At 69.3% G+C, this 57,671-nt stretch carries 42 protein-coding genes and 3 pseudogenes (1 of these 45 only partly in view); 20 read left to right on the top strand and 25 right to left on the bottom strand.

Going from position 1 to position 57,671, the window contains the following annotated elements; translation table 11 throughout:
- A protein-coding gene (locus SALPAC3_RS0100295) for a class I SAM-dependent methyltransferase (protein ID WP_018219260.1) crosses the window boundary here: on the bottom strand, positions 1–540 show its 5' portion. The gene continues 513 nt to the left of window position 1, outside the view; only the first 540 of its 1,053 coding nucleotides appear in the window; the start codon lies at positions 538–540; the stop codon falls past the left edge of the window.
- A gap of 208 nt (positions 541–748) precedes the next feature.
- Between SALPAC3_RS0100295 and SALPAC3_RS0100290 the strand changes: the two genes are divergently transcribed.
- The 4 genes from SALPAC3_RS0100290 to SALPAC3_RS0100275 all read left to right on the top strand — a co-directional run bounded on the left by SALPAC3_RS0100290 (position 749) and on the right by SALPAC3_RS0100275 (position 5,882).
- The gene (locus SALPAC3_RS0100290; protein WP_018219259.1) at positions 749–2,140 is read left to right on the top strand and encodes an NDP-hexose 2,3-dehydratase family protein; all 1,392 of its coding nucleotides are present in this window, start codon (positions 749–751) and stop codon (positions 2,138–2,140) included.
- A gap of 77 nt (positions 2,141–2,217) precedes the next feature.
- Positions 2,218–3,471 carry an acyl-CoA dehydrogenase family protein gene (locus SALPAC3_RS0100285; RefSeq protein WP_018219258.1) on the top strand — a complete coding sequence of 418 codons (1,254 nt, stop codon included), beginning with the start codon at positions 2,218–2,220 and terminating at the stop codon, positions 3,469–3,471.
- Positions 3,472–3,485: 14 nt separating this feature from the next.
- Positions 3,486–4,607, top strand: a complete 1,122-nt coding sequence (locus SALPAC3_RS0100280; RefSeq protein WP_018219257.1) for a DegT/DnrJ/EryC1/StrS family aminotransferase — start codon at positions 3,486–3,488, stop codon at positions 4,605–4,607.
- A 30-nt stretch (positions 4,608–4,637) separates the two neighbouring features.
- The gene (locus tag SALPAC3_RS0100275) at positions 4,638–5,882 is read left to right on the top strand and encodes a class I SAM-dependent methyltransferase (RefSeq protein WP_050563674.1); all 1,245 of its coding nucleotides are present in this window, start codon (positions 4,638–4,640) and stop codon (positions 5,880–5,882) included.
- A gap of 67 nt (positions 5,883–5,949) precedes the next feature.
- Here SALPAC3_RS0100275 and SALPAC3_RS0100270 read toward each other — a convergent pair whose 3' ends face one another.
- A complete protein-coding gene (locus tag SALPAC3_RS0100270) occupies positions 5,950–6,924 on the bottom strand; it encodes an NAD-dependent epimerase/dehydratase family protein (protein ID WP_018219255.1) in 975 nt (324 codons plus the stop codon).
- A 222-nt stretch (positions 6,925–7,146) separates the two neighbouring features.
- Between SALPAC3_RS0100270 and SALPAC3_RS0100265 the strand changes: the two genes are divergently transcribed.
- Positions 7,147–8,661, top strand: coding sequence for an FAD-binding oxidoreductase (locus tag SALPAC3_RS0100265; protein ID WP_232430432.1), 1,515 nt, complete (start codon positions 7,147–7,149; stop codon positions 8,659–8,661).
- A 208-nt stretch (positions 8,662–8,869) separates the two neighbouring features.
- Here SALPAC3_RS0100265 and SALPAC3_RS0100255 read toward each other — a convergent pair whose 3' ends face one another.
- Positions 8,870–9,508, bottom strand: a complete 639-nt coding sequence (locus SALPAC3_RS0100255; protein WP_018219253.1) for an ArsR/SmtB family transcription factor — start codon at positions 9,506–9,508, stop codon at positions 8,870–8,872.
- A gap of 58 nt (positions 9,509–9,566) precedes the next feature.
- On the opposite strand from SALPAC3_RS0100255, the gene SALPAC3_RS0100250 reads away from it, so the two are divergent.
- Positions 9,567–10,841: an MFS transporter gene (locus SALPAC3_RS0100250; RefSeq protein WP_018219252.1), complete on the top strand. Its 1,275-nt coding sequence runs from the start codon at positions 9,567–9,569 to the stop codon at positions 10,839–10,841.
- Between the two features lie 60 nt (positions 10,842–10,901).
- Here SALPAC3_RS0100250 and SALPAC3_RS25185 read toward each other — a convergent pair whose 3' ends face one another.
- Entirely contained in the window at positions 10,902–11,900 is a 999-nt protein-coding gene (locus SALPAC3_RS25185) for a helix-turn-helix transcriptional regulator (protein ID WP_050563714.1), read from the bottom strand.
- A gap of 230 nt (positions 11,901–12,130) precedes the next feature.
- The gene (locus tag SALPAC3_RS0100240; protein ID WP_018219250.1) at positions 12,131–12,805 is read right to left on the bottom strand and encodes a nucleoside/nucleotide kinase family protein; all 675 of its coding nucleotides are present in this window, start codon (positions 12,803–12,805) and stop codon (positions 12,131–12,133) included.
- A 326-nt stretch (positions 12,806–13,131) separates the two neighbouring features.
- Here SALPAC3_RS0100240 and SALPAC3_RS0100235 point away from each other — a divergent pair, with 326 nt between their 5' ends.
- Positions 13,132–13,752, top strand: coding sequence for a YdeI/OmpD-associated family protein (locus tag SALPAC3_RS0100235; RefSeq protein ID WP_018219249.1), 621 nt, complete (start codon positions 13,132–13,134; stop codon positions 13,750–13,752).
- Positions 13,753–13,786: 34 nt separating this feature from the next.
- On the opposite strand, the gene SALPAC3_RS0100230 is transcribed toward SALPAC3_RS0100235, so the two are convergent.
- On the bottom strand, positions 13,787–14,719 hold the full coding sequence (locus SALPAC3_RS0100230; RefSeq protein ID WP_232430548.1) for a helix-turn-helix transcriptional regulator: 933 nt from the start codon (positions 14,717–14,719) through the stop codon (positions 13,787–13,789).
- 103 nt (positions 14,720–14,822) lie between these two features.
- On the opposite strand from SALPAC3_RS0100230, the gene SALPAC3_RS0100225 reads away from it, so the two are divergent.
- The 5 genes from SALPAC3_RS0100225 to SALPAC3_RS0100205 all read left to right on the top strand — a co-directional run bounded on the left by SALPAC3_RS0100225 (position 14,823) and on the right by SALPAC3_RS0100205 (position 19,181).
- Positions 14,823–15,548 carry an alpha/beta fold hydrolase gene (locus SALPAC3_RS0100225; RefSeq protein ID WP_018219247.1) on the top strand — a complete coding sequence of 242 codons (726 nt, stop codon included), beginning with the start codon at positions 14,823–14,825 and terminating at the stop codon, positions 15,546–15,548.
- Positions 15,549–15,653: 105 nt separating this feature from the next.
- Positions 15,654–16,505, top strand: a complete 852-nt coding sequence (locus SALPAC3_RS0100220; RefSeq protein ID WP_018219246.1) for an ABC transporter ATP-binding protein — start codon at positions 15,654–15,656, stop codon at positions 16,503–16,505.
- Positions 16,502–17,335 (top strand): ABC transporter permease, encoded by an 834-nt coding sequence (locus SALPAC3_RS0100215; RefSeq protein WP_018219245.1) that lies wholly within the window; start codon positions 16,502–16,504, stop codon positions 17,333–17,335. The genes SALPAC3_RS0100220 and SALPAC3_RS0100215 overlap by 4 nt, the downstream gene beginning before the upstream one ends.
- Positions 17,293–18,549: a sensor histidine kinase gene (locus SALPAC3_RS0100210; RefSeq protein ID WP_026185109.1), complete on the top strand. Its 1,257-nt coding sequence runs from the start codon at positions 17,293–17,295 to the stop codon at positions 18,547–18,549. The genes SALPAC3_RS0100215 and SALPAC3_RS0100210 overlap by 43 nt, the downstream gene beginning before the upstream one ends.
- Entirely contained in the window at positions 18,546–19,181 is a 636-nt protein-coding gene (locus SALPAC3_RS0100205) for a response regulator (protein ID WP_018219243.1), read from the top strand. Before SALPAC3_RS0100210 ends, SALPAC3_RS0100205 begins: the two co-directional genes overlap by 4 nt.
- Positions 19,182–19,225: 44 nt before the next feature.
- On the opposite strand, the gene SALPAC3_RS0100200 is transcribed toward SALPAC3_RS0100205, so the two are convergent.
- The 7 genes and pseudogenes from SALPAC3_RS0100200 to SALPAC3_RS0100170 form a co-directional block, all read right to left on the bottom strand.
- Positions 19,226–19,696, bottom strand: coding sequence for a hypothetical protein (locus SALPAC3_RS0100200; protein ID WP_018219242.1), 471 nt, complete (start codon positions 19,694–19,696; stop codon positions 19,226–19,228).
- A gap of 39 nt (positions 19,697–19,735) precedes the next feature.
- The gene (locus tag SALPAC3_RS0100195) at positions 19,736–20,404 is read right to left on the bottom strand and encodes a response regulator (RefSeq protein ID WP_018219241.1); all 669 of its coding nucleotides are present in this window, start codon (positions 20,402–20,404) and stop codon (positions 19,736–19,738) included.
- Complete coding sequence (locus SALPAC3_RS0100190; protein WP_018219240.1) at positions 20,392–21,549, bottom strand: sensor histidine kinase; 1,158 nt, start codon at positions 21,547–21,549, stop codon at positions 20,392–20,394. The genes SALPAC3_RS0100195 and SALPAC3_RS0100190 overlap by 13 nt, the downstream gene beginning before the upstream one ends.
- Complete coding sequence (locus SALPAC3_RS0100185) at positions 21,546–22,277, bottom strand: YqeB family protein (RefSeq protein ID WP_018219239.1); 732 nt, start codon at positions 22,275–22,277, stop codon at positions 21,546–21,548. The genes SALPAC3_RS0100190 and SALPAC3_RS0100185 overlap by 4 nt, the downstream gene beginning before the upstream one ends.
- Before the next feature lie 217 nt (positions 22,278–22,494).
- The gene (locus tag SALPAC3_RS0100180) at positions 22,495–23,757 is read right to left on the bottom strand and encodes an MFS transporter (RefSeq protein WP_018219238.1); all 1,263 of its coding nucleotides are present in this window, start codon (positions 23,755–23,757) and stop codon (positions 22,495–22,497) included.
- Positions 23,754–24,343: pseudogene (locus tag SALPAC3_RS25180) on the bottom strand (helix-turn-helix domain-containing protein). The gene SALPAC3_RS0100180 and the pseudogene SALPAC3_RS25180 overlap by 4 nt, the downstream one beginning before the upstream one ends.
- Before the next feature lie 251 nt (positions 24,344–24,594).
- Positions 24,595–24,960, bottom strand: a complete 366-nt coding sequence (locus tag SALPAC3_RS0100170) for a GNAT family N-acetyltransferase (RefSeq protein ID WP_232430430.1) — start codon at positions 24,958–24,960, stop codon at positions 24,595–24,597.
- Between the two features lie 103 nt (positions 24,961–25,063).
- Between SALPAC3_RS0100170 and SALPAC3_RS0100165 the strand changes: the two genes are divergently transcribed.
- From SALPAC3_RS0100165 to SALPAC3_RS0100155, 3 genes are all read left to right on the top strand, one after another.
- Entirely contained in the window at positions 25,064–25,801 is a 738-nt protein-coding gene (locus SALPAC3_RS0100165; protein WP_018219235.1) for a class I SAM-dependent methyltransferase, read from the top strand.
- 125 nt (positions 25,802–25,926) lie between these two features.
- The gene (locus tag SALPAC3_RS27790) at positions 25,927–26,271 is read left to right on the top strand and encodes a hypothetical protein (protein ID WP_155254338.1); all 345 of its coding nucleotides are present in this window, start codon (positions 25,927–25,929) and stop codon (positions 26,269–26,271) included.
- 249 nt (positions 26,272–26,520) lie between these two features.
- On the top strand, positions 26,521–27,027 hold the full coding sequence (locus SALPAC3_RS0100155; protein ID WP_018219233.1) for an HAD domain-containing protein: 507 nt from the start codon (positions 26,521–26,523) through the stop codon (positions 27,025–27,027).
- Between the two features lie 9 nt (positions 27,028–27,036).
- On the opposite strand, the gene SALPAC3_RS0100150 is transcribed toward SALPAC3_RS0100155, so the two are convergent.
- The 3 genes from SALPAC3_RS0100150 to SALPAC3_RS0100140 form a co-directional block, all read right to left on the bottom strand.
- The gene (locus tag SALPAC3_RS0100150; RefSeq protein ID WP_232430429.1) at positions 27,037–27,465 is read right to left on the bottom strand and encodes a DUF4279 domain-containing protein; all 429 of its coding nucleotides are present in this window, start codon (positions 27,463–27,465) and stop codon (positions 27,037–27,039) included.
- Positions 27,466–27,552: 87 nt separating this feature from the next.
- Positions 27,553–28,590, bottom strand: a complete 1,038-nt coding sequence (locus SALPAC3_RS0100145; RefSeq protein WP_018219231.1) for a peptidyl-alpha-hydroxyglycine alpha-amidating lyase family protein — start codon at positions 28,588–28,590, stop codon at positions 27,553–27,555.
- A 331-nt stretch (positions 28,591–28,921) separates the two neighbouring features.
- A complete protein-coding gene (locus SALPAC3_RS0100140) occupies positions 28,922–29,851 on the bottom strand; it encodes a LysR family transcriptional regulator (RefSeq protein ID WP_018219230.1) in 930 nt (309 codons plus the stop codon).
- Between the two features lie 135 nt (positions 29,852–29,986).
- Here SALPAC3_RS0100140 and SALPAC3_RS0100135 point away from each other — a divergent pair, with 135 nt between their 5' ends.
- Together SALPAC3_RS0100135 and SALPAC3_RS0100130 are read left to right on the top strand one after the other, a co-directional pair.
- Positions 29,987–30,787, top strand: a complete 801-nt coding sequence (locus tag SALPAC3_RS0100135; protein WP_018219229.1) for a glycine betaine ABC transporter substrate-binding protein — start codon at positions 29,987–29,989, stop codon at positions 30,785–30,787.
- A 53-nt stretch (positions 30,788–30,840) separates the two neighbouring features.
- Entirely contained in the window at positions 30,841–31,320 is a 480-nt protein-coding gene (locus SALPAC3_RS0100130; protein WP_018219228.1) for a VOC family protein, read from the top strand.
- 213 nt (positions 31,321–31,533) lie between these two features.
- Here the strand turns inward: SALPAC3_RS0100130 and SALPAC3_RS0100125 are convergent, their stop codons facing one another.
- Positions 31,534–32,373, bottom strand: a complete 840-nt coding sequence (locus SALPAC3_RS0100125) for a metallophosphoesterase family protein (RefSeq protein ID WP_018219227.1) — start codon at positions 32,371–32,373, stop codon at positions 31,534–31,536.
- Between the two features lie 291 nt (positions 32,374–32,664).
- Between SALPAC3_RS0100125 and SALPAC3_RS0100120 the strand changes: the two genes are divergently transcribed.
- Positions 32,665–34,068 (top strand): sensor histidine kinase, encoded by a 1,404-nt coding sequence (locus tag SALPAC3_RS0100120; protein ID WP_018219226.1) that lies wholly within the window; start codon positions 32,665–32,667, stop codon positions 34,066–34,068.
- Positions 34,032–34,694: a response regulator gene (locus tag SALPAC3_RS0100115; RefSeq protein ID WP_018219225.1), complete on the top strand. Its 663-nt coding sequence runs from the start codon at positions 34,032–34,034 to the stop codon at positions 34,692–34,694. Before SALPAC3_RS0100120 ends, SALPAC3_RS0100115 begins: the two co-directional genes overlap by 37 nt.
- Positions 34,695–34,787: 93 nt before the next feature.
- Here the strand turns inward: SALPAC3_RS0100115 and SALPAC3_RS0100110 are convergent, their stop codons facing one another.
- The 6 genes and pseudogenes from SALPAC3_RS0100110 to SALPAC3_RS0100080 form a co-directional block, all read right to left on the bottom strand.
- The gene (locus tag SALPAC3_RS0100110) at positions 34,788–37,352 is read right to left on the bottom strand and encodes an FtsX-like permease family protein (protein ID WP_018219224.1); all 2,565 of its coding nucleotides are present in this window, start codon (positions 37,350–37,352) and stop codon (positions 34,788–34,790) included.
- Complete coding sequence (locus tag SALPAC3_RS0100105; protein ID WP_018219223.1) at positions 37,352–38,155, bottom strand: ABC transporter ATP-binding protein; 804 nt, start codon at positions 38,153–38,155, stop codon at positions 37,352–37,354. The genes SALPAC3_RS0100110 and SALPAC3_RS0100105 overlap by 1 nt, the downstream gene beginning before the upstream one ends.
- Positions 38,156–38,292: 137 nt before the next feature.
- Positions 38,293–41,133: a helix-turn-helix transcriptional regulator gene (locus tag SALPAC3_RS0100100; RefSeq protein WP_026185108.1), complete on the bottom strand. Its 2,841-nt coding sequence runs from the start codon at positions 41,131–41,133 to the stop codon at positions 38,293–38,295.
- A 1,234-nt stretch (positions 41,134–42,367) separates the two neighbouring features.
- Complete coding sequence (locus SALPAC3_RS0100090; protein WP_018219220.1) at positions 42,368–43,144, bottom strand: thioesterase II family protein; 777 nt, start codon at positions 43,142–43,144, stop codon at positions 42,368–42,370.
- A 100-nt stretch (positions 43,145–43,244) separates the two neighbouring features.
- Positions 43,245–43,456 (bottom strand): annotated as a pseudogene (locus SALPAC3_RS28530) (carboxyl transferase domain-containing protein); the annotation flags it as partial.
- A gap of 164 nt (positions 43,457–43,620) precedes the next feature.
- The gene (locus SALPAC3_RS0100080) at positions 43,621–45,402 is read right to left on the bottom strand and encodes an MFS transporter (protein ID WP_018219217.1); all 1,782 of its coding nucleotides are present in this window, start codon (positions 45,400–45,402) and stop codon (positions 43,621–43,623) included.
- An 83-nt stretch (positions 45,403–45,485) separates the two neighbouring features.
- Here SALPAC3_RS0100080 and SALPAC3_RS0100075 point away from each other — a divergent pair, with 83 nt between their 5' ends.
- A complete protein-coding gene (locus SALPAC3_RS0100075) occupies positions 45,486–46,073 on the top strand; it encodes a TetR/AcrR family transcriptional regulator (protein ID WP_018219216.1) in 588 nt (195 codons plus the stop codon).
- Positions 46,074–46,186: 113 nt separating this feature from the next.
- Here SALPAC3_RS0100075 and SALPAC3_RS0100070 read toward each other — a convergent pair whose 3' ends face one another.
- Together SALPAC3_RS0100070 and SALPAC3_RS25170 are read right to left on the bottom strand one after the other, a co-directional pair.
- The gene (locus SALPAC3_RS0100070) at positions 46,187–46,453 is read right to left on the bottom strand and encodes a hypothetical protein (protein ID WP_018219215.1); all 267 of its coding nucleotides are present in this window, start codon (positions 46,451–46,453) and stop codon (positions 46,187–46,189) included.
- 208 nt (positions 46,454–46,661) lie between these two features.
- Positions 46,662–57,638, bottom strand: a pseudogene (locus SALPAC3_RS25170) (type I polyketide synthase); the annotation flags it as partial.
- Positions 57,639–57,671: the final 33 nt, after the last annotated feature.

Below are 57,671 nucleotides of genomic sequence, written 5' to 3'. Positions count from 1 at the left end.
GTCGGCGACGACACCGATGTCGTCGCCGACCCGGTCGACCGCGGCCTGGAAGGTACTCTCGTAGCAAAGTTCATTGATCTCGCGGCAGGCGTAGGCGATGGCTGCCGAGTCACGTCGGTAGTAGGAGCCGGTCCGGTTCGCCCGCACCATCGCTGCCGGCATTTGCTGGAACAGTTCCGCGCTGCCGCGCGCGAGCCAGTGAAAGAACGACTTCAGCCGGTACATCTCCGTGGTGTAGCCGGACAGCCGGACCAGGGTGCCCTCCCGCTCGACCAGGTCGGCCGCGGCGAGCGCTCGACACATTCCGACGGTTGACGCCGCGTCGAGCCCGTGTTCGGCGGCGAACTCGACGGCGTCGACCTGTCCCTTCTCGATCAGCTCGTCCAACAGACCGATCTCCCAAGCGGCCGCGACCGCCCAGCTGGCCACCGCGGAGTTGAAAATCGAGGTGACGTGTCGTCCGGCGGCGGTGCTGGTGATCTCGATAGCTGGCGCGTCCCGCAGGGTCCGGGCTGCCGGCCGGGTGGCCGCGGTATCCATGGTGATCCTCCATCAATCGGCCTCACTGCGCCCCATCCTCGGAGATGCCGTTTCGCTCGGACACCTCCGCATGTGCTGTCCGCCGGCGGGCTTCGGTGCCGCTGACTGCGCATCCTCAGAGATGGATGGCGTGGTGACGACAATGAGAATGAATCCGGCCGTACCCGGCCGCTGACACGACGGACCGCAGACCGGAGGTGACCACAGCATGGCGGTTGGTACCGATGTCCCGCCGCGACTCGTCGCCCGGAGCGACCCGGGCCCGGCGCGGCGCGTCCTGCGGTCCGCCACCGCGACCTCTGCCGCGGCGGGCGATGTGCTCGGCTGGCTGGCGCGACGCGCCCGTCGGCACGACTTCCGCGTGCACCGCATCTCCTTCCCGGAGCTGGACCACTGGCACTTCGAGGAGGGCACCGGAAACCTGCAGCATCGCACCGGCGGGTTCTTCACGGTGACGGGACTCGACGTGACCACCGACGGGCCCGCGGACCAGGGGCCGCGACACTGGCAGCAGCCGGTCATCGCGCAGCCCGAGGTGGGTGTCCTGGGGCTGCTCGCCAAGGAGTTCGACGGGGTCCTGCACTTTCTCCTACAGGCCAAGATGGAGCCCGGCAACCCAAACCAGATCCAGCTGTCCCCGACCGTGCAGGCCACCCGCAGCAACTACACCCGACTGCATGCCGGTGGCGAGGTGCGGTACCTCGAACACTTCCTGACTCCGGGGCGGGGCCGGGTGCTCGGCGACGTCCTGCAGTCGGAGCAGGGCTCCTGGTTCTTCCGCAAGCTCAACCGCAACATCATCGTCGAGACCCGGGAGGAGGTGCCGACACACGAGGACTTCCACTGGCTGACCCTGGCGGACATCGGCCGACTGCTGCGCCAGGACCTGCTGGTCAACATGGATGTCCGGAGCGTGCTCGCAAGCGCACCCCTACCATCCGACGAGGCCGCGGCGCTACACCCGGACACCGAGGTGCTGTCCTGGTTCGCCGCCGAACGGTCCGCGCGCCGAATCGACGCCCGCCGGATTCCGCTGGCCGAGGTACGGGGCTGGGGCCGCGACGACTGGATGATCCGACACGAACACGACCGGTTCTTCCGGGTGGTGGCGGTGTCCGTGGAGGCCGGCAGCCGGGAGGTGGCCCGATGGACCCAGCCGCTGGTGGAGCCCGTACGGGGCGGCATCGCCGCCTTCGTCGTACGCCGCTTCGCCGGCGTACCACACCTGCTGGTCAACGCGCGGGTGGAGGGCGGTTTCATCAACACCGTGGAGCTCGGCCCGACGGTGCAGTGTGCACCCGGAAGCGACGCGGAGTGCGGGTCAACCTGCTCACCGTTCCGCAACCTGGTACTGAACGCAGGAGCGGACCGAATCCGCTACTCGGCTCTGCAGTCAGAGGAGGGCGGCCGATTCCTCAACGCCGAGAACAGGTACCTCGTCGTCGAGGCCGACGAGCGCGAGGCACCTACCAGACCCCCCGCCCACCACTTCTGGGTGACCCCGAGCCAGCTGCGTTCTCTGGTCCGACACAGCAACTACGTGACGGTCCAGGCACGCACGCTGCTGGCCGCCATCAACTCACGGGCCGTGGTCCTCTAGTCACGCCCGGGCGACGTCGACTCCGGCTCGCCGAGTAACGACTCGCAGCACCCGACACCGGAAGGCTTCAGCGCCCCATGCAAGAGGACCTCACGCAACAGACGCCGACGGGCACCCTTCGCACTCCGGTCACGCCAGCCGGGGTGGCACTGCTCAAACTGGTGGGCCACCACCTGCCCGCCATCCGCGTCGCCGCCGGCGACCACAACCGTACCGGCACCTTCCCCGCCGAGGTCTTCAAAGCGCTCGGCGAAGGTGGGGTGCTGGGCGCCACCGTCCCGCGCGAACTCGGAGGGCTAGGGCTGAGCCGGCTCTACGACACGGCCACCGCCCTACTCGCCGTCGCGGAGGCGGACGCCTCCACGGCACTGGCCCTGCATGCCCAGTTCAGCCGGGGACTGACCTTCACCTACGAGTGGACGCACGGCGAGCCGCACGCGCGACAGCTCGCCGAGCGGGTACTGCGGGCGATGGCGTTGGGCGACCCGGTGGCCGGCGGCGTCAAGGACCATCCCAGCACCGTCACCCGGCTCACTCCGGACCCCGCCGGGGGATGGCGGCTGACCGGCCGCACCACGATGGTGACGATGGCCCCGGTCGCCCGGCACATCCTCATCGTGGCGCAGACCAGCAATGGCGGAACGCCACGGCTCGCCACGGTACTCATCGGCCCGGACGTCCCCGGCGTCACCGTGCTCGACAATTGGGACGGGCTCGGAATGCGCGCCTCCGGGACGGTGGACGTCGTCTACCAGGACGCTTTCGTGCCGGATGCGGACGTCCTGATCCGGGGCGAGGTGGGGACCCAGCACGACGGTGCTCTCGCCGGCCAGACGGTCAGCTCGATCACCATGCTCGGCATCTACCTCGGTGTGGCGCAGGCCGCCCGGGACTGGGCGGTCCAGTACGTCCGGCAGAACATGCCGACGCCGCCCGCGGCGGTGCGCACCCTGGTCGCCGACATTGACGCCCGCATATATATGCTCCGGGCCGCGGCCGGCACCGCGCTGTCCAACGCCGACGAGACGGCGGCCCGGGTGACCGACCCCGCCGTACGCGGGCGGCAGATGATGCTGCCCTTCCAATACGTGAAGCTGATGCTGAACCAGCACGGGCCGGCGATCGTTGACGACTGTCTCACCCTCTGCGGTGGTGCGACGTACTCCGCCGGTCACCCCCTGTCCCGGATGTTCCGCGACATGCGGGCCAACAACTTCATGCAGCCCTACAACCGTCTGGACGGCGTCGACTTCCTCAGCGCCCACGCGTTGGGGCTGCCCTACGACAGCAACTACATGAGCGCCCGCGCAGCGCGGTCGCTGCGGCGCTAGGGAGGCGAGCACCTGTGACCACCCGGGTATGGGACTACCTGCAGGAGTACTCCGAGGAAAAGGACGACATCCTGGACGCCGTCCGCACCGTCCTCGGTTCCGGCCAGCTCGTCCTCGGCCCCGCCGTACGGGCCTTCGAGGAGGAGTTCGCCGCGTACCACGGCCTTGCGCACTGCATCGGCGTCGACAACGGCACCAACGCGGTCAAACTCGGCCTCGAAGCACTCGGCGTCACTCCCGGCGATGAGGTGATCACCGTCTCCAACACCGCGGCCCCCACGGTGGTGGCGATCGCCGGCGCCGGCGCCACACCCGTGTTCGTCGATGTCCGCGAGGAGGACCACCTCATGGACACCGACCAGCTGGAGCAGGCGCTGAGCCCCCGTACCAGGGCGATCGTGCCGGTGCACCTGTACGGGCAGTGCGTCAACATGGAACCGGTACTGCGTTTCGCCCGTCAGCACGACCTGGCCGTACTCGAGGACTGCGCCCAGGCGCACGGCGCACGCCACCACGGCCAGGTGGCCGGCACCTTCGGCGACGCCGCAGCCTTCTCGTTCTACCCGACGAAGGTGCTGGGCGCCTACGGCGACGGTGGCGCGGTCGTCACCGACCGCGAGGACACCAACCGCGCCCTGCGCCAGTTGCGCTACTACGGCATGGACAAGGTGTACTACGTGGTCCGCTCGCCCGGCCACAACAGCCGACTCGACGAGGTCCAGGCCGAGATCCTACGGCGCAAGCTGCGCCGACTCGACAGGTACATCGCGGGTCGCCGTGCGGTCGCCCGACGGTACGCCGAGGGCCTGCACAGCCTGACCGGTGCCGGTGGTCTGGTGCTGCCCACGACCTCCGCCGGAAACGAACACGTCCACTACGTCTACGTGGTACGCCACCCGCGGCGTGACGAGATCCTCCAGCGGCTGCGCCACTATGACATCGAGCTGAACATCAGCTACCCGTGGCCGGTCCACACGATGTCCGGCTTCCCGGAACTCGCCCGCCCCCGGATACCGCTGCCCCGCACCGAGCGACTGGCCGGCGAGATCTTCTCCCTGCCGATGTACCCCTCCCTGCCGTGGCACGTACAGGAGAAGGTCATCGCGGCCCTACACGACGTGCTCTCAGACCAGTGAGACCCCGCCCCGAAGACCCTTGGAGCGAACATGACCGGTAACAGCAGTGTCCACTCGAAAGGTGCCTGCCGCGTGTGCGGCGGCACCGTGGAGGAGTTCCTGGACCTGGGCTCCCAACCGATCTCGCAGGCGTTCCTGGAGCCGAGGGCTACGGAGAAGGAGTTCACCTTTCCGCTCACCATCGGCCGGTGTGCCAGTTGCATGATGGTCCAACTACTCCACGACGTGCCCCGGCACCTGATGTTCCATCGCGAGTACCCCTTTCATTCCTCCAGTTCGCAGGCCATGCAGGCGTACTTTGCCGACGTGGCCCGGACCCTCCTGCGCACCGAGCTGACCGACGACGACCCGTTCATCGTCGAGATTGGCTGCAACGACGGCATCATGTTGGGCACGATCAAGGACGCCGGAGTACGCCACCTCGGGTTCGAGCCCTCCGGCGGGGTCGCCGACGAAGCACGGGCGGCCGGTGTCCGGGTGCGCGGTGACTTCTTCGAGGAGGGCACGGCCAAGGAGGTGTGCGCGGCCGAGGGTACCGCCGACGTCATCTACTCGGCGAACACCCTGTGCCACATCCCCTACCTCGACTCGGTGATGCGCGGTGTCGACGCCCTGCTCGGCCCGAACGGCGTGTTCGTCTTCGAGGACCCGTACCTGGGCGACGTCGTCACCAAGACGTCCTTCGACCAGATCTACGACGAGCACTTCTACCTGTGGTCGGCGGAGTCGGTCCGGGCCACCGCCGCCCGCTTCGGCTTCGAGCTGGTCGACGTGCTGCGCCTTTCCGCGCACGGCGGAGAGGTGCGGTTCACCCTGGCCCGCGCGGGTACCCGCACACCCGCTCCCGCCGTGGCGGAGCTCCTGGCCGAGGAGCAGCAGCGGGGGCTGTCGGAGCTCGCCACCCTGCGTCGGTTCGCCGCCAACGTCAATGGCATCCGCGATGACCTCGTGCGGGTCCTGACGGACCTACGCGCCCAGGGACGCCGGGTCGTCGGGTACGGAGCGACGGCCAAGAGCGCCACTGTCCTCAACTACTGCGGCATCGGTCCGGAGCTGGTCGAGTTCGTGTGCGACACGACGCTGGAGAAGCACGGCAAGCTGACGCCCGGACAGCACATCCCGATCCGGCCACCGGCGGCGTTCGCCGACCCGTACCCCGACTACGCCCTGCTGTTCGCCTGGAACCACGCCGAGGAGATCATGGCCAAGGAGCCCGCCTTCACCGAGGCGGGCGGGCGCTGGCTGCTGTACGTCCCGGACGTACACGTGGTGTGAACACCGGGTGCCGCCGGGCCTGGGGAGGGCGGGCGGCACCCGACCTCCGCCGGGTCCCGGGTGCCGGTCAGCTCACAGCCACCGTGTCGATCAACGCGGCCACCGTCGTCGGCACCCCCTCCGCCAGCGGGATCCGTGCTTCCCACCCCGTTGCCGACCGGAACGGCCGCGCATCGAGCACCAAATCACGCAGATCGCCCGCGGTCGCGTTGACGGGGGCCGGCACCGAGACGACCGGGACCGGGGCGTCACCGGTGCACCGGGCCACGGCCTCGGCGATCGCCGCGAACAGATCGGCCAGCGACACCCCGGTACCGCTACCGACGAGCCAGTGCCGACCGGCGAGAGCATCCGCGTGGTCCAGCGCCGCCACGAACGCCGCCGCCGCATCCCGCACATGCAGCAGGTCCCGCTGGACCCTGCCGTCGTTCCACATGGTCAGCTCACCACCGGTCACGGCCCGACGAGCCATCGCGGCCACCACACCCTTGTCCGCCGGCCCGCCGTAGACCATCGGCAGCCGTAGCGACACTCCGCGCAGCAACCCGGAACGTCCGGCGTCGAGCAGCAGCCGCTCCGCTGCCAGCTTCTGCCGGTCGAATGCGCTTGCCGGTTGATCTGGTTCGGTGCCGTCGAGGGGCGTGCGGGCTGGCGGTCCGCTCTGCGACGACGAGCCAGCGTAGACAACCACGGGTACCTTCTCACCGTCCCGCACCGCGGCCACCAGGGATCGCACCACCCCGACGTTGACCTGCTCCGCCTCCACCGAGTCGGCGTCCCGCCAGCCGCCGCTGTGCTTGGTGAAGCACAGCACCGCGTCCGCGTCACCCACCACCTCGGCGACCCGGGACGGATCGGTGAGGTCGACGGAGACGGTCTCGATCCGCGCTTGGCCGGTCGGGTAGGCCGGATGGGGACCCCGCCCCACCAGGCGCAACCGGACGGGCCGGTCTGCCAGCTCGACGACCGTCGCTCGGCCGAGCGAACCGGTGGCACCCAGAATGGTGATCACGCGCCGGGAACCGGGTGGGTCAGTGGCCATTGAGATCTCCTCCGGACTTCGGGTCAAGCTTCCAGCCTCGTGTGGTCAGCCCGAGTCGTGCATCTCGTGACGTGCGCAACGGATTCCGCACGCCCGGAGAAGCGTCGTCGCGTCGGATGCCACCAAGATGTCCACAACCGAACCTGCCGGTCACCGGAGCAGCGTTCTGCTCACGCTCAGGGGATGCGGTAGGCAGGTACTCATTCGGCGAAGGGACGCGCGGTGCAGAGTCGTCGACACTTCTTGCGGATGGGCGCGGGCGCCGGTGTCGCCCTGACCGGGCTGGCTGCCTCGCCCGTGGCAGCGTCGGCCACCCATGGCAACGAGTGGGATCGGCTCGCTCGACGCCTCGACGGCGACCTGGTGCGGCCCGACAGCCCGGCATACCGGCAGGCGCGGCAGCTGGCCAGCGGCCAGTACGACAAGATTCGGCCGCGCGCCGTGGTCTACTGCTCCTCCAATCGGGACGTACAACAGGTGATCCGGTTCGCCGGCCACCACGACCTGCACACCGCCATCCGCAGCGGCGGCCACAGCTTCGGTGGCTTTTCCACCGGAGGGGGCATCGTGCTGGACGTCTCCCGACTCGCCGATGTCACCGTCCGCCGCGACACCGTCCTGGCCGGACCGGGGGTACAACAGGTCGACGCGCTGCACCGGCTCGCGCCGCAGGGGTTGATGCTCGCCGGTGGGGTGTGCCCGAACGTCTGCCTCGGTGGCTTCGTACAGGGAGGTGGCATCGGCCTCCTCACCCGCGGCCAGGGGCTGGCCTGCGATCAGCTGGTCGCCGCCCGGGTCGTGCTGGCCGACGGACAGACGGTACGCGCCTCCCGGGACGAGCATCCAGATCTGTTCTGGGCACTGCGGGGCGGTGGGGGCGGCAACTTCGGGGTGGTGACCGGGTACGAGCTTCAGCCCGTCGCGCTCACTTCCATGGTCAACTACACCCTCACCTGGCCGTTCGAGGAAGCCGTCGAGGTCATCACCGGGTGGCAGTCGTGGGCCGCCGCCGCCCCGGAACAGCTCGGCGCCTCCCTCGGCGTCATCACCGTTGATGCGGGCAGCGCCCAGCCACAGGTCGCCGTGTACGGTGCCTGGACCGGCCCGGAAGCCGGGCTGGACAGGCTCCTCGACCGGCTGACGGCGGAGGTCGGATCCATGCCGACGACCCGCAGCGTACAAGCGCACCGCCCATACGACGCGATGATGCAGTGGTACGGCTGCGCCGACCTCACCGTCGACCAGTGTCACCGGGTGGGATACTCGCCCGAGGCTGTGATGCCCCGGTCGAACTTCTACGCCACCCGTAACCGGATGTTCGCCCGACCGCTCCCCGCCGGGGAGTTGCGCCGGATGCTCGACGTCTTCGCCAGCCAGGGCCGCACCGGACAGTTCCGGCTGCTCTACTTCGAGGCGCTGGGCGGGGCGGCGAGTGCCCTGCCACGCCAGGCCACCGCGTACGTGCATCGGGACGCGACCCTGCTGGGCGGCTACGCGGTCTCCCTCACCGACCCGGCGTACCAACGCAACGACGTGTCGGCGGCGAAGCGATGGCTCGCCGACGGCTTCGCCATCCTCGATCACGAGGGCCGGCGCGAGAGCTACCAGAACTTCATCGATCCCGACCTGCCGGACTGGCGCCGCTCCTACTACGCGGAGAACTACGGCCGTCTGGCGGAGGTCAAGCACCGCTACGACCGGCACGGCTTCTTCCGTTTCGCCCAGGGCATCGACTGACCGGCGGATGCGCACCGACCGCGGCCGGCGAGCCCGACCGTACGTGTGCGCGTGCGAACTGGTGGAGATTCTCGCTCCGCCTACCACCAACCTGCGGCTCCGCCGGGCCGGCGCCGGCAGGGCCAAAGTTGACTAACGTCGATGCCAGGTAAGGGAGCCACGTTCCTTCCGGTGCGGCGGGTGGTGCCAGCCGTCGATGCGCCCGCCGTCACCGGTCACGGGGTGACCAGAACATCATGAGGAAGTTGACTGGCACGTCCGCCTCGGCGGCGGAGTCCGGCCGGTTGAACTCCTCCATGAGCGCGTCGAGCCGGGCGCGGAACTCCACCGCCCGCTCCCGGCTCACCATCTTGTCGGCCGTCACCAGCATCGGTCCTGGCGACTCCGCGTCGGTGGCGGCTGTCGACTCCCGACCGAGCCGCCCGGCCAGAATGTCGTTGATCAGCCGGCCCCGGGAGTCGTCCAACGCGGCGGCGAACGCCCTGGCCACCTCGCTGGCGTTGCCGGGCTCGACCACCAGGTCGCGGCTGAGCCGTAACGCGAGCTGCGCGACCTGGTACTGGCTCTCCTGAATCCCGGAGACGAGGCGGGTGCTGGCGACCCGGATCAGCCCGGCCGCCTCCAGGACCTTGATGTGCCGGTAGAGACGGGTCGGCGGCTGCTCGAGCGAGTGGGCCAGCTGTTTCACGGTCCTCGGGGTCCGCACGTCTGCCATCAGGGCACGCATGATGCTCAGGCGCAGCGGATCCGAGAGCGCCTTGAGGGTCTCGACGTCATCGACCTGCCGTACCACCTCGGGCTTCTCGACCCGGTCGGCACTCGCAGGTTGGTCTTCGTGCGCGGCCATCGACCACCTTCCCCTTTACGGTCTGGTCCGATGTTAGCCCTAACGTTAGCATTCACGAATGAGTGAACGTTTAGCGGAGCGAGAAAAGAAGGCCGATCACCCGACACCACTCCGGCGCAACTGGCGCTTCCAGGCGCTCTGGGCCGGTGCGGGCGCCGCCAACCTGGGCCTCGAGGCCGTTGAGGTGGCGTACCCCCTGCTCATCCTGACGCTCACCGGCTCTCCCGCCCTCGCTGGCCTGTTCGGCTTCGTCCAGGTTGGCACCATCGTCCTCGTCGGGCTCCCGGCCGGGGTGCTGGTTGACCGTTGGGACCGGCGCCGCGTCCTGCTGGTCGCCGAGGCCAGCCGCGCACTGGCGCTGGGCTTGGTGATCGTGGCCCTCGTCCTTGACCGGATCACCGTCGCCCACCTGATGGCTGTCGCCGTCGTCCTGGGCACCGGCACCGCGTTCGGCGCCACCGCCCGGATGTTGCTGATCCGCGCGGTCGTCCCGCCGCAGCAGCTCACCCTCGCTCTCAGCCAGGACGAGGCGCGTGGTGGAGTCGCGGCCCTCGCCGGACCGCCACTGGGCGGGGCGCTGTTCGTCGCCGCACGGGCCTACCCGTTCGTCGCAGCGACGATCGGCTTCGTGATCTCGTTCGGGTGCGCGCTCGTCGTCCGGGTGCCGAAGGTGCGGCGCCCGACCCCCGCCAGCGCTCCGGCCTCGACGACCAGCGCGTGGGGCCCCCTCGCCACGGTCTCCTCCGGTCTACGTGAGGTGCTCGGCAGCAAGCTCCTACGGGTAGCGCTGCTGCTGATCTGCGTCTTCTACCTCAGCCTCACGGCCGCTATCCTCGTGGTCGTCGTCAGCCTGCGCGAGCAGGGCACCTCCGCCGCGATGATCGGTATCGCCCTGAGCGGCAGCGCCGTCGGCATGCTCGCCGGCGCCGCCCTCGTACCGCGGCTCAACACGCACCTCTCCCCCGGCGTACTCCTGCTCTGCGCGTCCGCGCTGACCACGGGCGCCGTCGGCCTGCTGGCCCTGCGGCTCGGCCCCTGGTGGGTCTTCGCGATGCTCGTGGCGGCCGCCTTGGGCCTGCCCGCACTCAAGATCCTGATGGACATCCTGATCTTCCGCCAGACCCCGGACGAGCGCCGTGGCCAGGCCGTCTCGGCCACGATCACACTCATCGGCGCCGGCTCCCCCCTCGGCTCCCTCGTCGGTGGTCTGGCCCTGCAGTACCTCGATGTGACCCGCGCGGTGCTCCTCGTCGCCGGCATCCAGGGACTCATCACCCTCGCCGGTCTCGCCACCCGAAAGGTCCGCGACGCGCGGTGGCCCGAGGAAGCCTGACACCGGCGGCCGGCTCCGGGCCGCGCGGGCGACCCGAACGTCCAGCTCGCCAAGGTCGACTTACGCAGGCTGCCCTCGCATCATCGGTCGTCCCCGTCGGCCGGTGGATACGCCACCCGCCGCGCGGCGGAACCGCGTCGCGAGGCGATCGAACGCCACCGCGAGTTCGTCTCCGTCAATCACCTCAAGGTCGAGGTCGAGCTGTGTCAGCCACAACGCGAGCCGGTCGGGGTGGTCGGAGCCCAGCACGACCTGGCAGGTGAACTCGTCAACCACCTCGATGTCGACCGGGATGCGGATCTTCGCGGCGACCTTGGCGGCAGGTGCATGTACGAGTACCCGGGCGCGGTACGTCCAAGCCGCCTTGCTGACCCGTCCGACGACGTACTCGACGATGTCGTCCGCCGGAATCGCCCGCGGCTGAAACCGCACGCCGGTCGGTGCGTGCACCACCATGCGGTCTACCCGGAAGACCCGCCAGTCGTCCCGGTCGAGATCCCAGGCGAGTAGGTACCAGAGCGTCCCCCAGCTCACCAGCCGTTGCGGCTCGGCATGGCGAATCCCTTCGCTGCCGCCCGGCTTGGTGTAGCCGAAGCGAAGCCGTTCATGGCCGCGGATCGCGGCAGCGACCGCGCCGAGAACCGACAGGTCCAGCGGCGGCCGCGCCCCCGGAACAACGCTCGTCGCCTCCCGTACCGCCGCAACGCGCCGACGGAGGCGTGCGGGCAGCACCTGCTCCAGCTTCGCGAGCGCGGTGAGCGATGTCTCTTCGACACCGAGCCGCTGGGTCGCGACCGCACCCAGCCCGACCGCGACCGCCACCGCCTCGTCGTCGTCGAGCAGTAGTGGGGGCATCGCCGTGCCGGCGGCCAGCCGGTACCCACCCGCGATGCCCGGGCGCGAGTTCACGGGATAGCCGAGCGACCGCAGTCTGGCGACGTCGGCGCGGACCGTCCTCGTGCTCACCTCCAGCCGACCGGCGAGTTCGGCGCTCGTCCAGTCCCGCTTGAGCTGGAGCAGTGACAGCAGTTCGAGCAGGCGGGCCGAGGTCTCCAACACGTTCCCCAGCATGTCAGCCATTGCGGAAGCTGCTGTGCCGCATTGACGATCCAGCTGTCTCGTCACCGACGGCTGCCCGCCGGTCACCAGGGACGACGGCGCCGGTCGAGATCATCTGGCCGACCTACTCGTCTCGCTGCTGGGACCGCCTGCTCTCGTACCCGGTGGGCCCACCATCGCTGGCCGGTTGGACCAACGCGGTTCATGCTGATGGCCGCATCGAGTACGGGTCAGCGTGCTTGAGTCTCCCAGGCCGGCAGCCGAGGCTCGTCGTTGTGTACAACGACATCGACGTGGTCGGTCGGACGAATCCTCGCGAAGTAGAGCTGTTGCGAGGGGATGTAACGCTCCCGCCAGCGTCGTTCGACATCGGCCCGGGACGACACCCGGCCTTCTCGGATCACGGCACGATCCACGGTCTTGTCAAGGGCTGTCGACACGAAGATGCGCAGGTCCCACCGATCGATCAATTCTGGGCGTAGGAGGAAGACGCCGTCGAAGACCAGCACGGCGTTGACGGGGGCGGTCATGACCGGTGGGGACAGCACGGAATCCGCGATGTGGTCGTAGACCGCGGGTTGGAAGCGTCGATCTCCGCCCGGGCCAAGCGGATCGAGCAGGACCCGGGTCAGCGCGTCGTGGTCGTGGGCGTCGAGGTAGCAGCCCTCGGCCGAGTACTCGCCCCGTCGATAGCGCTGCGCCCGAGGAACGACGAAGTCGTCGATCGTGGCGCGGATGACAGCGCGGCCCTGGTCGCGCAGGACGACGGCCAGCTCGTCGGCGAGGTTGGTCTTGCCGGCGGCGGGCGGTCCGTCGACAGCTACCCGCGTGGGGTGCCCGAGTGCGACGGATTCGACCGACTCAGCCAGGCGGCCAAGTAACTCGTCGCGGGTGCCATGCTCCACAGTGTGCCCCGCCCCGCTCTTACGACAGTGCGTGTCGAACCGACTCTGCGCCCGTCCGCCACTCTCGCACGTCACAATCCGAGTGAGCGACAAGGGCGCGACAGCTGGGCCTGATCTGCGTTTGCGGACATCCGAAATCAGCAGGCGGATGGCCACGGACGACCATCCGGAGCCCGGAAAACATGGGTGAAGGCAGCCGCGGCCGGGCACCGACAGGTGAACCCTGACGACCAAACGGTCAGTCGTGTGGGGGGATCACCCTGCCCCGATGGTCCCACGAGTGGCCGACGCGCTGGCGGCCCGGCGGGGCGGGTTAGCCTGCCGTCATGGCGAGCGCTGAACTGGACGAGTTGATTGTCGAGGATGCCGAGGCACTGCGCACGTGGTTGGCGGCCAACCATGCCACGTCGCCGGGCGTCTGGCTCGTTCTGACCAAGAGAGGTGGCACCGCCACCACGTTGACGTGGCAGCAGGCGGTTGATGAGGCCCTCTGCTTCGGCTGGATCGACGGGCAGGGCCGGAAGCGGGATCAGGAGACATCCTGGATCCGGTTTACCCCGCGCCGGCCCCGCAGTTCCTGGTCGCAACGCAATGTCGGCCACGTGGCCCGGCTGGAGGCACAGGGGCGCATGATGCCCTCCGGCCGGGCTGCGGTGGAAACCGCCAAGGCAGACGGGCGGTGGGCGGCCGCCTACGCCCCGCCGTCGGAGGCCGAGGTGCCGGACGACCTACTCGCCGCCATCGCTGCCAACCCTGCCGCCCAAGCCATGTTCGACGTACTCACCAGGACCAACCGGTTCGCCCTCATCCAACGCCTTGCTGCCGTCAAACGGACGCAGACCCGCGAGCGCAAGATCGGCGAGTTCGTCGCCATGCTGGCCCGCCACGAGACAATTTACCCACAGAAGGCCACACCGCCGGCCTCGCCGCAATCGGCGACCTCATGACCCTGTCAACTGACCTGTTCCGTTCCTGGTAGCGCTAGTCGCCGGGCTGGGTGCCGGGCCGCGAAGGTGAAAGCGCGGTGCTGAAGCGGGCCGCGAGTGTGGCCACGGCGGCGCGTAGTTCAGGGCCTTCCTCGACTGAAAAGTCAAAGGGGACCGCGGCCAGCCACTCCTGGGCGTACATCATGGGGTTTCGGGTGCTGCCGACCAGGACGCAGCGGTCACCGTCGCGCTCGAGGCAGCCCATCGGCGGCCGGATCCACGGTGCCACCTGCGCCCGTGGCGCGTGGAACACCACACGGGTGGGGTACTCCCAGCCCGTGCCGAGCTTCTCCTCAAGCATGGCGACTGGATCCAGGGCGTCGGGCGGCGTATAGCTGTGCGGCAACTGTCGAGCGACCCGAATCCGATCGATACGGTACGTACGAATCGCGCCCGCGCGGTGTGAGTGGCCCAGCAGGTACCAACGTCCGTACCGTACGACGACGGCCCACGGGTCGACCTCAGCGTCCCGCTCCTCGCCGCTCTCGCCGCTGTAGGTGACCAGGACGCGGCGCCGGTCGGCGACGGCGGCGACCAGGGCGCTTGTGGTGGCGGGGGCAGGGCGAGCTGATCGCCGATCCGGGGTGGCCGAGACGTACGCCCACAGCGCCGCCGCCTGCCGTCCGACGCTCTCGGGCAGAGCCCGGATGACCTTGCTGAGCGCCGAACCGATGGGGTCGTCGGCGTCGATCGCGGTCGGCTGCCCGTCGAGCACAGCCATGACCAGGCTGAGGGCCTGTTCCTGGGTGAAGACGACCGGCGGTAGCCGGGTGCCGCGGCCCAGTCGGTAGCCGCCATAAGGCCCGCGGACCGACTCGATCAGGATGCCGGCCTCACGAAGGATCCCGACGTAGCGTCGCGCGGCCCGCTCCGTCACCCCTAACCGGGCGGCGAGGTGATCGGCAGTCACGCCGGGACGTGCCTGCAGGATCTCGAGTGTGCGTAGGGCTCGGGCGGTAGGGCTCGGACCGGTTCGCACAACGAAAGATTACCGGAAGTAGAACGTCCGGAATCGCCGTTAGGTTGCTGCCATGACTACAGAGCAGATCGTGCTCCTGGGTGGCCTATGGCTCGACGGGTCGATGTGGAACACCGTCGGACACGAGTTAGCCCAGAGAGGCCGCCGCGCGGTACCGGTGACCCTGCCGGGGCAGGGCGACGGGAACAGCGCGGCGACGCTGGCCGACCAGCTGGCCGCGGTGCTGGCCGTCGTCGACAGTGATCCTGGCAAGTCCGTGGTGGTGGGGCACTCCGCCGCCTGCACCCTGGCTTGGATGGCGGCCGACGCGCGGCCCGAGCGCGTGGCCAAGGTTGTTCTGATCGGCGGGGTCCCCTCCGACGACGGGCGGCCGTACGCTGACTTCTTCGAGATCAACGACGGCGTCATGCCGTTCCCGGGTTGGGAACCGTTCGACGGGGCGGACGCGGCCGACCTGGATGAGCAGGCCCGGCAGGCCTTCGCAGCGGCGGCGATCCCGGTTCCCGAGCGCGTGGCCAAGGGCGTTGTGCGGCTAACGGACGAACGGCGATTCAACGTCCCGATCATGGTGGTGTGCCCGGAGTTCACGCCCGCCGCTGCACAAGAGTCGATTGATGCGGGAGACATACCCGAGCTAGCCCGAGCCAAGCACGTTGACCTGATAGACATCGACTCTGGACACTGGCCAATGATTACCCGTCCCGCCGAGCTGGCACGAATCCTCGCCGAGGTCTCGCCAAGACCGCACAGCCGAGTTCCTGGAGCGCGCCGCGGCTAGCCTCGTTGTGGTGCCGGCTGAATCCCGTTGTCCATCGATCGGTGGACAACGGAATTCAGTCGGGTGGTCGTCCCATACGGACTGCGGCGACAAGACCCTGGAAGCATGACCGAATCGCTCGCCGCACGAGTGCGGGGCCTGCGCAAATGCTATGGGAACAACCCGGCGGTCGACGGAATCGACCTCGACATCGTCCCCGGTGAGATCTTCGCGCTGCTCGGCCCGAATGGCGCCGGCAAGACGACGACGGTGGAGATCCTCGAAGGCTACCGCCGCCGGGATGAGGGCGAGGTGTCCGTCCTGGGCGTTGACCCGCAGCAGGCTCCACGGAGCTGGCGGTACGGCATCGGCATCGTTTTGCAGGACGTCGCCGACCTGTCCGAGCTCACCGTCGGTGAGACGGTTCGGCACTTCGCCCGGTACTACCCCGACGCCGGGGACCCCGATCAGGTGATCGATTCCGTCGGACTGAGCGAGAAGACGCGGGCGCGGGTGCGCACGCTCTCCGGCGGCCAGCGGCGTCGGCTCGACGTCGCGGTCGGCGTCATCGGCAACCCGAAGTTGCTGTTCCTGGACGAGCCGACTACCGGCTTCGACCCCCGGGCACGCCGGCAGTTCTGGAGCCTGATCCGCTCGCTGGCCGCCGAGCACGGCACCACCGTCCTGCTCACCACGCACTATCTCGACGAGGCCGAGGCGCTCGCCAACCGGGTCGCGGTCGTCGCCGCAGGCAAGATCGTCGCCGTGGGGGACCCGGCGACGCTCGGTGGACGGGCCGGTGCCGAGGTCACCGTCTCCTGGGACGACGACGGTGTGCGCCGCACCGAGCACACATCGGATCCTGGTCCGCTCGTCGCCGACCTCACCAGCCGCCACGGCGGGACCGTGCCGGGCCTCACCGTGACCCGGCAAAGCCTCGAAGATGTCTACCTGGCCCTCACCGGGAGCGACCGATGACCACCGCACCGACCGCCGGCGCGCGCCGTGGGCCGTCGGTCGCCTACCTCGGCCTGCACCGCGGCATTGTCGAGCTCAAGGCCTTCTTCCGGGAGCGCGACGCCGTCGTGTTCACGTTCGCCCTGCCGGCCGTCTTGCTCGCGCTGCTCGGCGCACTGATCAGCGGGGTGTACGAGGGCAGCAGCGTCACCTCGGCGCAGTATCTCGTGCCCAGCATGGTCGCCGCCGGCGTCGCCTCCACCACATTCGTCAATCTCGGTATCAGTGTCGCCGCCGACCGGGCGGACGGCACGCTGAAGCGGCTACGCGGTGCGCCGACGCCCGCCGCGGCCTACTTTCTCGGCAAGGTCATCATGATGCTCGTCGTGACGGTCGCCGAGGTTGTCGTCCTGTTCGGAATCGGTGTGCTGATGTTCGACGTCACGATGCCGACCGACCCGTCGCGCTGGTTGACCTTCGCCTGGGTGTTCGTGCTCGGTGTCACCGGATGCACGTTCCTCGGCATCGCGGCGAGCAGCCTGGCCAGCTCGGAGCGCAGCGCCGGCGCGGTGATGAACCTGCCCTACATCGCGCTGTCGTTCATCTCTGGCATCTTCTACACGCCGATCAGCGCATTGCCCGAGCCGCTGCTCACGGTGGGCTCGCTGTTCCCGCTGAAGTGGATGGCCCAGGGCTTCCGTTCGGCCCTGCTGCCGGACACCATCCTCACCCAGGAGGTCGTGATGTCGTGGGAGCATGCCAGAACGGCGGTGGTCCTGGGCGCGTGGTGCATCGGAGGTCTCCTACTGTGCCGCACGACGTTTCGCTGGCGGGGACGCAGGGACGGGTGATCCCCGGCACCCGCTCCACAACAGGTCCGACCCCCCGCTCTGGCGCGGGTGGTGGATGGTGGACCAGCGACGTGGTGTGGGAGATCTACTACGTCTTCATCGCCGTCGCCACCGCTGCCCTCGTCCTGGGGTCCACGAACCGACCGGTCGCGGCCCGCGCCGGGGCGGTGGCCACGATCGCCGTGGCACTCGTCTGGTACGCCGCGTGGCGGCGCGTGCTCTCCGGCGGGGGTGGCGCCACCTGGCGCGGCTACGCCTACTTCGCCGGCGCCACCGGGTTGTTCGCCGCCGGTGTGGCGATGGCCAACGGTGTGTCACTGCTGCTGGCCATGCTGTGCCCGCAGGCGTACGTCATCCTGCCGCGCCGGCGGGCGTTCATCGCGGTGATGACAGTCAACGTCAGCTACCTGGCGGTGGTCTTCGCCGTCTCGCGTGATCTGGTCGCCCTGCTCGAGGCGCCGCTGTGGGTGGCGATGATGACGGTGGTCGTCTCGGTGGTGTGCGGTACCTGGTTCAGCCACGTCTCGGACCAGAACGACGACCGCGCCGAGCTGATCCGCGCACTCGAGGCCAGCCGCGCGGAGGTGGCACGGCTCAGCCACGAGGACGGCGTGAACGCCGAGCGGCAGCGCCTCGCCGCAGACATCCACGACACCATCGCGCAGGGGCTGTCCAGCGTGCTGATGTTGATGCAGGCGGCCGAGGCCGACCTCGAACGATCACCCGGGAAGGCGCGGCGGCACCTGGCCCTGGCGATGGACACCGCTCGCGACAATCTGACCGAGGCGCGGGCGCTGGTCGGAGCGCTCACGCCGGCCGCGCTCGACGACTCCTCGCTGGCGCAGGCGCTGCGCCGGCTCGTTGACCGCTTCCGATCGGAGACCGGCCTGCACGCGGAGTTCGCCGCCGACGTCACCGGACCGCCGCTGCCCAAGGCGCTCGAGGTGGTGCTGCTGCGTACGGCGCAGGAGTCACTCACGAACGTCCGCAAGCACGCCCGGGCCAACGCGGTGGTCGTACGGCTGGAGCACCACGACGGGTCGTTGGTACTGGAGACGCAGGACGACGGGTGCGGTCGGGCCACGACGGCGCAATCGGGAGGCTATGGGTTGGCAGCGATGCGCAGTCGCGTCCAGCAGATGTCCGGCACGGTGACGGTGAGCTCCGAACTCGGTTCGGGCACCCTGGTCCGGGTCGAGGTACCGGTCCGGTGATCTCGGTGCTGCTGGTGGACGACCATCCGGTCGTACGGGCCGGTGTCCGCGGCATGCTCGACGGTGAGCCGGACATCGCCGTCGTCGGCGAGGCCGCCTCCGGGGCCGAGGCGCTCACGTCGGCGCGGGCCCTGCGCCCGGATGTGGTGTTGATGGACCTCCGCCTGCCTGGCCTCGACGGCGTGGGCGCCACCAGCCAACTACGCACGGTGGCACCGGACACGCGGGTCCTGGTGCTCACGACGTACGAGTCCGACGCGGACGTGCTGCGAGCCGTCGAGGCGGGCGCCACCGGGTATCTCCTCAAGGACTCCTCGCGCGCCGACCTGCTCGGTGCCATCCGGGCGGCCGCTCGGGGCGAGACGGTACTGTCACCGAAGGTCGCAACCCGGCTGCTGAACCGGATGCGGCACCCGAAGCAGGACGCGCTGTCCCCGCGCGAAGCCAACGTTCTGCGCCTCGTGGCGGCCGGCATGTCCAATCCGGACATCGGTCGAACCCTGACCATCACCGAGGCCACCGTCAAGACGCATCTGCTGCGTGCGTTCGCGAAACTCGGCGTCTCCGACCGCACGGCGGCAGTGACCAAGGCGATGTCGCTGGGGCTCATCCCACCCGACGCGGGAACCTGACGACCTACTTGCCTGCCGGTCTACCAACACTCGATGGGCTGCCCTCACAGCACACGTGGACCACCCGCTACGCCGTAGAACCAGTGCCGATCGGCCGAAGGCACCGCCGGTAGCTGATCCCGGATCAAACTCTCGACCGCCTCGGCGAGATCAGCGACCACATCGCCGGCTATCTGCTCATGCCCCCGCAGGAAGTAGGGCTCATCGTCGATCAGGTAGCGCTGAGCGGCCTCCGCAGATGTGACGATCCCAGACCCACGAAGCCGGCGTCCTGCCGCCGCGACAATCGAACGGGCGTAGTCGCGCTGCTCGGTGTCCCACTCATCAGGGTCCAAGGCGAAGAAACGGCTGGAGCCGACCCGCACCTGGGTGCGGAGGTCTTCCACCACCACGTCAGCCCGTGGTGGGCGCTGCCCGGGCGCTGTCTCCGCGTGCACCAGAGCGGCCTCCAGGAGCAAGATCCCCAGGCTGACGTCGTAGGCCCAGAACCAACGGCCCCCAAACCCGACCGGCACTGTCCTGCTCACTCCAGCCCCTCTCGTCCGTCTCGCCGCTCACTCCCGAGCCTGGTGAACAAGGATCGCCACCTGCACACGGTTCGCACAGTCCAGCTTCGCCATGATCCGGGAGACGTACACCTTGACCGTCGCCACGCTCATGAACAGGTCGCCACTGATCTCAGCGTTCGACTGGCCCGCGGCCACCCCCTTGGCGACCTCCCGTTCCCGGTCGGTCAGGTGCGCCAACGCGGCCCGGGCGACCTTCACCTGGTCCCGGCGCTCGTCGTCGTCCGCCACCTGGACAACGTAGTCGATCAGTCGCTCGACGACGGCCGGGGAGAGCATCGGCTCCCCCGCCGTCACGGCCCGCACCGAATCCTGGATCTGCCGCGGTGGCATGTCCTTGAGCAGGAACCCATTGGCTCCCGCCCGCAGCGCCCGCAGGATATGGTCGTCGGTGTTGAAAGTGGTCAGCACGATCACCGCTGGCGGGTCGTCGAGCGATCGCACCGCCGCGGTGGCGGACAGGCCGTCCAGACCCGGCATCCGAATGTCCATCAGCACCACGTCCGGGCGTAGCCGCCGGGCGGCAGCGACCGCGTCGGCACCGTCCGCCGCCTCCGCCACCACCTCGATGTCCTCGGCCGCGCTGAGCACGGCCGACAGTCCGACCCGAACCAGCGCGTCGTCGTCCACGACCAGCACCTTGATCACGCCGACCACGGTAGCCACGCCTCCACCTGGAACACGACGCCCCCTTCCGGAACACGCCGCATGCCGTACGACAGTCGGCCACCGGCCAGCGCGACCCGCTCCGCCAGCCCGACGAGACCGGAGTGGCTGCCGGGAACCGGTGTGCCACCCGGGCTGGCCGGGGCGTTGCGCAGCCGGACCCGGACCTCCCGGGCGCCGGCGCGCTCCAGCAGAATCTCGACGGGCCTGCCCTGCGCGTGCTTACGCGCATTCGTCAAGCCCTCCTGAACCAACCGATAGATCGTCCGGCCGACGTGTTCGGATGGATCGCCGGTAGCTCGAAAGTCAATGCAGATCTCAGTGCCGGCGGCCCGCGCCTCGGCGACGAGCCGGGCAAGATCGGCTATTCCGGGCTGCGGGCGCAGCCCGTCGGTGTCGGTGCCGGCACGCAGCACGCCGAGGATCTCCCGGAGATCCTCGAGCGCCCGATGCGACTGCAGCCGAATGCCCGTCACGGACTCAGCGACGCCGGACGGCAGATCGGAACGGACCTCCAGCGCGCCGGCCTGCAGGCTCACCAGCGAGATACGGTGCGCCAGTACGTCGTGCATCTCTCCAGCAATCCGCTGCCGTTCCTGCACGCGCAACTGCTCAGCCCGCTCCTGCGCCTCGATCTCGGCCCGCTCGGCCCGCTCGTACAACCCAGCGATCGCCTCGTACCGGGCCCGCGTGGTGCTGCCCGCTGCCAGCACGAGCGACATCAACGCCACGTAGATCATATTGGTGTTGAAGGCGCTCAGTTCGGGAGCCGGAAACAGTACCGAGTAGGGGACGTAGATCAACAGGCTCGCCCCGAACGTCGCCGCCGTGGTGGACCAGCTGCGGAGCGCGCTTACCGTGTAGACGGCGATCAACACCGCGACGATCACCAGATCGGTGACGGTGAGCAGCAGGGCGAGCACCACCGTGACGGCGACCGGATACCGCCGCCGGAACCACAGTGTGACGGTGCCGAGCACCGCCAGGCCAAATGCCGCGTTCAGCGCATCCCCGGTGAGCTGGCCACGTTGCTCGGCCTCACCGGCGATGGCCAGCGCGCCCAGCGCCGAGACCGCCATCAGCGCGAGGTCGGCGAGGCGGTCCCGGACCGAAGTGGCCGGACGGGGAACGGTCACGACCGGACGAGCGGGCGCCAGAACTGATGCACACCCTCGTCCCGAATGACGTACCCCATCTTTTCCAGCGCCGCGCTCAGGGCGTGGATCTCGCGGTGCGCCTTGTTCTTCAGCGCCGACTGCCGGGCCGCGAGCACGTCGTTGGCCGCGGCCGGCAGTTCCGGGGTGGCGGCTGCCCAGGAGCGGAAGAGGTCAGCGTACGGATCGTGGTCGTGCCAGGGGTAGCCGTGCTGGCGGAACCCCGCGGCGATTGTCGCCTTCGGCGCCTGGTGTCGGTCCCGGACCAGCTGGCACGACCGCTTGTCGAGCACCACGAGCTTCTTGCCATCCAGGAACACCGCCGACACCTGGTCGCGGGCGAAGATACGGGTGTCGTCGTCCTTCGTCACCCGCAGCTCGGCATCGTCGATCGTTACCCGCAGCGACTCACTCACCACGACGAACGCCGTCACCACCGCGAGCACCAGCCAGATGGCGAGGTTCACGGCAACCTCCCACGGCCTGTCGATCCCGCCAACGAGCCAAAAGATCGGTTTGAGCGGCAGTGCCGTCTCCCAGCTCAACATCCACCGAGCCAGCGGCGGAAGGGAGAGCCCGACCAGGAGCACCAACCCGGGCAGGCCCAGGAACAAGGCGAGCCGGTCGGACAGGGGAGCCATCAGAACCGTCTGTCCACCGCCACTATCAGTACTGACACGAGGTCCCTCGCGGAACTCGTTGGTGGCCATTTCGCGCACCTTCCGACTCATCGGGCATCCCAGATATGACCCGGCTCGACCTTCACGCTAATCGGCGATCGACGGGCCGCACCAGTAGCCGATGGTTGAGCTCTCGATTGCTCGTCACAACCATCGACAGCCCCCGCATCACGCCTTTGACCTGCAGTTTTTCCGAGATCCGGCGAGACCTTGACAGGGATCCTCCAGCCGGCCTGTTTACTTTCGGCTAAACGTGGCGGTGCGCGGCGGAGAGCACGGCGCGGCGCAGTGCCGGGCTCGAGAGAGCAACGAGCCCGGCAGTTCCCGCGAGCGCAGCCCCGCCCAAGAACGCCGCCGCCGGCCCCCATAGCCCGGTGACCAAACCGGTGATCGCGTAGCTGACCGGAATGCCGCCAAAGCCGGCCAGGCTACTCAGACTCATCACCCGGCCCAGATACTGCGGCGGTGTGTGCGCCTGCAGCAGGGCCGTCCCGAGCGTGCCGGCCAGACCGACGCCTACGCCGAGCAGTAACGACGCGGCGACCGCCCACAGCCGGGTTGGGGCAGAACCGACAGCGGCGAGCGCAACCCCGGTCAGCACGGCGAGCGGGCCAACGAGCAGGCCAGCTCGGGGAAGGTGGCCGAGCACCGAAACCACCACCGCGGCCGTTGCGGCACCGATACCGAAGCCGCCGACGAGCAGACCGACCCCCGCAGCGCCCCAACCGCGTTCCTGGGCCAGCAGCGCGATGCCCACATTGAACGGGCCGGTGAAGCCCAACTCGGCGACTGCCGAGACGAGCAGAATCGTGCGCAGCAGCGGCGATCGCGCGGCCACAGCCAGCCCGGCCCGGACCTCTCTCCCCATCCCCCGTGCTCGGCCGGTTTCCTCGGCGGGCTTGGCGACTAGGCCGGGGCGAAGCCGGACTGTGGCGAGGGCGAGCACCGAAACGGCGAAGGTGAGCGCGTTGAGCGCGAACGCCGCCGCGATCCCGGCCGTGGCCACGACCGCCCCGCCGAGCGGCGCACCAGCAACGATCGCGCCCCGCGCCAACGCCATCCGCATGCCTTGCAGCCGGGCGAGGTGCTCCGCCGACACCAGGTACGGCGGCAGCGCCCCGACGGCGGGCAGGAACACCGCGTCCACCGCCCCGAACACCAGCGCCACCACGATCAGCACCGCGAGGGCTGGTTCGGTGGTGGCTGTGGCCACCGCCGCAGCGGCCATCACCGCGCAGCGCAGCGCGTCGCTGCCGAGCATCAGCCGCCGCGCACCCCATCGGTCCACCACCGCCCCGCCCAGTAGGAGTAGCACCAGCCGGGACACCGACGCGGTGGCCAGGACCAATCCGGCTCCACCGGCGCCGGCGACCTCGGCAGCGGTCCAAGCCAACGCCACGAAATAGACCTGATCGCCTACCAGCGACACGCCGAAACCCGCGAGCCAGCGCCGAACGTTCCCATCCCGGTAGGGAGGCGGTTGTCGGACCGCGACCGCCTCCCGCGTCACGGCTGGAACGGGAAGGCGTGCATGAACATCAGAACGTGTTTCCGGGCGGGCGCGTCGGGTCGGTCCTCGGCGCCGGCTCGCCCGCGCTCAGCCCACTTCCGCGCCACCGCCGTCAGCTCCGCGCTCAGCTCGGCCAGCTCTGGCGCCGTGAGCCGAAGCAACGACTCGCTGGCGAGCGAGGCGTCGGTCCACGCCTCGCCCCAGGCGTCGTCCTCGTCGATCCACCGTTCGAGGCGGCTGATCTGATGGGCCAGTAGCTGGCGTTTGGCCGCGACCGCCACGCCCCGGGCCTGCGGATCCCCGGCGAACTCCGACCCCGCGAAGTTGAAACCCTCGTGGGTCTTGCGCCACCAGCGCTCCCGCCGATCACCGGAGCGGCGCGGCGCCTCCTCGATGAACCCGTGCGCGGCCAGTTCCCGCAGGTGATAGCTGACCAACGAGAGCGACTCGTCAACCAACTCGGCGAGCCGGGACGCGGTCGCCTCCTCTGCTGCGGTCAGCGCGTAAACAACCGTAGCCGCAACGGATGGGTGAGCATCCGTAGCTCGGCGACGTTCTTGAGTCGCCGGCTCGATCCAGGTGACATGCATCGACCGTAGCAGCTCAAATACTTTTGTGTAAATCTTTGTCATAGTTGGCCTCCGGGGCGCCGACCACAGCCCAGCAGGCTCGGTTGCTGCCGAAGGGCATCGCCCTTCGCCCACCGCGAGCCGGTTGTCGATGGCGGGCCAACCACGGCAAACCCGAAATGTCTACGGCTTCGGCAAGCGCCGCCGCGGGATCAGTGGTCGAAGTACGGCGTCAGCTGACCGGAAGCCGCCGGCCTTCGGCCGGGGGTCAGCTCCTGCCTGCCAGCATCGACTTGGAGCACAGCACGTCCGGCAGCGGCAGGTAGCCGCGTGACTGCCAAAACTGCAACCCGGCGGCGTTGTCCGGCATGACGAGCAGGTTCACCCTCGGGCAGTCCAACTGCCGAAAGCGGCTCTCCAGTTCATCCACCAGCCGGGCGGCGACGCCCTTCCGGCGGCAGGCCGGGTGCACAGCGAGTCGCAGGATCCAGCCCCGCCGCCCGTCAAATGTTTTCATGGTCATGGCCACCGCCTCGCCACCCAACTCGGTAACCAGAAACAGCTCCGGGTCGCGGGTCAGTTTGGCTTCCAGCTCAGCGCGGGGCAGGACGTCACGACCCGCGGCTGTCCACACCGCGACCACACGCGTCGTAGTCGCTCCATCGGAACTGGCGTATGTGAACTGTCACAGCCGGTCTCCTTGTCGCAGGCACTGTTGCCGCGGTTTGCTCATCGACATGGCTCGCATCGCATACGACCGCACGGAGGCGGGTGCGTTCGCCTCGACCCGGCACCTCGGCGACCAGGAGGCCGACGAGTGGCGGGCAGCTGTGGCCCGGCACCTGGACCCGCGACCGGGCCTGCGGCTGGTGGACCTGGGCTCCGGCACAGGTAGCTGGGCCAAGGCGTTCTCCTCCTGGTTCCCCGGCATCGAGGTAACCGCAGTCGAGCCGTCAGCGGCGATGCGTGAACGGTCGGTATACCAACCCGTCCTCGCCGGCGACGACACCGACATCCCGCTCACCGATGCGAGCGCCGACGCCGCCTGGATCTCCACCGTCATCCACCACGTGCCCGACCTGAACGCCACAGCCCGCGAACTACGCCGCGTCCTGCGCCCCGGTGCGCTGGTCCTGATCCGGTCCGCGTTCGCCGGCCGGCACGAAGCGATCACGCTGTTCCGCTACTTTCCCGAGGCGATTCGGGTTCTGGACACCTACCCGAGCGTCGCCCAGGTCGAAGCAGCCTTCGCCGGTGAAGGGTTCTCCACCGTCAGCCGGGAGCAGATCCCGCAGATCACCGCCGCATCGCTACACGAAGCAGCGCGCACCCTGCGCCGAGCGGCACACACCCCGCTGCAACTGATCACCGACGAGGAGTACGACAACGGCGTACACCGCCTACGCCAGGCAGCGCTCACCGAGACCGGACCGGTGATCGACGCCCTGGACCTGCTCGTACTGCGCAGAGCATGATCGGGAGGATCGGTGGGGCAATACCGCTCCACGCCGGTCTCGACGCCGATGCCCGGGACGAGGCGGTCGGCCGGTGGGTACTGGCGTCCTGGACCGCACCACGCTCGGGCCGGCCGCTATACAGCGTGGACGGCAAAACGTTGCGAGGCGCCGGACTGGCCGCCGTCCAGGTACGCCTGCTCACCGTGCTGGACCAACACAGCGCAACCGTCCTGGGTCAGGTCGAAGAGGCCGACTACCGCGGTCCCGTGAGCGACCAGGAATTCACCGACGCAGAGCATGCACTCGGGGCAGCGTTGCCAGCCCGATGGCGGGCATATCTGCAAGGCCCGTCCTGGTTTCGCCGAGGGTGGACGAGAACAGAGTCCTATGTGCGGCTCAACACACCACACGAAATGCTTGAGCAACACCACGCATGGAAGCAGAGCAACAAATCCCACCCCGGACTCGCAATCATCGGCGGCGACTGATCCCGCGAATATCTCCTGCTCGACCTGCGCAGCGATCCCGCACCGGTCCTGCTGGCGGACATCAGCAGCACCGGCTGGGACGACGCCATCCGGCAAGCTGATGAGGTCGGCGAGTTCATCGGCCGTATCGAGGATGGCACCTTCGCGTTTGACTTCGGAGATTAGCGCTGAGGCCTACACCCGACGCCCCATCAGCAGCGTGGCCGACATCCGAACACCCCCTGCAGATGACATCGATATGATCTGATCGTGCTGCCCGACCTCGATGAGCGCCCCCTGATCTTTCTGGACGTCGACGGAACGCTCATCCCGTTCAAGGCCCGCCCTGGCAGTCGTACGGCTTGCCCAAGCGATAGCGGCAACCCGCTGCTCGATCGGCTTGACTCGAATGACGGGCGCCGACTGCTTGAGCTGGACTGCCAGTTGGTCTGGGCCACCACCTGGATGGCCAAGGCGAACGAGGTTGTCTCGCCCCGGCTCGGGCTTCCGGATCTGCCCGTCGTCGAGTGGCCTGACAGCGATGACACACGAACCGACGGTTTGCACTGGAAGACCGCGCTCCTCGCCCAATGGGCTGATGGACGCCCCTTCGTCTGGCTCGACGACGAGACAACCGAACGGGACCGCCGATGGGTCGCCGACTGCTACCCCGGACCGGCACTGCTGCCACGCATCGAACCGACCGTCGGCCTGACCGAGACGGACTTCTCCGCAATCCACCAGTGGCTCAGTGGGTCCAACCTTCCCGGCGGCTAACCCCGCATCTCACCAGTCGTAGGCATACTCGTCGATGTCCAGTTCGGCACCCGTGAGCCGCAGGAACTCCAGCGTCGGCCGGTCAAGGTGCCAGCCCAGCAACTGATGCTGTCCCGGTAGCTTCTCCAGTCCGTCGATCGGCCCGGGGAGGTCCTCCGGTTCGCCTGCAGGGTGCCCGAAAGCCCGTACGACTTGAAGGACTGCCGACCCCGGACCACCATCCGCCCGGTCAAGTTCCGCCACGAGCGCACCGATCAGTGGGGCGTACCCGAACAATCGATCGACGATGCATGCGATCTGCTCGTCAACAGTCATGCTCGGCGTTCGACAGACCACCTTCCAGCAGTGTGCAGCCGGGAACACTGGATCAGCCGGGTGACGGCTGCCTCGGGTGGTGACTTCATCCGGCTCGATTCCCAGGCGTGCCGTAATCTCCACCGCGGGCACCGAGCGCGGACCCGCTATCGCTGGGACACGCAACCCACCACCCGGCTCCGTTAACCCCTACTGCCGTCGCGAGACTATTCACTGGGAAGCCCATCGCCACAGGGGGGCACCGGCAAGAGCGGCCACGTATATCTCCCCCCGGACACCGATGGCGAGTTGGTGGGGGTTGGCGCGCTGGTCAGCTAGCGCCCACCGGTGGGTGACCTGCCCGGCGGTCGACAGCCGGCAAACGTAGCCGCGCTGCTCACCGTTGTTCTCATCCAGGAGATCTCCGCCGTCGAGGACGTAGACCGCGTCGTCTGGACCGATCGCGACGTCGTAAGGACGGCCCAGGGCGCTGCTGTGCCACACGTGCCGCACCGACCCGTCGGCATTGAAGACCTGCACTCGCGCGTTGCGCCGGTCAGCGACGTACACAGCTCCATTGCTGTCCAGGGCCACCCCATGCGGAATGTTGAATTGTGCCGGCTGGTCACCGAGTTCGCCCCACTGGCGGGTCAGCACGCGGTGCGTGTCGAACCGGGCCACCCGGGAGTTACGGTAGCCATCGGTGACGACGATGGACCCGTCGGCCGACACGGCCACGTCGGTGGGGCGGGCGAAGATGTACTCGTCGAGGGTGCACGGCAGGTTGCTGAGGACGTTCCGTACTCGCAGGCAGGTTTCCAGCCCGGTGGGATAGTCGTGGCCCAGTTCACCGACCTGCCGCCCCGCCGCGTCGAACGTGGTGATCTTGTTGGTACTGACGTCGGTGACCCAAAACCGTCCCGCACTGTCGGCGGTGATCGAGTGAGGGGAACGAAACCGTCCCGCTCCCCAGGTCCGGCGCACCGTGCCGTCGCGCGGGTTCAGCACGACGACCGTGTCCGTGTCGATGACCGCGTCGTGGGCGAACGCGGTCCCCGCCCGGTGCAGCAGAGCTATCTCCCCGGTAGGCCCCACCGTGATTCCGGTACCGATACGCGCCGTGGTGGGTAACCGTCCCCACGGCCGTAACAGCCGGTCCTCGGGGATGGCGCCCACCGCGGGATCGCTGACCGTGGCCGCTGAGGGCGGATCGCCCCAGAGCGTAGCGCCGGCGGCGGTGAGCAGACCAAGACAACTCCCGGTCAGCACGGCGCGGCGCGACAGTTGGGGGCGGGTCGAGCGTTTCGACGGCGGTTGCGATGACATGGTTTCACCCTGCCCATGCGCCCTACCAAGATCAATCAGGTGTTCCCCGGACCGAATCGCTCAGGTGTTACCCGTACGAACCCTGAGCACCTCATCAGGGCACGGGCCGTCCAGGCCCAGGTCCTTGCGCACCGCACCGCGCGGCCATGACTGTCGGCCCCCGCCTGCGCCCGGAAACGATCATCGTCACCAGCCGTGACCTACCAAGGCGCCAGCTACCCGCCGTCATGTCGCTCACCAGACACAAACATCGCACCGCCTACCGCCGGTGGCTCTAAGGTCTCCCGACGTCCAGGGCGGGGAAGCGCTGGCGGACATGGGTGGGGGTGAGGGGGACCTCCTCGGCAAGCATGTCGAGGAAGGCGTGGGTGATGGGGTCGGGCTGGCTGCGGGTGTACGCGGTCAGGGGGCGCAGCAGCGCGGGGTCCGGGCGGATCAGCGCCGCGTCGAAATGGGGAGGAACGGTGTTCCCAGGGACGAGCGCCAGGCCCAGCCCGGCCGCGGCGAAGTTAACCGCAAACGGCGCCTGCTGGGTGCGCACGGTGATCCGGGGCTGGAAGCCCGCCTCGGCGCAGGCCCGGTCGAGAAGCTCAGCCAGGCCGCTGTCGGGGGTGAAGTGCACCCACTCCCGCTCGGCGAGGTCGGCGACGCGGACCCTGCCGCCGGGGGCCTCGGCCAGGGGATCGTCGGGGTGGGTGACCAGGAAGAACTCCTCCGCGCCCAGGTGCCGGATGGGGCCCTCCCAACTGGGCGGGGGCGGGCCGATGGCGATGTCGGCCTCGCCGTCCGCCATGGCGGCCGCGAGTTCGGTGGTGTGCCGGTGCTCGAAGAGGGTGACGCGCACATCTGGGTGCCGGGCACGCCAGAGCGCCAGTGCCGTGGGCAGAATGCCGTAGCTCACCGAGTAGAGCGTCGCCAGCTGAAGCTCCCCCGAGGCGACCCCGGTGGCACGCCGGGCCGCGGTGACGGCCCGGCGGGCGTCGGCCAGGGCCGCTCGGGCAGACGGCAGCATCGCACGACCGGCGGCGGTCAACCGCAGGCCGCGGGGCAGGCGTTCCAGGAGGCGGCCGCCCATCTCCTTCTCGAGGGCGTGGAACTGGTGCGACAGCCCGGGCTGGGTGATGTTGAGCAGGGCGGCAGCCTGGGTGAAGGACCCCTCGTCGACGATCGTCACGAAGTATTCGAGCTGACGAAGCGTAGCCATGCACTCAGCTTATCGAGTCAAAAATTTCCTGTCATTGGACGCATGACGTGTGGTGGGTGCAATCTGGTTCCGCCGCGGGGAACTCCGGTCCTCCCGGTTCTCACAACACCCGACGCGAAAGGCAGGGAATTTCGCATGGACACGGGCATTCGCCAGCCGGCGCTCATGGTAGGGAACATCTCGCTGTCGTTCCACCGCGCCGCGGCCGCGGTCACCCGCCGCGTTCTGGAGGATTCCGGGCACGAAGTACGCACCATCGAGGCACCGCACCAGCGGCTCTTCGAGTTGCAGGCCACAGGAGAGGTCGATGTGCTCGTCTCGGCCTGGCTGCCCTCCAGCCACGGGGAATACCTGTCCGCATACCGCGACCAGGTGCAGGTCCTGCCCGCGCACTACGAGCCGTACTGCGTCTGGGCGGTACCCCCGTACGTCCCGGCCGACGCGGTCGGCGAGGTCGCCGACCTGGCCCGCCCCGACGTGGCCGACCGAATGACCGGGACCATCGACGGCATCAATCCCGGTGCCGGCATCAGCCGCTTCTCCGCCCAGATGGTCCGTGAATACGGTCTCGATCGGCACGGCTACGCGTTCCAACCGGGGACCGAATCTTCCTTCGTCAGCCGGGTGGAGCGCGGTATCGCCGAGCGCGAATGGTTCGTGATTCCGCTCTGGCGGCCACAGTATCTGAATCTGCTCCACGGCCTGCGGCCGCTGTCCGAGCCCAAGGGCCTGCTGGGCGGAGTGGACGCGGCGAGCCCGGTCATCACCAACCGCGCCATGGACGTCATCGCCCCCGAGGCGTTGGAACGGCTACGCGGCCTCCACCTCGGCAACGAGGGAGTGGAAGCGATCGACAAGCTCATCAACGTCGACGGGCTGGCACCGCTGGACGCCGCCGACCGCTACCTGGGCCGCGAGGCCGCCGGCACCGGCTGACCCCGCCCCTTGTTCCATCCCGCACCACACCCATCCCCAAGGAGAGAACCAGCATGACCGCCCCCATTTCCAACCTGGGCCTGGACCACATCGCCCTGCGCACCTACGACATCGACGCCAGCGTCCGCTTCTACACCGAGGCACTGGGCTTCCGGGTCGCCCACGAGTGGAGCGCGCCCGAGGCCGGCGTCAACCGCTGCGTCTTCCTCGACGCCGGCGACGACCGGGTGATCGAGCTCTTCGACGCCGCCTCCACCCCGCCCGGCGGTTCGGCGCGGCAGTTCGACGCCGAGCCCCGTCCGAGCGACGAGGAGCGGGCGCGAGCCGCCACCCTGGTGCACTTCGCGATCCGTACCGAGGAGCCGGCCGTGCTCTTCGAGCGGGCCGTCGCCGGCGGCGCCCGTCCGCTGATGGCGCCCGCGCGGATCGAGACCAAGGGGGCCACCGCCATGACCCTCGAGGTCAGCTTCGTGTACGGCCCCAACGGCGAGGTCATCGAGTTCATCAAGCGGCCGCGGCCGCAGCAGTCCTGAGCGCCGGGCGGCGTTGACTCGGCCAGACCTGGCAGCGACGTGAGGAAATCCCGGTCCGGGCCGCCTCGGACCGGGATTCGTCGGGAGTGCCGATCGGAGCCGGCCAGGCGCCCTGGCTGGCGCTGCTGGTCAACGGGCGAACCCTGGAACCGGAGCCAATTCACCACTCTGCTGGGCCGACGATCGACCGCAGCTGCCTCGTCGGGGCGAAGGTCAGACCGCTGCGGGCGTGGGCAGCACCGGGCGCAGCCACGAGGCGGGGTGGCCGCGGGGGCGCCACTCCCGGGGATAGCCGATGGAGACCTCCTCGAAACGCACCCCGTCGTGCCAGGTGACTCGGGGGATGTGTAGGTGGCCGTAGATCACGGTGCGCGTGTGGAAGCGGCGGTGCCATCCGGCGGTGAGCTCGGTGCCGCACCACTGGGCGAACTCGGGGTACCGCAGGATGTCGGTGGGCGTGCGGACCAGCGGGTAGTGGTTGACCAGGACCTTCGGCACGGTCGGATCGCAGTCGGTGAGGCGGTCCTCGGTCCTGGTCACCCGGGCTCGGCACCAGGCGTCCCGGCTCGGATGCGGGTCGGGGTGGAGGAAGACCTCGTCGGCACAGACGATGCCGGCGGCGTGGGCCCGGGCCAGGGCCTGCTCCTTGCTGGTGACGCCCGGCTCGCGGAACGAGTAGTCATAGCCGACGAACAGCGGCGCCACCAGTAGCGGCCCGCCGACGCCGGTCCAGACCGGGAAGCTGTCCTCGGGAGTAGTCACGCCGAGGTCCCGGCACCGCCGCACCAGGGCCTGGTAGCGGGCGTCGCCCCGCAGCTGGACCGGGTCTTGGGGGTGGGTCCACAACTCGTGGTTGCCAGGCGCCCAGATGACCTTGGCGAACCGTTCGCTGAGCAGGGTCAACGCCCACGTGACGTCGGCGAAGAGTTCGGCGACGTCGCCGGCGACGATCAGCCAGTCGCCCGCCGCGTGGGGCCGCAGGCTCTCGACGATCCTCCGGTTCTCCGGGTACGCCACGTGCAGATCGCTGACGGCGTAAATACCGGCGTTCATCGGTGCGGTCCCCTCATCTGGCCCGGTACGGCGACGACGGTCAGGGGTTAGCCCCGTACCGCACCGACTCCCGGAACATCGCACCGTCGCCGACGGCATCCGGCGCCGGACGGCGTCCGACGTCGACGAAGCGCGTGGCCCACACGCTAGGGTCCGCCGCCGGCCACGCCAACCCTTAACGGACCCCTACCCCGGTCTCACCGGCACGCCGCCGCCGGACCGCCGTGACGGCCGGCCCACCGGGACCACTCAGGAGCCCAGGTCTCACCCCGACGTGGGACACTCGTATCCATGGGCGAGTTGATCAGCGACGCGGTAGCCGAGCCGGGGTCACCACTCCGCCCGGTTGATCCGGAACGCGTCGGCCCCCACCGGCTGCGCCGCCTGCTCGGCGTGGACGCCATCACCATCGCGCACATCCGGCCGGCCCTGTCGCGAGCCCTGCGGGCGACCGGCCGGGGCGTGGTGCTCGCGGCCACCGCCGTGCTCAGTCTGGTCCTCTTCGTCGCCACCACCCTCGCCACGGCGTTCATCCTGCTCGGCGTCGGGATGCTACTGCTGCCACTGCTCACTCCGCTGGTCCGCCGGCTGACCGGGCTGTGCCGGGAACTCGCCGCCCGCTCCGGGGTCACCATCGCCACGCCGTACCTTCCCGGAAGGCCGTCGGAGCCGGGGGTAGTCGGCTGGGTGCAGCGCTGCCGATTCATCCTCACCGACCCGGCAAGCTGGCGTGACCTACTATTCTTGCTGCTCAACGCCGCGGTCGGCTTCGTGCTCGGGCTGCTGCCGGCCACTCTGCTGGTGTACGCAGTGGAGGGGTTGTTGCTCTCCTCCGGGTTCTGGATGCTGATACGGGAGTCCGGGGTGGACTTCTGGTACGGCTTCACCCCGATGGACACCTGGCCACGGGTGGGGGTCGGGGCCCTGGTCAGCCTGACGGTGTTCGTCGTCTGGCTGGCCGCGGCCCCAAGGCTGGTCGCCGGGCACGCACACTTCGCCAGAGCACTGCTCGGGCCGAGCGGGCGAGCGTTGACCGCCTCCCGCATGCGGCACCTCTCGGAGACCCGGTCGGACGTCATCAACATCCAGGCCACCGAGCTACGCCGGATCGAGCGCGACCTACATGATGGCGCGCAGGCACGGCTGGTGGCGATCGGCATGAAGCTCGGCGCGGCCACCCGCCAGCTGCGTACCAATCCGGATGCCGCGGAGATGCTGCTGGTCGATGCACGCAACGCTACCGCCAGCGCGCTGGAGGAGTTGCGCTGCCTGATCCGCGGCATCCACCCGCCGGTACTCGCCGAGCGCGGCCTGGCGGACGCCGTCCAGGCGATCGCGTTGGAGAGCCCGATCGACGTCGCCGTCACCGCCGACGTGCCCGGTCGATTGGCCGCGCCGGCGGAGTCCGCCGTCTATTTCGCCATCTCCGAACTGTTGACCAACATCGTCAAGCACGCCAACGCCGACCGGGCGAGTATCGACCTGCGCCATCAGGACGGTGCCGTGCGCGCGGTGGTGGTCGACAACGGCCAGGGTGGCGCGGATGCCGGCACCGGCACCGGTATCCGGGGCATCGAACGGCGTTGTGCTACGTTCGACGGGACATTCGTCCTCAGCAGTCCCGAAGGTGGGCCAACCATCGCAACCCTGGAGCTGCCGTGCGCGTTGTACTCGCCGAGGACCTCTTCCTGCTGAGACAGGGCATGGTCCAGCTCCTCGAATCATACGACTTCGAAATCGTCGCGGCGGTTGACAATGGTCCGGCCCTGCTCGATGCGCTGGTGACCCTGCGCCCGGAGGTGGCGGTGGTGGACGTGCGGCTACCGCCGACCTTCACCGACGAGGGTCTCCAGGCTGCTCTGGAGGCGCGGCGCCGCTGCCCCGGGCTACCCATCCTGGTGCTCTCCCAGCACGTCGAGCAGTTGTACGCCAAGGAGCTACTCGCTGACGCCAGCGGCGGCATCGGCTACCTGCTGAAGGACCGGGTGCTCAACAGCGACCAGTTCGTGGACGCCATTCGACGGGTCGCCGACGGTGGCACCGCGATGGACCCGCAGGTGATCTCGCAGCTGCTGGCCGTCCGGTCCCGCCGGGAACCGCTGTCGATGCTGACCCCGCGTGAACGGGAGGTGTTGGAGCTGATGGCCGAGGGATGTTCGAACACGGCCATCGCCCAGCGCCTCATCGTCAGTCAGGGCGCGGTCGCCAAATACACGACCAGCATCTTCGCGAAGCTCGATCTGGCACCGGCGGAGGACAGCAACCGCCGAGTGCTGGCCGTGCTGGCCTACCTCAACAGCACCCGCGTCGACGTCGCCTGACAGCACCCCGGCCCGGGGGCGGGCCTGCCGACGACGGCACGTAGTGGTGCCCCGGTCGGGCCACCGGGGCACCACTGGTCGTTGCGCTGCTCGCTACTCCACGGCGACGGCAGCTTCCGCCGGCCGGGCGAGCATCGCCCGGCGTCCGGGCAGCAGGGTGGCGGCGAAGGCGAGCACCGCCGCGCCCGCCACCACGGCCAGGTAGATCCAGAACGGCCCGGATGGTACCGGTCGCCCCAGCACCACGATGCTGAACGGCAGCAGCGTGGCAATGGAGGCGATGGTGCCGAGCACCACCCCGATGACGGTGACCGTGCCCGCCTCCACACTGAGCATCAGCAGGGACTGCCGCCGGGTGGCGCCGATGAGGCGCTGCATACCCAACTCCTGGCGGCGACCAGCGGTCGCCACGATCAGGGTGTTCGCCACCGAGATCAAGGTGTAGCCGGCGACCAACGCGACGAGCAGATAGTTGACCCACGCCAGGGTCTTGGTGCGTTCGGCAAAGGTGGTGATCGCCTCGCGTCCCTCGATCATGGTGCCGGGGTGGTCGACGACCTCCTCCCGCAGATTGGCCACCAACGTGTCCCGGTCGGTGCCGGGCTCGGCGGTGACGAGGATCTGTCGGGACAGTCCGGTGGTGCTGTGCGCGGCGAGCAGGTCGGCGGGGAGCAGGATCGTCTCGAACCCCTCCTTGGCCGGGTAGAGCGCCACCACCCGCAGGTCCACCGCCGACCGGTCGCCGAGCCGTAGGGTGATCTGGTCGCCCACGCCGAGGTTGAGGTTCCTCCCGGCGACCTCGGGCAGCGCCACCGCGTCGCCGGTGAGGTCACCCAGGCTTCCGGCGACGGTCCGGATGCCGGTGATGGCGGCGGCGCTGGCGCCACTCACGCCCTGCAGGGGCCACGGCGACTCGACGTGCGACCCGTCGTACGGCTTGTTGATCCAGCCGGCGCTGGTGACGTACGCCGACGCCGCCTCGACGCCCGGCGCGGAGCGGATCGCCTCGACGGTGTCGGCGGGGAACCCACCGGTGGTGGAGCTGAGCACCACGTCGGCACGGAGGTTCTCGGAGTAGTAACGCTCGGCGGCCTCGTTCTGGGTGGTTTGGAGGTAGAAGTTGGCCACCGCCAACGCCACCGCCAGCATGATCGGGGTGACCGCAGCGGCCACCCGGACCGCCCGCGTCCGCACGTTGATCGTGCCGAGGTAGCCGGCGAGCCCGAAGAACGCCCGCACCGGCAGGCTCAGTACGGCCGCGAGGAGCCGGGTGAGCCCCGGGCTGATCAAGGCGATCGAGATCGCCCAGCACATCACCGCCGGCCCGGCGGTGGCCGAGGCCACCGGCCCCTCCATCACGATCGCCGTCACCAGGATCAACGCGAATCCGCCGGCGAAGAAGAGAAGGGAGAACAGCACCCGGGGCCAACTGACCCACCTGCGTTGCAGGGCCGCCTCGGCGATGCCAGCAGTCGGCCGGATCTTGGAGGGGCGTCGACCGGCGACGTAGGCGGCCACCAGGGCGGCGAAGATCCCGATGGCGGGCGCGGCAAGGTAGGGAAGGAAGCCCTGGTGGAACTCGACCACCGGCGAGATGACCCCGGCCGCCGAGACCAGGCGGTAGAGCAACGGACCCAGGAACACCCCCGGGAGGCAGCCGAGGATCGCCGCACCGACCGCGACCACGAGCGCCTCGCGACGCACCATCGTGCGGATCTGCCGCGGTGTCGCGCCGATGGAGCGCAGCAGGGCGAGTTCCTTCTGCCGCTGCTGCACCGACAGGCCCAGAGTGCTGGCGATCACGAAGATCGCCACGAAGACCGTCATCCCGCCGAAGACGCCGGCGAGCGGGATGAGCTGCGCCTGCCCGCCGACCGCCTCGGGGAACTCGGCCAACCCGCGGTCATCGCCGATGAGGACCACCAGCTTGCGGTCGGCGAGGGTCTGTTCGATCCGGCCGCGCAGATCCGCCACGTCCGTGCCGGGCTTCGCCAGCACACCGATCGCGTCGGCGCTGCCGGCGTGTGGGTTGAGCCGCCGCTCGTCGTCGCTGGAGAAGAAGAGCGCGGACTGGCTCGTCTCGCCCGGCGGGGCGGCAATGCCGGTCACTCGGAAGGAGGAGGTGGCGCCGCCGACCACGATGTCAACCCGGTCACCGACTCCGACCTGCGCCAGCCGCGCCACCCCCCGGTCCAGGACAACCTGACCAGCCTGGGTGGGTGGCCTCCCGTCCAGCTGGTACGGCCCGAGTTCGGCCGACTCCCAGCTGTGGCCCAGCGACCCGGACCCGACGATCACCGGCGCCCCGTCGCGGACGACGGTGGCGGTGAAGGACGACTCAGCGATGGCCCGTTCGACCCCGGGCACCCCCTGGATCTTGCTGACCAGCGCCGGATCGATCCAGTACCGCTCGGCCAGCGGGACCGACTTGATGTTCTTGGTGTCCTGTGGGTCCTCCTTGGGCACGCCATAGGTCTGCTTACCGCTCACCACGACGTCGGCCGCCGCGAGCCGCTGCGGCGGGACCGCCAACCGGACACCGGTCTCCATCAACCCACCACTGGCGACGATCAGCGCCACGCCGAAGAAGACCGCGAGGAAGGTCGCCATGAACGCGAGCCTGCGGTAGCGCAGGGTGCGCCATGCGAGGTACATCATCAGAAGCCACCCCGGCCGGTGGACTGCGGCGCGCGACCCTGCTGCCATGCGGTCAGGTGCGTCATCCGCTCCGCCACCACGTCCGCGGTCGGGGCCTCCAGCTCACCGACGAACTGCCCGTCAGCGAGAAACAACACGCGATCCGCAGCAGCGGCGGCGACCGGATCGTGAGTCACCATGATGATCGTCTGGCCGCTCGCCGCCGTCTCCCGGAGCAACTGCAACACCTCACTGCTGGTCTGGGTGTCCAGCGCGCCGGTCGGCTCGTCGGCGAAGATCACTGCCGGCCGCATGATGAGCGCACGCGCGATCGCGACCCGCTGCTGCTGACCACCGGAGAGCTCGCTCGGAAGATGCCTGCGCCGCTCCGCCAGCCCCACCCGACCCAACACCTCCACCACAGCGGAACGATCCGGCCGCCGGCCGGCCAACCGGAACGGCAAACCCACGTTCTGCTCGACATTCAGCGCCGGCATCAGGTTGAACGCCTGGAAGATGAAACCGACCCGCTCCCGACGCAGCCGGGTGAGCTGGTTCTCGTTCATCCCGTTGAGTTCCTTGCCGTCCAGCACCACCGACCCGGACGAGGGCACGTCAAGCCCCGCCGCACAGTGCAGGAAGGTGCTCTTGCCAGAACCCGAGGGCCCCATCACCGCCGTGAAGCTACCCCGCGAAAAGCTCATCGTGACGCCCCGCAGTGCCTCCACCCGATTCCCGCCGCGCCCGTACGCCTTACGCACGTCGTCCAGCCACACCGCGTCCGCGCCGTCAACCGAGGTCCGCCGGTCCTTGTTCCTGTTCACCTCATGCTCCCCCGCAGAAGAAGTCGCCGAACGGCGGTGGGTACCTGTTCACGGTATGAATCGAGCAGGCGCCATTCTATGGAGCTAATGACCCGAACAGGTGGGCCTAGGCCCACCTACAGACCGACCACACCGGGTCAGCTCGCCTGGACCGGCGCCGACTCCCACTGCGGCCAGGACTGCTCCGCGCCACTCGACGTCACGGCCAGCAACCCGGCCCCAGCGGAGTCCATGGGCAGCCCCAACGACAGTTCGGTGCGGCGCCGGACGTTCAGCTTCCGATAGACCCGGGTGAGGTGTTGCTCGACGGTGCTCACCGTGATGTACAGCTTCTTGCCGATCTCCCGGTTGGTGTGGCCAAGCGCGGCCAGGGTCGCGACCCGCTGCTCGGCGTCGCTGAGTCGGGACATCTCCTCGTGCTCCGGCGTGGCGTCCGCCTCGTCGCCCCCGGCCGCGTCGCCGCTGGGCAGCAGCCGGCGGCACAGCGCCTGCGCCTGGATGTCCTTGGCGAGTTGGGTGGCGCTGCGCGCCACCACCCGTGAGGTGTTGAACTCCCCCCGGCCGTAGTGCGCTCTGCTGAGGGCGGCGAGGGCCAGGGCGAGCTGGAACCGATCACCGGACTCCTGGAGCAGGTTGGCCGCCTGGCGCAGGGTGTTGACCCGCTGCTTCACGTCCAGCGCCGAGCCGAGTAGCCGCAGCGAGATACCCCTGGTGCGAATGCTCTGGGCGCCGGGACGGGAGAGTTGCTCGGTCACCATCTTCCGCGCCAGATCGGGCCGGCCGGAGCGCAGGTAGACCTGGGCCAGGTCGCCCCGCCAGGGCAGCAGGGTCGGCAGGTCCATCCCCCACTGGGTGGCCAGATGCCCGCAGGTCTCAAAGTCGGCGAGCGCGGCGTACACCCGTCTCCCGGCCAGGTGTAGATGGCCCCGGGCGCGCAGATACAGCGGCCAGAACCAGGTGTCCCGCATCGCGTCCGGGATGACGTACCTGAGCAGGGCCTTGGCCTCATCGAGCTTGTCCAGGCCGATTTTGGCGAGCAGCATGTTGGACAGCGGTGAACCGATCGCGACGCCCCAGTTGTGCGGCGACATCGCGTCCAGGGCCTCGCGGGCGAACCGCTCGCCGAGCGGCAGGTCACCCTGCCGGAGTGCGATGTGCGACCGGACGTCGGACAGGATGGCGTGCCAGGTGGTGCCCCGGGAGCCGGCCTCCGCGCCGAGTGCGTCGCACCAGTGCACCGCCTGGTCCATCCGGTCGGCGTAGACCAGCGTCTGCAACGCACACAGCGCCGACTCCGGGCCGACATCAACCAGCATGTGGCTGCCGAGCACCTGCTCGGCTCGGGCGATCGCCTCGTCGGTCACCCCTTCGGTGAGCACGGTGGTCAGGGACGGCGTGGCCCACCCAAGCGAGCCGTCCGTGCGGGACAGGGCGCGGACCGGCGTGGTCGCCGCCGTGGCGCCGGGGGCGGCGTCGAGCCCCGCGAAGGCGACCGGGAAGTACAGCCGCAACCATTCGGCGCCCCCGTCCAACTCGGCGGCGGTCGTGGCGTCCAGTTGGTGTCGGGCGTCCCGCAGGTGCCGTAGGGTCTCCTGGGCTTCCTCCAGGTGGCCGTGCCAGAGCTGGTAGCGCAGCAGCGCGGCTGCGTGCCGCTCGGAGAGGTGCCCAGCCCGCAGGGCGTCGCGCTGGGACTGGAGGTGCTGGCTGACCGCTGCCGGGCTGACCCGCCACTGGCAGTCGGCCAGCATTGCGGTCAGTGCTGCCCGACGGGGTGCGTCGTGGCACATCTCGTGGGCCAGTTTGAGCGACTCGACCGCGTCGTCGACCCGGTCGTCGGCGAGCGCGTGCGTCGCCGAGTCCTGTAGGAGAGCAATCGCCCACGGCTCGGTCAGACCCCCGGCCGCGAGCAGATGACCCCCGATCGCCGGAACCGGGGCGCCCTCGGCGTGCAATAGCTCCGCCGCGCGGGCGTGCATCTCGGACAGCGCCTCCGGGTCCAGGTCGTGCAGCACCGCCGCGCACGCCGCGGGGTGTCGGAACCGGCCCGCGTCCAGCAGGCCGGACAAGGTAAGCGCCTTGAGCACCCACTGGACCCGGGCCGGCTTACTGTCGAGCAGCCGGGCCAACAGTGCCGGGGTGGCGAACTCGTCGAGCAGGGCCAGCCCGTGAGCCGTCGCCAGGATCGCTGGGTCCCACCGCCGCAGGCACGCCAGGACCGCCTGACGGAACTGGTCGCCGACGACCGCTTCGGTGGCGTCGGTCGGCCCGGCGGCACGCCGGTCCTCGCCGAGCGCGTGTAGCAGCAGTGGGTTGCCGCCGCTGATCCGGTGGTACGCCGGGGCCTGCGCCAGAGCCGTCTCGTCGTCGGTCCAGCCCCGGAGCACCTCGGCGACTCCGGCCTCGGACAGCGGTGACAGCTGGATGGTGTAGAAGCATGCCTGCCGGGTTAGCTCGGCGCGGAACTCGGGGTTGACCGGCTGCGGTTGCGGCGACTCGGTGAGGACCACCAGGATCTGTGCGGCGGTGAGCCGGCGCTGCAGGTAGAGCAGGGTCTGCAGGGTGGTCTTGTCGGCGAACTCGACATCGTCGACGAGTAGGACAAGCGGCCGGTCCCGGGCGATGTCGAGCAGCTTGCCGCACATCACCTGCACGGCCCTGATATCGGCATCGCCCTTGGTCGTGGCGGCCTCGGGGCCGATGAACGCGCCGACGCATCGCATCACCTCGGTCGGCAGCGGCACGCTGTTGAACAGCTGCCCCATCACGGCGGCCGGCAGCATCTGCTCTGCCCGCGAGCAGGTGGCGCTCAGCACCAGCCCGCCTGCAGTGTCGACATGATCGGCTACGGCCCGCAGCAGCTCGGTCTTGCCCGTGGCACCGGGACCGCTGATCAACACGACCCGTCCTCTGCCCGTGGCGCTTCCGGCGTAAAGGTCCCGCAGGATGTCGAGCTCGCGGCCTCTCTCTACGAGTTCCACCCGTCTCCCTTTGTCAGCGATGACGCATCGAACGGAGCGCAGCCGCCTACCGGGACAGGCCCCCGACGAAGAGGTTCGGCTCGATGCCATGCGGTCCGCCGAGCCCCACCCGGCCACTGGGCAGCTCAGCCCGAAAACCATGATTTGCAATGATGATCGTCAATTGGATTGACGCTTTCACCGCGCCTCGACGGCGAGGACAGCATACCTAGACACGCGTACAAGTTGGAAGTGGGATGGTGACACTTCGTCACCGAATATCACGCCAGGACGAAAGTAAGGTTTGGTTGACCTTCGCTCGGCTTGTTGAGCACCACCGACGAGGCAGCGTAGGGGTGGTGAACGAGCGCACTCGTCCTCAGTAGACCACAAGCTCCGACGCCAGTCGTCGCCCGCGAACAGGCGCCACTCGTTGCCGGCCTCCCACACCGCGTTCGGTGCCGGCCGGGATGATCGCGAGGCAGAGTGGACGTTGGGCGGGTAGCTGAGGCGGGGCGGGTAGTGGGGACCAGGCAGCACCTGGTCGACGGACCCGCTCCGGGGGCGCGCCGTGGTATCGGCGATCGGTCACCGTTGCCGCAGCCCTTGCAGGCCCTCGGCGTCCGCCGGGCACCCGGTGCTCGATCCGCTTCATCCCGGGCCTTGACACGTCACGTCGGCCGACTGAGGCGACCGTGCTGGAGCACGTCACCAGCGCGCGGCTGACCACCGGCGCGTCGCACCCACTGGTGGATGCAGGACGGCGAGAGATGGCCGCCCTCCGCAACCTCGCGCTCGCCCTGATCCGGTCGGCCGGACACCCCAGCCGGCGAGGCACGTCACGCCGCAGGTGATCGGGCACGTCACCAAGAGCATCGCAACTGGAGGGTGTTCGTCTTGGCCGGTCAGGCGTGGGAAGACAGCAATATTACAAATCAATTCCAGTGTTGATCAGCCGTGCCGGCCTGGCGACAAAGGCATCACGAATGCTACTCCCTGAGCCAGGAAGTGGCCCAGGTTGGCCAGCCGCCGAAATTCGGCTGCCGACCGAGGGTAGGGGTCCCCTCCGCGTGGACGAACACAAAGACGAACAGCAACGACAGTTCAATGGTCAGCCGGGAAACTATGGCCGCCGCAGCGACGACCCGTCACGGGTCATGGTCTACCGCGGGACCAGGCCCCAAGATCGCCGATTGAGGGGCACGGTAACCGGGGCACACCGGTTGCCGGCGTCCCCCTGTCACCGTCGTCCCGGTTACCCGATCGGCTCGCTGGGCAACAGCCGCTCCAGCTCGGCCCCGATCAGCCGGATCACGTCGCCGGCATGGTCATTGAGATAGAAGTGCCCCCCGGGGTAGACCTGGACGTCGCAGTCACCGGTGGTGTGCCGACACCAGTCGTGCGCCTCGTCCAGGGTGGTCATCGGGTCGACGTCACCGGTGAGCACGGTGATCGGGGCGTCCAGCCGTTGGTCCGGGTCGGCCCGGTAGGTCTCCACCGCCTTGTAGTCGCCCCGCACCGCGGGCAGGATCATCGGCAGCAGCTCCGGATCGCCCAGCACCCGCGGGTCCGAGCCGCTCAGCCTGGCCAGTTCCCGCAGTACCCCGGCGTCGTCCCGGGTGTGTACGTACCGCTCATCACGAACCCGGGACGGGGCCCGACGACCGGAGACGAACAGTCGCAGCGGTGGTCGGCCCGTCCGCAGTTGCAGCCGCAGGCCCACCTCGTAGGCGAGCACCGCGCCCATGCTGTGGCCGAAGAGCGCCACCGGCCGGTCCAGCCACGGCCCCAGCGCATTGAACACCCCGTCCGCCAGGTCGGTGATTGAATCCAGCACCGGCTCATGTCGGCGGTCCTGCCGGCCCGGGTACTGGATCGCCAGCACGTCAACGGCGGGCGAAAGTGCCTTGGAGACCGGAAACAGGTAACTGGCCGAACCGCCGGCATGCGGCAGTGCCACCAGCCGGATCGCGCTGGACGGCGCCGGATGGAACCGCCGCACCCAGAGGTCGTTCTCGAGGGTTGCCGTCATCACTGGTCCCTTACGGATCGGCGCTGCGGGTACCTCCGCAGCGGGACATCTGGAGCCGGACGTTCCCGGGCTGGCCTGGCCCCGGTGGCGCCTCGGCCAGCACTCGGGGAACCACCGCCTCGACGAGGGCGTGCAGCAGCTTCGCCCCGCGCCGGACCACCCCGCCCGCTCCTCCTTGTCACCGAGCAGGTGCCCGGGGAGGGTGACCAGGACGACCAGCGGTACGCCGAGCGCATCGCGCGTCCGCACGAACCGCGCCGCAACCTGATCGTCATCATTGCTCCCTGCCGGGCGGACCGGTCGGCACGCCACGCGGCACCTTCGTGCGGCACCGGTGTCCTCTGACGAGGCGAGCGTAGGAACGCCCGGAATGCCGGGACAACCCCTATACGGAGCGCCGGCCCCCCTAGCCCCACCACTGCTGCGAGCTGCGCAACCCGGCGCACCAGGCTGATACTTCCATGGTAAGCGGAACGTCACCGCCCGACCGGGCCGGTACGGTCCGGCCACCGGGTGGGCCGGCCGGGGGGTGGCGACGGGGCGGCCGGCTCCGGACCGATCTGGACCGCCGGACCCGGCTCAGCGTCGGCGGTCGCCTCCGCCGGCACGGCGTTGGTCGCTGTCGATTCGGCGTTGACCGGGGTGGCATCGGCGGCGGCCACGGTTCCCTCGACGTGGGTCGCGCCGTTGGCCGTCGAGGGGGTCGGGTCGCCGGACCCGCCGGACGGGCCCTGCCCGGGCACCGACACGCCCACGTTGCGCAGCAGCACGGCCGCCAGGAACGCCGTCACCAGCAGGATGCCGGCCGAAACGATCGCGGCGGCCCGCAACTCGTCGGTGAAGGCCGCCCGCGCCAGCGTCACCAGGGTGTCCGCTGCGGTCGTGGAGAGCGTCCGGCTCTCCACGACCGCGCCGCCCAGCGTCTCCCGGGCCGCAGCCCAGGCCTCCGACGGCACCCCGTCCGGTGCTTCGCCGGAGAGCTCCCGCCGGTAGACGTACGCGCCGATGCTGCCGAGGATCGCGACGCCGAGGGCCGCACCGAACTGGCTGCCGGTCTCGGAGAGTCCGGCAGCGGCGCCGGCCCGCTCCGGGGGCGCGGTAGAAACGATCAGCTCGGCGCTCAGCGTCAGCACCATGGCGACGCCACCCGCCAGCAACGCCTGGCCGAGCACCGCGGGGGCCAGGCCCGACTCGTCGCCGACCTGGGCGAGCACCACGCAACCGGCGGTCGCCACCAGCAGGCCACCGGCGGCGACGTAGGCGCGTTTGAAGCGCTGGGCGAGCATCGGGGCCAGCACGGCCGCGCCGATGCCCGCCGCACCGGCGGCCGGCAGTGACCACAGGCCGGCGGTGAACGGGCGCAGCCCGAGCACCAACTGGAGGTACTGGCTGATGAAGAACATGAACCCGACCAGCGCGAAGTTGGCGAGCACATTCATCACCACCGCCGCGCTGAACGCCGGGGCACGAAACAGCCGGACATCGATCACCGGGTCGTCGAGGCGCCGCTGACGCAGCACGAAGACGGCCAGGAAGGTCAGTCCGGCGACCAGGCCGGCCACCGGCGGCCAGTCCATGCCGTCCTCGGCGAACTGCTTGACACCCCAGATCATGGGCAGCACCGCGACGAACGCCAGTACCGTGCTCAGCAGGTCGGGCCGCCCGGCGGCCGCGTTGCGGAACTCGGGCAGCAGCAACGGCGCCAGGATCAGCAGGAGCAGCATGATCGGCACATTGATCTCGAAGACGGCGCCCCAGGAGAAGTACTGGAGCAGCGCGCCGCCGGCCACCAGGCCGATGACCCCACCGGCGGAGAAGCCGGCCGCCCAGATCCCGATCGCGGCCCGTCGCTCGTTCTCGTCGTGGAACATGTTGCGGATCAACGACATGGTCGACGGCATGAGCGTCGCACCGGCGGCGCCCATCACCGCCCGGGTGCCGATCAGCATGCCGGGGCTGGTGGAGAGGGCCGTCGCCACGGACGCCGCGCCGAACACCGCCGCGCCGATCATGAGCAGTCGCCGGCGCCCGATCCGGTCCCCCAGTGTCCCCATCGGAATCAGCAGGCCAGCCAGTACGAAGGCGTAGACGTCCGTGATCCAGAGGAGTTGGCTACTGGTCGGCTCAAGGTCCGCCGTGATGAATGGCAGAGCGTACGACAGCACGGTCATGTCCATACTGATGATCAGTGTCACCATGACGAGTACCGCGAGACCGATCCACTCGCGGCGACCGGCCTTTGCCTGCGCTGTAGCCATGGCCAAAAGCTACACGGGGTTTTATACGCGCGTATACATCCGGTGGGGTGAATAAGGGGGTCGTTCCGAGTAGGGTGGCGCCTGTGGGTCATCGGGAACGTCTGCTGGTAGGGGCCAGGAACTGCCTCTACGAACGCGGCTACACGCGCACCACCGCCCGCGACATCGTCGCCGCTTCGGACACCAACCTGGCGTCGATCGGCTACCACTTCGGCTCCAAGGAGGCGCTGCTGACCGCAGCGCTGGTGCAGGCCTTCGAGGAGTGGGGCGTCGAGATTGACCGGGTGCTGCGCGACGGCACCCAGCCCGACCTGATGGACCGACTAGAATCGATGTGGACCGGCCTGGTCGAGTCGTTCGCCACGCAACGGCCGCTCTGGGTCGCCGGGATCGAGGCGTTCGCGCTGGCCGAGCACCGTCCGGAGCTGCGGGCGCAACTGGCGGAGAGCTACGCCCGCGCCCGCCCGGCCCTGGCCACCTTCGTCATCCGCGACGGCGGCGAGGACGTCACTGACGAGACCCGCAAGGCCGTCGGCTCGTTCCTGCTGGCGCTGATGACCGGGCTGACAGTGCAGCGGCTGCTCGACCCCAAGGCCGCCCCGTCCGGCGAGGAGCTGGCCGAGGCACTTCGGCTGATCATCAGCGCGGTCAACCACACCGCCAGCGCCTGACCCCGCCCACCGGGCAGGGGTTCCGCCCTTCCTCGACCAATGACCTTCCCAGCGCAGGGGCAGGGGGCTCGATAGGGGTCACCCCCACCGCCGGGCCGGCTCGTGCCACCGCGTCACTCCACCCGGACCAGACCGGCGCGGAGCATGTCCTCCAGCCAGACGTCGAAATCCCGTCGGGTGGCCGCCGGATCGGCCGACCACTGCCAGGCCAGGACACCGGCCGCCCGCTCCAGCGAGCCGCCCTGCTGCTGCAACGCGATCCACATCGCGGCGGCGGTCGCGCCGAACCGGTATCGCAACCCGCTCCGTTCGGAGACAAGCTCAAGCTGTCCGTTCCGGGTGACTTTGGCCACGATCCCCTCTTCGAGTCGCACCCGCATCCTCCCTGCCTCTCCCGCGTCCACCCTGGTGGTGGCCACCGGCTAACGTCACCAAGCCTGCTCACTACCGTATGATGTTGAACGGTCACGCGATACGGTCATGGACCCACGCCGAAGGTGGACCAAAGCCCACCCATCCGCGCAAGGGAGACCTGAGTCTGCCGACCACCGTGGGCGCCAACGGGCCTCGGATCCCGGGATCGGACGATCAGTCCGACCCCTGCAGTTCGTCGTCGAGAATCTCGAACAGCTCGTCCGCGGTGGCCGACGTCAGGTCCTCGGCGGCCGGCTCCGCACCGGCCGCGCCGTACGTGGCGTTCCACCGCGACATCAGTGCCTGAAGCCGGACGGTTATTCGGCCCCGCTCCCCCTCGTCCGGCACGGTGTCGTCCATCAACGCCTCGAGCCGGGCCAACTCGGCCTCCAACGACGGAGCGCCCCGCAGGACACCGGTCAACTCGGACCGGACGAAACGGGCCACCGCCGCCGGACTGGGATAGTCGTAAATGAGCGTCGCCGGCAGGCGCAGCCCGGTGGCCGCCCCGAGGCTGTTGCGGAATTCCAGGGCCGCGAGCGAGTCGAAGCCGAGTTCCAGAAAGCCCCTGTCCGGGTCGATCACATGCGAACGGTCATGCCCCAACACCTCGGCGACACGGGCGCAGACCAGCTCGGTGACCATCCGGTCCGCGTCGTCCGGCGTCAGACCCGCCAGCCGGTCGGCCAGTGACCGCTCCCCGGCCGCCGGACCGGCCGCCGGACCGGCCGCACCGGCCGCCGTCCGCCGGGTCGGGACGGGGACCAGGCCGCGCAGCAGCGGCGGCACGCCCTCCACCCGTGCCCGGACCGCGGCCAGGTCGAGCCGGACCGGCAGGACCAGCGCCGGTCCCGCCTGGACGGTCGCGTCGAACAGCGCCAACGCGTCCCCGGTGGACAGCGCGGACACCCCGGATCGGGCCATCCGGCGCAGGTCCACCTCGCCGAGGTGGCCGGTCATCCCGCTACCCGGCTCGGCCCACAAGCCCCAGGCCAAGGAGCTGCCGGCGAGCCCGTGCGCCCGCCGGTGCTGGGCCAGGGCGTCCAGGTAGGCGTTCGCAGCGGTGTAGCTGGCCTGGCCGGCACCGCCGAGAGTGGCCGCCGCCGACGAGAACAGCACGAACCAGCGCAGCGACCGATCCAGCGTGAGTTCGTGCAGGTGACGAGCGGCCTCCGCCTTGGGGGCCAGCACCGCCGCCGTCCGCTCGGACGTCAACGTGTCCACCAGCCCGTCGTCAAGCACACCGGCCGCGTGGATCACCCCGACCAGCGGGTGCGCGGCGGGCACCCCGTCGAGCAGGGCTGCCGCCGCCGCCCGGTCGGCCACGTCACAGGCCACCACAGTGACCTCCGCGCCGGCCGCCGCCAGACGGGCGACCAGTTCCTCCACTCCCGGGGCCGCCGGGCCCCGCCGACTGGCCAGCAGCAGTCGCCGTACGCCGTGCCGGGTGACCAGGTGCTCGGCGACCAGCCGGCCCAACCCCCCGGTACCACCGGTGACCAGCACCGTGCCCTCGGAGTCCGGATCGACGGGCAGTTCGCCGTCGGGCACCGGCAGCGGCGCGAGCCGGGGCGCGAACAGCTCCGCCCGGCGCACCACCAACTGCGGCTCAGTGTCAACGGCCAGCGCCGCTCGCAGCCCGGTGGAATCCGCGCCGTCCAGGTCGACCAGGGCCAACCGGCCCGGGTTCTCCTCCTGCGCGGCCCGGACCAGACCCCAGATGGTGGCGTCCACCGGTCGGGGCACGTCCTCGCCGTCCGCGGTGGCGATCGCCCGAGTGGTAACCACCGCCAACCGGCTGCTGGCGAACCGCTCGTCGGCGAGCCAGCCCTGTACGAGGGCGAGCGCATCAGTCGCCGCCGCCACGGTCGAGTCCGACGTGGCACGCCAGGCAACAACGACGGTCCGCGGCGCGGCACCGGTCCGCTCGATATCCGCCGCGAGCGCCGCGAAATCCGGGTGACGGGGCACCCCGAGGCCGAGGGCGTCGTCGCCGAGGACCACCGTCGCGTCGTTCGTGGAGGTCTCCGGGGCCGGCACCGGGGTCCAGGCCACCTGGTACAACGACGAGCGGCGGCCGGCCCGCGCCCCGCCAAGCTGGTCGGCGGCCAGCGGCCGGACCACCAGCGAGGCCACCGAGGCCACCGGTACTCCAGCGGTGTCGGCCAGCTCGAAGGAGGCCTCCTCCGGCCCGATCCGTCGCAACCGCACCCGTAGCGCCGCCGCCCCGGTGGCGTGTAGGGCGACACCCCGCCAGGCGAACGGCAGCCGGAGCAGGTCGTCGCTCGGGTCCGTCCCAGTCAGGTCGAGGGTGTGCAGCACCGCGTCGAACAGCGCCGGGTGCAGGCTGAACCGCTCGGCCGAGGACCAGACGTCCTCCGGAAGCGCCACCTCGGCGTACACCTCGTCATCCCGACGCCAGGCGGCCCGCAGCCCTTGGAACAGCGGGCCGTAGTGGTAGCCGGAGTCGGCAAGCCGGTCGTAGCGCCCGTCAAGATCGATTGGGACGGCGCCAGCCGGTGGCCAGGCGCCGCCGGTCGGCGCGGCGGGGACGGTGGCGGCCACCGGGGCGAGCACACCAGTGGCGTGCCGGGTCCACCCCTGCACGCGGTCGTCTGGCTGGGAGTACACAGTTACCGGGCAGCGCCCCGCCTCGTCGGGTACCCCGACCACCACCTGGAGGTCCACACCGCCCTGCTCAGGGACGATCAGCGGGGCCTCCAGCGTCAGCTCCTCCACCAGGTTGCAGCCGACCTGGTCCCCGGCGCGGACGGCCAGCTCGATGAACGCCGTGCCGGGCAGCAGTACCGTCCCGGCGAGGGCATGTTCGGCCAGCCACGGGTGGGTCCGCAACGACAGCCGACCGGTCAGCACCGTGCCGTCGGCACCGGCCAGCCCGATAACCGCGCCGAGCAACGGGTGGGCGGCGGCACGCTGGCCGAGGCCGGGCACGTCGCCCCCGCTGCCCGCCGGGACGTCGAGCCAGAGCCGGCGACGCTGAAAGGGGTACGTCGGCAGGTCGGTGACCCGGGCCCCGGTGGGCGCAAACCAGGCCCGCCAGTCGACCGGGACGCCCCGGGTGTGCAGCGTGGCGACGGCTGTCAGCAGGGTCGCCGCCTCCTGCCGACCACCGCGCAACACCGGCACCAGGCTGGCGTCCGCCATGTCGGTGACGCAGTCCCGACCCATCGTGGTCAGCACGGCGTCCGGCCCGACCTCCAGGAACGTGGTGACACCGGCGGCCTGCAGGGTGGCGATGCCGTCGCTGAACCGGACCGCCTCCCGCACGTGCCGCACCCAGTACTCGGGGGTGCAGATCTCGTCGGGATCGGCGAGCCGACCGGTCAGGTTGGATACCACCGGCACCCTCGGCGGGGCAAAGGCCAGACCGGCCACGATCTGGTGGAACTCGGCCAGCATCGGCTCCATGTGCGGCGAGTGGAACGCGTGGCTGACCCGCAGCCGTTTGGTCCGGCGGCCCCGCGCCCGCCAGCCGTCGGCAACCGCGCCGACGGCGTCGTCATCGCCGGAGATCACCACCGAGAGCGGGCCGTTGACCGCCGCGATGCCCAACTCCGCCTCCCGGCCGACCAGTTCCCCGCGTACCTCTGCCTCGGACGCCTCGACCGCCACCATCGCGCCGTCCTCACGCATGCCCTGCATAAGCCGGCCCCGGGCGGTGACCAGGGTGGCAGCGTCGGGCAACGACAGCACCCCGGCGACGTGAGCGGCGGTGATCTCACCGATGGAGTGCCCGGCGACCAGATCGGGCCGGATGCCCCACGAGCCGAGCAGACGGAACAGCGCCACCTCGATGGCGAAGAGCGCGCTCTGGCTGTAGCCGGTCTGGTCGAGCAGCGCGGCGTCGGCGACGTCCGGTTCGGTGTAGAGCACCTCCCGCAGCGGCCGGTCGAGCTGCGCGTCCAGGTGTCCACAGACCTCAGCGAAGGTCTCCGCGAAGGCCGGGTACGCCGCGGCCAGCTCACGGCCCATGCCGAGGCGCTGGGCGCCCTGTCCGGTGAAGAGCATGGCCAGCTTGCCGGCGGACGGGGAGCCCTGCACCAGTTCGGCGGAGTCGGCTCCCTCGGCGACGGCGCGCAGGGCGCGGATCGCGTCGTCCCCGGCCGCGGCGACCACGACGGCCCGGTGTTCCCAGGCTGTGCGGGTGGTGGCCAGCGAGTAGGCCACGTCGAGGGCGCCGCCGGTGCCGGCGACCAGGTCGGCCTGGGCACGCAACGCCTCCGCCGAGCGGGCGGACAGCAGCCAGGGCAGCACGGGCGGCGTGACGACCGGGGCGACGTCGACCGCGGGTGCGTCGACGGGAGGCATGTCGGTCGCTGTTGCGTCGGTGGGGGATGGGTCGGTGGGTGGTGCCTGTTCGAGGATGACGTGGGCGTTGGTGCCGCTGATGCCGAATGATGAGACACCCGCACGGCGGGGCCGGTCCAGCACCGGCCACCCCTGCGCCTCGGTCAACAGCCGTACCTCCCCGGCCGACCAGTCGATCTGCGGAGACGGCTCCGCAACATGCAGCGTGCGCGGCAACATGCCGTTACGCATCGCCAACACCGCTTTGATCACCCCGGCGACACCAGCCGCGCCCTGGGTGTGACCGATGTTCGACTTGATCGAACCCAACCACAACGGCCGATCCGCAGGCCGACCCTGGCCGTAGGTCGCGATGATCGCCTGCGCCTCGATCGGATCGCCGAGGGTGGTACCCGTACCATGCGCCTCCACCAGATCAACCTGGTCGGGACGGACATTGGCAGCGGCCAACGCCTGTCGGATGACCCGCTGCTGAGACGGACCGTTCGGCGCCGTCAACCCATTCGACGCGCCGTCCTGGTTAGTCGCCGAACCACGCACCACCGCAAGCACCTGATGACCGTGACGCTCGGCGTCAGAGAGCCGTTCCAGCAACAACATGCCCGCCCCCTCGGACATCGCGGTGCCATCGGCGCCAGCAGAGAAGGACTTGCAACGGCCATCAGCGGCCAGCCCACGCTGAAGACTGAAATCGATGAAGGTGTCAGGGGTAGACATCACCGTCACCCCACCGGCCAGCGCGAGGGAGCACTCCCCCGCCCGCAGCGCCTGCACCGCCAGGTGAACCGCCACCAACGACGACGAACAGGCCGTATCGACACTGACCGCCGGCCCCTCCAGACCAAGGGTGTAGGAAATCCGCCCAGAGGCGACACTGGCCATACTGCCGTTACCCAGATAACCCGCCAACTCCTCGGGAACCTCCGGCAACCGGCTGGCATAGTCGTGATACATCACCCCGGTGAACACACCAGTACCACTACCCCTGAGCGAGGTCGGATCGATCCCGGCCCGCTCCAACACCTCCCACGACGTCTCCAGCAACAACCGCTGCTGCGGATCCATCGCGACCGCCTCCCGCGGACTAATCCCAAAAAAGTCCGCATCAAAATCGGCCGCATCGTAGAGGAAACCACCCTCCAACGAATACGTCTTCCCCGGCTTACCAGGCTCCGGGTCATACATACCCACCAGATCCCAACCCCGATCAGTCGGAAACCCGGAAACCGCATCAACACCACCCTCCAACAACTCCCACAACTGCTCCGGAGTCGCCACCCCACCCGGAAAACGACAACTCATCGCCACAATCGCAATCGGCTCCTGAACGAAGGAGGCCGACGCCGGCTCCGGCACCGCCACCTCCAGCCCGGTGCCCAGCACGGTGGACACCACGAACTCGGCAAGCGCCGCCGGGGTCGGATAGTCGAACACCAGGGTCGCCGGCAGCCGCAGCCCGGTAGCGGCGTTGAGCCGATTACGCAACTCCACCGCCGCAAGAGAATCAAAACCAAAGTCCCGAAACGCCCGCTCCGGCTCCACAGTGGCAGCACTGTCATGACCAAGAACCCCAGCCACATTGGCCCGCACCAAATCCAGCAGCATCCGATGCTGATCATCCACACCGAGAGCAGCCAACTGCCGCTGAAGAGCAGAACCACCGACCGGAACGACCCCACCACCCGCCGCCCGACGAGCCGGCAGCCGCACCAAACCCCGGAAGAGCGCCGGCATCTGCTGACCCTGAACACGCAACGCAGCCAAATCCAACCGAATCGGCACCAACACCGACTCGTCAGCCCCCACCGCCGCATCAAACAACGCCAAACCCCGCTCCGCACCAAGCGGCAAAACACCAGAACGCGCCATCCGAGCCACCTCGGCATCACCCAAATGCGCCGTCATCCCACTACGCTGCTCCCAAAACCCCCACGCCAACGACACCCCCGGCAAACCAAGAGCCCGCCGCAACCCAGCCAACGCATCCAAAAAAACATTCGCCGCAGCATAATTACCCTGACCAGAACCATCCACCACCCCCGCAGCCGAAGAAAACAAAACAAACGCCGCCAACCCCCGATCACGAGTCAACTCATGCAAATGCCACGCCGGCGCCGCCTTAGCCCGCCACACCACATCCAACTGCGCCTCAGTAAAACCAGCCACCGTACCGTCATCCAACACACCAGCGGTATGCACCACCGCACTCAACCCCGGAACACCATCCAACAAAACAGCAACAGCATCCCGATCAGCCACATCACAAGCAACCACCTCCACCACCGCACCACACCCGATCAACTCATCACGCAACTCCACCGCACCCGGCGCCGCCAAACCCCGCCGAGAAACCAACACCAAATCCCGAACCCCATGCACAGCCACCAAATGCCGAGCAACCAACGCACCCAACACACCAGTACCACCAGTAACCAACACCGTGCCCCCAGCCCGCCACACACCACCACCCCCATCCGCATCCGCACCCGCACCCGCATCCGCACCCGCACCCGCACCCGCATCCGCACCCGCATCCGCATCCGCATCCGCACGAACCAACCGCGGCACCCGCACCTGCCCACCCCGCAACGACAACTCCGGCTCCCCCGTACCCACCGCCGCCAGAATCTCCTCCACCGCAACCCCCGGATCCGCATCAACCAACACGAACTGACCCGGATTCTCCGCCTGCGCCGCACGCACCAACCCCCACACCGGAGCATGAACCACATCGACACCACCATCAACGGCACCGTCAGTCAGGATGACCAGCCGTGACTCGGCCAGCCGGGGGTCGGCCAGCCAGGACTGGAGCAGCGCGAGCGCCGCTCCGACGGCAGCCCGCGCGGCCGGCTCGGTGTCGACGTCGGGCCCGTCGCCCAGGTCCGGGGTGACAGCCGGATGTACGTCGGTGAGGCGGGCGACGACCAGCTCCGGTACGTCGTCGGTGAGGTCGTCAAGGTAGGCCCAGGAGGTGGCCGAGGTAGCGGCTACCGACACGGTGGTCCAGTCGACGCGGTAGAGGTCACCGTCGGTCGGTACGGCGGCGTCGAGCTGCACCGGACGCGACACCAGCGACCCAACAACAGCTACCGGACTTCCCTCGGGATCAGCCAGGTGCAAGGTGGCCGCCTCCGGACCGGCCGAGGTGATCTTCACCCGCAGGGCAGTGGCACCGGTGGCAAAAAGTGCGACATCCGCCCACGCAAACGGCAGGTACGGCCCGCGATCCGCCGGCACCGGCTCACCAATCCCCACCGCCTGCAACGCCGCATCCAACAACGCCGGATGCACACCGAACCGACCCGCCTCCGCAAACGCCTCCTGCGGAAGAGCAACCTCCGCGTACACCACCTCACCGACCCGCCACGCAGCCTGCACACCCTGAAACACCGGACCATACTCATAACCCTGAGCCACCAGATCGTCATACAACCCCGCCGTCGACACCGGCACCGCCCCCAACGGCGGCCACACAGTCAGGTCAAAACCTGGATCGATGACCTCAGCCGAGAGGATGCCGGCCGCATGCCGGGTCCACGGCAGGTCCGGATCCGCGTGCTCCGACCGGGCGTGCACACTGACCGGACGACGGCCGGCGTCGTCAGCCACACCGAGCAGCAACTGCACCTGGACGGCACCCTGCTCAGGCAGGAACAACGGCGCGTGCAGCGTCAACTCCTCCACACGACCACAACCGACATGGTCACCCGCATGCAGAACCAGCTCAACAAAACCAGCACCCGGCAGCAACACCCTGCCCGAAACAGCATGGTCGGCCAACCACGGATGCGCATCCAACGACAACCGACCAGTGAACAACACCTCCCCCGACTCCGCCATGGTCACCGCAGCCCCCCACAACGGGTGCCCAGCGGAGCCCAGACCAGCCAAGCCAAGATCCGCAACACCACCAGTAGCGTTGATCCAATAACGCCGACGCTGGAACGGATACGTAGGCAACAACACCTCACCACGCGGCCGGACCGGCAACGCCGACGACCAGTCCACCCCCACCCCCCGCACAAACGCCTCACCCACCGAGACAAGCCACCGACGCCACCCACCCTCACCCCGACGCAACGAACCCACCGCCGCGACCTCAACACCCACATCCGCAGCAGTCTCCTCAATACCCACCGTCAACACCGGATGCGCACTGCACTCCAGAAACACCCGCATCCCCGCCCCGAGCAACACCCGGGTCGCCTCCTCAAACCGCACCCTCCGCCGCAAATTCGCAAACCAATAACCGGCATCCAACCCCACGGTGTCCACCACACCCCCGGTCACCGTCGAATAGAACGGCACACTCGACGACCGAGGCGCCACCCCCGCCAACACCTCCAACAACCGCTGCTCAATCAACTCCACCTGCGCCGAATGCGACGCATAGTCAATGTTCACCCGCCTGGCTCGCACACCCTCGGCATCCAATGTCGCGATCAGCTCGTCCACCGCATCCCGATCGCCCGTCACCACCACCGACGACGCACCATTGACCGTTGCCACCGACAAGCGACCGCCATACGCACCCAGACGATCACACACCTGACGCTCCGGCAGACCCACCGACGCCATCGCACCCCGACCCGCCAACACCTCCGCAATCACCGCACTACGCAACGCCACCACCAACGCACCATCACGCAACGACAAACCACCCGCCACCACCGCAGCCGCAATCTCACCCTGCGAATGACCCACCACCGCATCCGGCTCCACACCAAACGAACGCCACAACCCCGCAAGCGACACCATCACCGCCCACAGAACCGGCTGCACCACATCCNCCNGNTCCAGCGACGGCGCCCCCTCCACACCACGCAACACATCAACCAGCCGCCACGACACAAACTCATCCAACGCCGCAGCACACTCACCCAACCGCTCCGCAAACACCGGCGACGAATCCAACAACTCCACCGCCATCCCCAACCACTGCGAACCCTGCCCCGGAAAAACAAAAACGATGCCGGAACCGCCATGCAGCACGCCGGGAGCGATCCCGCCCTCAGCGAACGTGCGGGCTGCGGCGACGAAGTCCTCCCGGTCGCCGACGACGACCGCACGCCGGTTTAGCAGCGCACGCCCGGTTGCCAACGCGTACGCCAGGTCGCCGGCTTCGGCGGGGCCGCTCTCGGCTACCGCGGCCACGCGCCCGGCCTGGGCGCGCAGTGCCTCGTCGGTGCGGGCCGACAGCACCCAGGGCAGAATCTCCGACCCGGACACGCCGACCGGAGGCCTCCCGGCCCGGAGCCCGTCGGCCGGGAGCGCCTCGACGGGAGGCACGTCAGTCAGTGGCGCCTGTTCGAGGATGACGTGGGCGTTGGTGCCGCTGATGCCGAATGATGAGACACCCGCACGGCGGGGCCGGTCCAGCACCGGCCACCCCTGCGCCTCGGTCAACAGCCGTACCTCCCCGGCCGACCAGTCGATCTGCGGAGACGGCTCCGCAACATGCAGCGTGCGCGGCAACACCCCACTACTCATCGCCAACACCATCTTGATCACCCCGGCGACACCAGCCGCGCCCTGGGTGTGACCGATGTTCGACTTGATCGAGCCCAACCACAACGGCCGATCCGCAGGCCGACCCTGCCCGTACGTGGCCAACAACGCCTGCGCCTCGATCGGATCACCCAATGCCGTGCCCGTACCGTGCGCCTCAACCGCATCCACCTCGCTCGCCGGGATACCACCCGCCGACGCCAGCGCCTGTCGGATGACCCGCTGCTGAGACGGACCGTTCGGCGCCGTCAACCCATTCGACGCGCCGTCCTGGTTGGTCGCCGAACCACGCACCACCGCAAGCACCTGATGACCGTGACGCTCGGCGTCAGAGAGCCGTTCCAGCAACAACATGCCCGCCCCCTCGGACATCGCGGTGCCATCGGCGCCAGCAGAGAAGGACTTGCAACGGCCATCAGCGGCCAGCCCACGCTGAAGACTGAAATCGATGAAGGTGTCAGGGGTAGACATCACCGTCACCCCACCGGCCAGCGCGAGGGAGCACTCCCCCGCCCGCAGCGCCTGCACCGCCAGGTGAACCGCCACCAACGACGACGAACAGGCCGTATCGACACTGACCGCCGGCCCCTCCAGACCAAGGGTGTAGGAAATCCGCCCAGAGGCGACACTGGCCATACTGCCGTTACCCAGATAACCCGCCAACTCCTCGGGAACCTCCGGCAACCGGCTGGCATAGTCGTGATACATCACCCCGGTGAACACACCAGTACCACTACCCCTGAGCGAGGTCGGATCGATCCCGGCCCGCTCCAACACCTCCCACGACGTCTCCAGCAACAACCGCTGCTGCGGATCCATCGCGACCGCCTCCCGCGGACTAATCCCAAAAAAGTCCGCATCAAAATCGGCCGCATCGTAGAGGAAACCACCCTCCAACGAATACGTCTTCCCCGGCTTACCAGGCTCCGGGTCATACATACCCACCAGATCCCAACCCCGATCAGTCGGAAACCCGGAAACCGCATCAACACCACCCTCCAACAACTCCCACAACTGCTCCGGAGTCGCCACCCCACCCGGAAAACGACAACTCATCGCCACAATCGCAATCGGCTCATCGCCGACGACCGACGTGGCCACCGTAGAAACGGCAGGAACCTCCACGCCGAGAATCCGTCCGTGCAGGTAGCCGGCGAGCACCGTGGGATTCGGATAATCAAAGACCAGGGTCGCCGGCAGCCGCAGCCCGGTAGCGGCGTTGAGCCGATTACGCAACTCCACCGCCGCAAGAGAATCAAAACCAAAGTCCCGAAACGCCCGCTCCGGCTCCACAGTGGCAGCACTGTCGTGAACCACATCGACACCACCAACAACGGCACCATC

The organism is Salinispora pacifica DSM 45544 (assembly GCF_000378845.1).
Taxonomy (GTDB): domain Bacteria; phylum Actinomycetota; class Actinomycetes; order Mycobacteriales; family Micromonosporaceae; genus Micromonospora; species Micromonospora pacifica.
The sequence above is the reverse complement of the archived record's forward strand: the minus strand, read 5'-3'. Positions and strand labels throughout refer to the sequence as shown.

Coding starts and splice junctions, on each gene's coding strand:
- SALPAC3_RS0100290 (WP_018219259.1), top strand. CDS start 749: ATGGCGGTTGGTACCGATGTCCCGCCGCGACTCGTCGCCCGGAGCGAC.
- SALPAC3_RS0100285 (WP_018219258.1), top strand. CDS start 2,218: ATGCAAGAGGACCTCACGCAACAGACGCCGACGGGCACCCTTCGCACT.
- SALPAC3_RS0100275 (WP_050563674.1), top strand. CDS start 4,638: ATGACCGGTAACAGCAGTGTCCACTCGAAAGGTGCCTGCCGCGTGTGC.
- SALPAC3_RS0100270 (WP_018219255.1), bottom strand. CDS start 6,924: ATGGCCACTGACCCACCCGGTTCCCGGCGCGTGATCACCATTCTGGGT.
- SALPAC3_RS0100255 (WP_018219253.1), bottom strand. CDS start 9,508: ATGGCCGCGCACGAAGACCAACCTGCGAGTGCCGACCGGGTCGAGAAG.
- SALPAC3_RS0100250 (WP_018219252.1), top strand. CDS start 9,567: ATGAGTGAACGTTTAGCGGAGCGAGAAAAGAAGGCCGATCACCCGACA.
- SALPAC3_RS0100235 (WP_018219249.1), top strand. CDS start 13,132: ATGGCGAGCGCTGAACTGGACGAGTTGATTGTCGAGGATGCCGAGGCA.
- SALPAC3_RS0100225 (WP_018219247.1), top strand. CDS start 14,823: ATGACTACAGAGCAGATCGTGCTCCTGGGTGGCCTATGGCTCGACGGG.
- SALPAC3_RS0100220 (WP_018219246.1), top strand. CDS start 15,654: ATGACCGAATCGCTCGCCGCACGAGTGCGGGGCCTGCGCAAATGCTAT.
- SALPAC3_RS0100215 (WP_018219245.1), top strand. CDS start 16,502: ATGACCACCGCACCGACCGCCGGCGCGCGCCGTGGGCCGTCGGTCGCC.
- SALPAC3_RS0100185 (WP_018219239.1), bottom strand. CDS start 22,277: ATGGCCACCAACGAGTTCCGCGAGGGACCTCGTGTCAGTACTGATAGT.
- SALPAC3_RS0100165 (WP_018219235.1), top strand. CDS start 25,064: ATGGCTCGCATCGCATACGACCGCACGGAGGCGGGTGCGTTCGCCTCG.
- SALPAC3_RS0100140 (WP_018219230.1), bottom strand. CDS start 29,851: ATGGCTACGCTTCGTCAGCTCGAATACTTCGTGACGATCGTCGACGAG.
- SALPAC3_RS0100135 (WP_018219229.1), top strand. CDS start 29,987: ATGGACACGGGCATTCGCCAGCCGGCGCTCATGGTAGGGAACATCTCG.
- SALPAC3_RS0100130 (WP_018219228.1), top strand. CDS start 30,841: ATGACCGCCCCCATTTCCAACCTGGGCCTGGACCACATCGCCCTGCGC.
- SALPAC3_RS0100125 (WP_018219227.1), bottom strand. CDS start 32,373: ATGAACGCCGGTATTTACGCCGTCAGCGATCTGCACGTGGCGTACCCG.
- SALPAC3_RS0100120 (WP_018219226.1), top strand. CDS start 32,665: ATGGGCGAGTTGATCAGCGACGCGGTAGCCGAGCCGGGGTCACCACTC.
- SALPAC3_RS0100110 (WP_018219224.1), bottom strand. CDS start 37,352: ATGATGTACCTCGCATGGCGCACCCTGCGCTACCGCAGGCTCGCGTTC.
- SALPAC3_RS0100090 (WP_018219220.1), bottom strand. CDS start 43,144: ATGACGGCAACCCTCGAGAACGACCTCTGGGTGCGGCGGTTCCATCCG.
- SALPAC3_RS0100080 (WP_018219217.1), bottom strand. CDS start 45,402: ATGGCTACAGCGCAGGCAAAGGCCGGTCGCCGCGAGTGGATCGGTCTC.
- SALPAC3_RS0100070 (WP_018219215.1), bottom strand. CDS start 46,453: ATGCGGGTGCGACTCGAAGAGGGGATCGTGGCCAAAGTCACCCGGAAC.